Genomic DNA, 56,816 nt, shown 5'->3' on the forward strand with positions numbered 1-56,816 from the left:
GAAACAAAATTATATTCTAGTTGATGAGTACTTCTTTTTTTGTTGCACTTGGATTGTAAATTCAGCTCGTTTTTAACAGCAGGAAAATAAAATATACGCCACCCACAAAATTGATAATAATGCTTAATGTGGTATTAAAAGCAAAAACTTGGGTGACAAGGGTTTGTCCGATAATTAGGGTGATTATCGATAAACACATTGCCGCAGGAATGAGCCATTTGTGTTTATAGGTTGGCATAAATTCAAAGGTTAAATTCATAATCAGCAAGCCTAAGAACGTCATGGGGCCCACAAGTGCGGTGGAAACGGACATCAAAATTGCCACAATAATTAATAAATGTTTAGTGACTTTGGCATAATCCACGCCCAAATTAATCGCCTGTTCACGCCCTAACGCGAGAACATCAAAGTATCGCCAATAGCGTACACTGAGAATAATCGTCAGCAATAAAATCCCCAAGGCGAACCATAAAATCCCTAAATTCATTCGGTTAAAGCTGGCAAAGCCAATGTCTTGCGCAATTTGGAATTCGTTGGGATCGATTAGCACTTCCATAAAGGTTGTCAGGCTTTGGAACAAGGTGCCAAACACAATGCCCACTAAAAGCAAGAAAAAGAGATTTTGTTGCTCTTGTTTAAACATCACTTGATACAAACCCAGGGCAAATAATACCATCACGCCTGTACTGCCAAAGAACATGACAACGGGATCAATGGAATTGAGCGTTGTTGATCCAAAGAGAAAAAGGATGATGATTTGAATAAACAAATACAGGCTATCTAAGCCTAAAATGCTTGGCGTTAAAATTCGATTGTTCGCGATAGTTTGGAAAATCATCGTGGCAAGCGCAATGGCTGAACCGGTCACCATCATTGCGGTTAAGCTTAAAGCGCGATGATGTAAGGCGTATTGCCAGCGATTAGGCAAGTTATAAGCGAGATAAAATGCCATTGCCATAAGGCTAATAATCACTAACAGTGCTAATTTTTGTTTGTGGTTAAAGGCTATTTTATGCATAACGGTACCTTCTCAATAACAAAGCTAAGAAGATTGCGCTACCAAAAACGCCAACAACAACATTAATGGCAATTTCGTAAGGATAAATCACCAAACGTCCTAAAATATCACAACACAATACAAATATTGCGCCTAAAAGTGCGGTGTGTGATAAGACCTTTTTTAAGTTGTCGCCTAAGTAAAGGGTTACTAAATTAGGAATAATCAGTCCTAAAAAGGGAATGACGCCCACGGAAATAATGATAATACTAGAGACCACGGACACAATCACTAAGCCTAAATAGAGTACGTGTTTATAATTTAAGCCTAGATTCGTGGCAAAATCTTGCCCCATTCCCACAATGGAAAAACGTTGGGCAAATAAATAGGCAATGACTAACATCGGTAAACTCACATAGAGCAATTCATAACGTCCTGCCATAATGAGCGAAAAATCCCCTTGTAACCAACCTGAAAGGTTTTGCAACAGATCTTCTTTGTAAGCAATAAAAGCGGTAATTGAGCTGATGATATTGCCGAACATAATGCCAACCAAGGGGACGAAAATACTGTCTTTCACCTTGAGTTTTCCCAAAATTGTCATAAAGATCAGCGTACCGATGAAAGAAACGACAATAGCGATGCCGGTTTTTAACAGCATATTGGTGGAAGGGAAGAGTAAAATCGCGATTAAAATCCCCAATTTTGCGCTGTCCATCGTGCCTGCGGTCGTTGGCGAAACAAATCGATTACGGCTTAATTGTTGCATCACCAACCCGCAAATGCTTAACGCCGATCCTGCAATTAAAATGCTGATTAACCGCGGTAAGCGGCTTATGGTCAGCATTTCCCATTGTTGACTGTCTAACGCCAGAAGTCCCTGAATATTGACCGCACTTACCCCGATAAATAAGGAAATCAGGGAAAGCAACAGCAATAAAAGAAGCAAATAACAGCGTTGAAATAGCATTAAAAACCTTGTAAATGATTTTGAGAATAATTCTTATATTCAGACTAACACAGAAATTTTATTGAAACAAATAAAAATTGAGGGGATTTTTTTTCAGAAAAATTTTTTAGAAAACGGTTGACAGAAAGGTATTTTTACAAATAATAACAATTCTCAATTGCACTGAGTTCAAAAAGAAGGAACCTAATGATGAAAAAAATCAAGAAAATGCCACTGGCGTTGTTACCATTGAGTGTTTTTGTGGCACTCAATACACAGGCGGCGGAACAATTGGATACCATTGATGTGGTTAGTGACAATATTGCACCACAAGCGGCAAATATTGATGCCAAAGGGGTAACCAAAGTTCGTCAAGCCACCAAAATGTCTGATGTTATTCGCGGTATTCCGGGGGTAAACGTGAATGGCGCACGTTCAAATGTGGAACGTTATAACATTCGTGGTGTGAGTGAAGAATATTTGACTGTTACCGTTGATGGTGCGCGCCAAAATGGTTATGCTTTCCATCATAACGGCAACTATGGGATCGATCCTGAAATTCTTAAACGTGTCGATATTGACGTTGGCTCAAACTCGGTGGTGGCCGGTGCTGGTTCATTGGGTGGTTCTATCAAATTTGAAACGGTCGATGCTTCGGATATGCTAGAAGAAGGACAAAATTTTGGCGGTAAAGTCAAATATGCTTATGGCTCAAATGGCGACTCAAACCAAGGAATGGGGATGTTATATGGGCGTGCCAATGATTTAGAATTATTAGGTTATTTCAACTATCGTCATCAGGAAAATGGCAAAGATGGCAATGGCTTAGAAAATGAAAACAAAGGTCATCTGCAAAATTATCTTTTCAAAGCCAAATACAATATTGGCAAAGATCATTGGGTTAAAGCTTCCGCGGAACGTTATCGCAATATTGCTTATAACTGTTTCCGTGCCAATATGGCAATGTGTTTAGGCGATGTGCCGGCACCAGGGGAGCGCGGTTACAATCAAGCCAGTCATGGCAAAGCCTATGCAGGGTTGACCCGTAAAACTTATACCTTAAGCTATGGTTATAATCCTGAAGAAAATCAATGGGTTGATATCAAAGCTAATGTGTACAATACAGAAACTGTTTCAGAATCGATGAATTCTGAACAAACCAAAGTGCGCACTGTAGGCGGAACTTTATCCAATACATCACGCTTTGAATTAGGCAAAACAAACCACGAAATTTTATTCGGTGGTGAATATTACAATACCAAATCACAAGCGCTTAATGCGCCGGCAAATGCTTATGTGGCGAATTTAACCAGTACTTCTGTTTATTTGGAAGATCGAATTGCCCTTGGTAATTTAATGATTACACCCGGGCTTCGCTATGACCATTACAATGCGGATTTAGCCGCTAACTTTGATAAAACCTATCGCCGCGTTTCTAAAGCCTTAGGGTTAAAATATTCAGTGACGGATAATTTAATGCTCTTTGCCAACTACACTGAATTATTCAAAGGCCCTGATGCAGGCGAAATTTATTTACGTGGTACGCGAGCTTATTCTGCTAACTTAGACGCAACGCGTGGCGATAATAAAGAAATCGGATTTAGCTATGCACAAGACGGTGTATTTGCGGATGTTGATGGGTTATCACTCACGGCTAAATATTTCCACACCAATTATGACAACATCAGTCGTTCGGTAAGTGCAGGTCGTGGTCGCGGTAGTGTTTACCAAAATATTGGTGAAGTGGTGTTAAAAGGGGGTGAAGCCTCGGCTAAATACCGTTATGACAATTTTGCCGCTTCAGTAACTTATGCTCGCGCACGTAGTGAACAAAAAGCCACAGGTTATTATGCCTTCCCTGATACAGGCGATCGTTATACTTTCGCCTTAAACTACTACATTCCTGATACCCAATTGGATTTAGGCTGGAAAACCATGTATGTACGAGAAGTTAATTTACCTGCGGTAGAACAAACTATTCGTGAAAGTTATGCAGTTAGTGATGTTTATGTATCTTGGTCACCTAAACAAATCAAAGGCTTAGAGTTAACTGCCGGTGTGGATAACATTTTCAACAAAGCTTATATGGATCACAGTACGCAATATTATGGTTCTGTTGATTTAGATCCAGGTCGTAACTACAAATTAAGCGTTGCTTATAAATTCTAGTTTAATGAGAGTGGGCAATGGGGAGATTGTTGACCTATTGCCCACTTTTTCATTATTTTCCACCGCACTTTTGCTCTATATCGTAAAACCCTTATTTTGTTTGTTTACCTCATTTCTTGAGTTTGATACAATTCAAAACCTAATTGAAAGTAATTCTCAATTATATTCGGAAGCGATTTTTACTTATATAAAAGGTGTCCTATGCCAGCATTATTTCAATTTCTCAAAGACTATAGCGATTACATTATCATCGGCTTATTAGGTATTATGAGCTTTATTATGGTGTGTTTTGTGATTGAACGTTTCATTTTTCTCAGCCGTATTAAAGTGCAAACCTATAGCAATATTCACGAATTAGACATCGATCTCAATCGCCATCTCACCATTATTTCAACCATTGGTGCCAATGCGCCTTATGTCGGCTTATTAGGCACGGTCGTTGGGATTTTATTAACCTTCTTCGATTTAGGCAATTCCGCAGGTGACATTGACGCTGCGGCAATTATGTTGCATTTATCCCTTGCGTTAAAAGCCACTGCGGTGGGGATTTTAGTGGCAATTCCATCTATGGTGTTTTACAGCGCGCTAGGGCGAAAAGTTGAAGTGCAACGCTTAAAATGGAAAGCATTAAATAGCAGCAAAAATATTGGCGCATAGAGGTAGGGTATGAAAAAGTTTGATGAAATTAACATCATTCCTTTTATCGACATTATGCTGGTTTTGCTCGCGATCGTGTTGATTACGGCATCTTTTATTTCGCAAGGTAAAATTCAGGTGAATGTCCCAAAAGCATCACAAACGGTCGCCTTTAAATCTGATGACTTAGCTAAATTGTTGACGGTCACCCATGACGGGAAATATTTCTTCAACGATAAACCCATTGAAAAGGCGGCGTTAGAGCAAGAAATTGCCACTTGGAATAAAGATCAGAAAGTGACCTTAAAAGTCGATGCGGAAGCCTCTTTTCAGGATTTTGTGTCGATTACAGATTTAATGGCAAAAAATGAGATTAAAAATGTTGCCATTGTGGCAATGAAAGAGAAAGGCAAATAGCATGAAAAGTCATTTGCGTTTGGGTTTTTTGGGATCGCTTTTCTTTCATGTTGGCTTAATTGCCTTGTTGTGGTTTGCTTTCAAAGAAGACAAATCAGCGAATGGCATTACCGCAGATGAAATTTCCACGAATATTTCTATGGAAATGTTAATGGCAACGCGGGTTGAAGCTGAGCCAACCCCTGAGCCAGCGAAAGCCGTGGAACCTGAGAAAAAAGAGACGGTGGCGGATCCGACAAAACCGGTAGAAAAATTGAAAGAAAAGGAAAAAGAAAAGCTTAAGCCAAAAGAGAAACCGAAAGAACCGCCGAAAGAAAAGGCAAAACCGAAAGTACCGGAAAATAAAATAATGGCTAAAACCGAGCCTAATCCCAATGCGGTCGTTGCGGCTAAAGCTCAAGCGGGAAATGCCAATGTTAATTCACAAGCAACGGCATTATCCAAATCCGCGAACACCAATGCCAATATGGCAGGTAGCGGCACGAATACGTCCGAAATTGCGGCTTATAAAGCGAAATTACACCGCGAAATTGAGCGTCATAAAAAATATTCTCAGCGGGCAAGGATGATGAGGCTGCAAGGTGTGGTGACGATTGCGTTTAATCTGGGGGCGGATGGTTCATTGAACAATGCGCGTGTATTGAAATCATCGGGAAAAGAAGAATTGGATAATTCAGCACTTAATGCGGTGAATTCCGCGCAATCTGTTGGCGCAAGACCGGCAGGAATGAGCGATACCTTGAGTGTGCCTATCAGTTTTGTGATTCGTTAGTTTTATCTTGAGAAAAAGCGCGGTCAAAATTCAGTGAGTTTTGACCGCGCTTTTGTCTATTACACCTTTTGTGTTGGTGAATTAAATATTAATCCCTAACTGACGTTGGATGCGGCGTAGCAGTAAGAATAGCCAAGGCCATAATGCCCCACTGATGATTGCACCCAAAATCTCTTGTCCGTTGAAGGTGGCGGTATGAATACAGAGTTCAACGATAAAAATGACAATGCGCAATATAAATACCATGACGATCATTAAGAGACTTTGCGTCCACAGAGACAAATTGGCAAAAATTTGGTTATAACGCGCGAGTGTGTAAGCGAAAAGGGATAACACTAAAGCATGTACACCCAAAATCGAACCGATGGCGACATCCCATAACATCCCTAGTATAAATGCAGTGCCGACATTAATTTGTGTCGGTAAGGCAAGAATCCAAGTGGCTAATATAAGTGCTAACCAAGCGGGTTTTAAGGCTTGCAATCCTGCCGGCCAAGGTGCAATTTCAAGCACGAGGGCAATAATAAACGTGGTGCATAATCCTAAAAATTGGATAAAAAATCGTCCGTTCATTAGTCTTCTTCTCTATGTTCTTTGAGTTCAGGATCAACCTGATTATCGTTGTTATTCATTTCAGGTAAATTGTCCGGCGATGGGGTGTCATCCGTGCCGGGCGGATTTTGATTTTCTTCATTCATGATTAACGCCTTTTTGGTATCAATCCCTTTTTCCTGATTGGCTAAACGTTGTTGCACAGTGGAACGCACTTCTTCAGGGGAACTCGCTTTGGCGCGGTGCATATCTTCATTTGCCCAAATTAAGAGTACATAACGTAAACGTTCCAAGGATGCCAGCGGTTTTGCGGTGATAGTGGCAAAATAATTTGCGCCGTCTCGAGAGACATTTTCAACAACGGCAACAGGGTAGCCTTCGGGAAAGCGACCGCCTAGCCCTGAAGTGACCAGTAAATCGCCTTTTTCAATATCCACTGAACGAGGCACGTTGTCTAAGGAAAGTTCATCAGGACGACCCGTACCGCTCGCAATCATACGCACATCATTGCGCAATACTTGCACAGGAATGGCGTGGGTGACATCGGTAAGCAATAATACACGGCTGGTTTGCTCGCCAACGGAAATGATTTGCCCGATAACCCCTTTTTCATCAATCACAGGTTGTCCTACATAGGCACCATCATTCACACCTTGATTAATCACGACTTGCTGGCGATAACGATCGGTTTCTGCGGTGAGAATTTCAGCGATTTTTTTATATTCATCGGTGCGTAATGGCGAATTGAGTAGCAAACGCAAACGTTGATTTTCGACTTTTAATTGATCAAGCAATAAGAGATCGGCGTTCTTTTCACGTAACTGATCTTTTAATACCTTATTTTCAATCTGTAATTTATTGGTATCTACAAGATTTTCCGAGACATTATCTAACACAGAACGCGGTGAATTGGCGAGATAATAGAGACTGCCAATTGCAGTTTCCATGACACTACGTACACGGATCATGGCATTGGTTTGTCCATCAGAGAGAATTAGCGCAATGGATGCGATAATCGCAAGAAATAAACGTAAACCTAACGGGGGAACTTTACTAAAAATCGGTTTCATTGAGTGAAAAATATCGAAATAAATAAACGAAAAGTGCGGTCAGATTTTACCGCACTTTGATTATGTTTGCTTAAAATTAGTCGTCACTAAAAATATCTGAACCGTACTTGTCAATCATCTCAAGGGTTTCACCACCACCACGAGCAACACAAGTTAATGGATCTTCAGCAATCACGACAGGCACACCGGATTCTTTGGCAAGTAAAATATCGATATTGCGTAATAATGCACCGCCACCGGTTAATACCATACCGTGTTCATAAATATCTGCTGCATGTTCAGGTTTACATTCTTCCAGTGCGGTACGCATTGCGGTGATAATACCTTCCAACGGCTGTTGAATAGCTTCTAAAATATCACGAGACGTGAGTTTAAATGCACGTGGCACACCTTCCGCTAAATTAGAACCATACACTTCCATTTCACGCACTTCACCTTCATCTTGGATGTAAGCGGTACCAATTTCTTGCTTAATATGTTCTGCGGTGGCTTCACCAATTAAGGAACCAAAGGTACGGCGAACATAGGCGATAATCGCTTCGTCAAATTTGTCACCACCGATACGAACCGATGAAGAATAAGCTACCCCATTGAGTGCGATAACCGCGATTTCTGTTGTACCGCCACCAATATCAATAACCATGGAACCTGTTGGAGTTGAAACAGGCAATTTCGCACCAATGGCTGCGGCCATCGGTTCAACAATTAAATGCACTTCGCGTGCGCCTGCGCCAAATGCCGACTCTTTAATAGCACGGCGTTCAACTTGTGTTGCACCGGCCGGTACGCAGATAACCACACGTGGGCTAGGACGCAAAAAGTTTCCGCTATGTACTTGCTTGATGAAGTGTTGCAACATTTTTTCAGTGACAGAGAAATCTGCAATCACGCCATCTTTCATTGGGCGAATGGCTGTGATGTTGTTGGATGTACGACCCAGCATCAATTTTGCGTCTTTACCGACTGCCGCAATACTTTTATTGCCATTACGACCTTGACGAATTGCCACCACAGAGGGTTCATCAAGCACAATACCTTGACCTTTCACGTAAATCAGCGTATTCGCTGTACCTAAGTCGATAGAAAGATCGTTAGAAAATAATCCACGAATTTTTTTAAATAACATAAGTGTTCCGTTCTCAAAATTTGCCCAAATTAGACAGTCAAAAAATCGTGCATAATGTATCAAAAAATGTGCTTGCTTTACAGTGATTTTTGAATGTTCAATCTAAAAATTGAAAAAAATAACCGCACTTTAGCTTAAGTGCGGTCAAAAATGAGCCTATTTTATGCCGACTGTTTAGGTTGTTCAAACACAGTCACGCGTGGCGCGTTACCCTGGAATTTTTCCACTTGCACAATACAAGTATTCGGTGAATTCCCTTGCGCCAGTTTTGAAGTGCCTTCATCGCGGGTTAATACATTCGGGCAACCGTTTTTACACAATGGCTTTTCCGATTCACCAAGATCTAACGGATCGTACCAAGCCCCTTCGTGTAAAGCGATAGTGCCTTTGATAATGCCATCTGTAACCACGGCACCCGCTAAAACCTGACCGCGTGGGCTTTCAATACGCACAATATCCCCATTCTCAATACCGCGAGCGTTAGCATCTTCGGGATGAATTAACACAGGTTCACGATCATTGACAGCGTATTTTTGGCGTAATGAAGTGTGTGCTAGTTGGCTGTGAAGGCGATAATATGGATGTGGTGTAACCAAAGCAAGTGGATATTCTGCCGTCACGTTACCCGCAAATTCTTCAGGTTCCATCCAACTTGGATAGCCTTTACAGTCATCATAATTCATTTTGGCTACAACATCTGAATAAATCTCGATTTTACCCGATGGTGTACCTAGTGGATTAAGCAATGGGTCATTGCGGAATTGCTCATAACGCACCCATTTTTTTGCCGGTTCTGTCGCTTCAAAAGTCAGAGGTTTATTTTCTGCCCAGAATTGTTCAAATTTAGGCATCACGATGCGATTGTTACGTGCTGCAGTAAATGCAACTTGATAAAACTCTTTAAGCCACAGCATTTCTGTTTTACCTTCGGTGAATTGGTCTTCTACACCGGCACGTTTGGCAAGTTCTGCAAAAATATCATAATCGTTACGGGCTTCAAATTGTGGCGGCACGACTTGTTTCATCGGATAGATATTCATCATTGAATAATCGCCTGACATGGTTAAGTCGTTACGCTCGTAGCTCGTTGTGGCAGGAAGTACAATATCTGCCATACGAGCTGTTGCAGTCCAGTTTACTTCATTAACGATAATGGTATCAGGTTTTTGCCATGCTTTTACCATTTGGTTTGTGTCTTGGTGATGGCTATATGGGTTTCCTCCCGCCCAATAAATGACTTTAATGTCAGGATAAGTGATTTCTGTACCATTGTATTGAATCGTTTTTCCAGGATTGAGTAAGGCGTCTGTTAAACGCGCGACAGGGAATGAGAATTTTGATGTCTCATCAAGCCATGTTTTTTCACCGGCAGCAACAGATGGGTTTGCTGTAATTGAACCTAACACACCACCTTTCACAGTTGGAACACCACCATTTGAATAATGATAACTTAAACCAAAACCACCACCAGGTAAGCCAATTTGTCCTAACATTGAAGCTAACGTAACGAGCATCCAATGAGTTTGTTCACCATGGCGTTGGCGTTGCATACCCCAACCGCCCATGAGCATTGTGCGTTTATTAGAAAAATCGTTTGCTAATGTTTGAATGATCTCAACCGGTACACCACAAATTTTACTTGCCCATTCCGCCGTTTTAGGTTGACCATCGGTTTTACCGAGCAAATAGTCTTCAAATTTTGCATAACCTGACGTATATTTTTTCAAGAATGCTTTGTCGTGTTTGTCTTGACGAACCAACTCATGGGCAATACCAAGCATTAACGGTACATCAGTTGCCGTATTGATAGGTACCCATTCAGCCCCTAAGAATTCGCATGTTTCACTACGAACGGGGTCAATACAAATAATGCGTTTACCTGTGTCTTTGAATTTTTTGAAATACTCAATGCCTTTTTGGTCTGTAGATGTCCAAGCTATACGCATAGTTGTAATTGGGTTTGCGCCCCATAATACAATGGTATCGGTACTTTCAAGAATCACTTCCCAGCTTGTTTGTTGTTCGTACACTTCAATTGTACCCAACACATGTGGCATGATAACTTGTGCAGCACCTGTTGAATAGTCGCCTTTTGTACCAACAAAACCACCTGTCACATTTAAATATCTATGCAATAGAGTACGTGCTGCGTGCAAAGCACCCGAGCTATACCAACCATAAGAGCCAGCGAAAATACCGCTAGCACCATGTTTTTCACGGACGCGTTTCATTTCATTGGCAACCAGATCCAGTGCTTGCTCCCAAGATACACGAACCCATTCATCACGTCCGCGTAAAGTACGGTCAGAATTTCCTGCTAAATAACCTTTGCGTACCATAGGGTATTTAATACGCGTTTCGCTGTAAAGTTGGTCTGCCACCACACTTTGTAATTCATTAACAACAGAAGGTTCAATAGCGGGTCCTGATTTCACAACCTTACCATTCTCAACAACAACACCAAGAGGTCCCCAGTGTGCTGCAGTGACAATAGTCTTAGAGTCCACCGCACTTTCAGCCTTTGCAAAGGCTGCTGTTAGTGAGCCACCAGTTAATGTTACACCCGCTACGCCTAGTGATGAATTCTTTAGAAATTCACGGCGTTTTGCATTAATTTTTTCACTCATAGCTCGCTCCTTATTTCATATCTTTTGCATTGCGTTGAAGATAAATTGTCAACGCACGAACTTGTTCATCTGTCATTGATGTGCGATCTTTCATTGAATTAACAACACCAATCCATTGATTTGCGGTGTAATGATCCGCACTAATTGGTGCGTGACAGCCACTACAGTGGGTTTGATTTAGATTTTGTCCGAACACATTTAATGCGTTTAAATCTGCGCTAATATCCGCTTTAGCTAGGTTGATATCAAAGGCGACTTGTTTCCAGTCAGAATCTGTCACTTCATCATGCACCGTTTTAACCGTCGTTACATTGGCTTTCGCATCTTCATCTAATACTGCAACAGTAATACGTTTGCCAAGATCCATATAGACTAAGCTTTCTGCACCAACTTGTTGCCAGCCTTGAATCGTGGCATTAATTTTATCGCTGTTTTCTTTCCAATTATTGAGTTCAGCAAATGGCATTAATCGTGCTTCGCCACCTTTAATAACTTGCGCAGTACTGATTGCCAATGTATAGAGTGTTTTATCTGTGGTTGCAAATTGACCGCTGTGTTTTGCTAACTCGTTTGCACCGGCTGCGTTGTCCGTAGTTTCAGGTAAAAAATGGACAAGCCCTTTATGACAGTCAATACAGGTTTGTCCGTTTGCTTTCGCATTTGTATGGGATTGCTGAGCTAACTCTGTTTGTTCAGAGAGTTCCATGGCATCAAGGCTATGACAAGAACGACAGGTCATTGAATCATTTTCTTTCATTTCATCCCAAACACGCTGTGCCATTTCGGCGCGATGCGCTTCATAAGCAGCTTTGTCGGGTAATTTATTTGTCATGGTGTACCATAGGTCTTTCAGTGCGGTCACTTTTGCTTTCAAATAGTGCGTACCATCTTGTGGAACATGGCAATCCGCACATTCTGCACGAATACCTTTTGCGTTAGAAAAATGGCTGGAACCTTCCCATTCGGCACGTGGATGTTCCATGGAATGGCAACTAACACAGAATTCAGGACTGTTAGTTGCTTTAAGAATTTGTTGTCCGCCCCATAGCGCGACTGCACCTAAAACAACAAGTACTAAGCTACCAACGATAGGCAGTTTACGTTTTGACATAATTTTCTCCCACAACACCAATGGTGTATAAAAACATAATAGAAAAGTGTTAACTCATTATAGTTAAACTCTGCGTATAACAACATGAAAATTGTAAGAATAAAACAAGTAAGTTCATATATTTTGATTTCGATCATATTTTTTTATTAGCACAAATTACTTTGCGGAACCTTGTTAAGAGAGTATAATCAGCACGTTTTTTTGAACTTATTTTAATTACAAAGGATTTATAGCGAATGGCTAAAGAAGATTGCATTGAAATGCAAGGCACAATTTTGGAAACCTTGCCAAATACTATGTTCCGTGTTGAGCTGGAAAATGGTCACGTATTGACCGCACATATTTCAGGTAAAATGCGTAAAAACTATATTCGTATTTTAACCGGCGATAAAGTGACAGTTGAAATGACCCCTTATGATTTAAGCAAAGGTCGTATCGTGTTCCGCGCGCGTTAATGGTATTTTGACTAAATGCAGAAAATCCCGAAGTAAATTCAATGTTTCGGGATTTTTCTTTTATGGGAAGGATAACAGCTTTTCACGTAATTCATCGGCATCATGACAAGCCTTAATATGGGCAAAAAGTGCGGTGGCATTATCGTATTCTTTTTTGAGATAATGTAGCCATTGCTTGATCCGTGCCACATGATAAAAACCGCTATCATGGCTATTTTCCATTTGTGCGTATTGGCGTAGCATGACCATCACTGCGTCCCAGGGCATTTTGTCCGCATTGTCTTTAATGACATAGCTTAAATTCGGAATATTTAACGCACCGCGCCCTATCATTAAATCATCACAGCCGGTCATTTCACGGCATTTTTGCCCATCTTGCCAATGCCAAATTTCACCATTTGCAATCACAGGAATGTGTAAGGTTGAGCGTACTTTGCCAATTTGTTCCCAATTAATTCGATCAGCACGATAACCGTCCATTTTGGTACGACCATGAATAGTGATTTCAGTGGCACCGCCTTGTTGCACTGCGTCCGCAATTTCAAAGGCTTGAGAAATATCATCCCAACCTAACCGCACTTTTACGCTGACAGGTTGCTCTTTAGGAACGGCTTGACGTAAAGCACAAGTTGCGTGGTAAATTAATTCAGGATCTTTTAATAAGCTGGCACCACCGTTACTGCCATTCACGGTTTTGGAGGGACAACCGCAATTCAGATCAATACCATGGGAGCCTAATTCAATGGCGCGAACAGCATTTTCCGCGAGCCATTGGGGATATTGCCCCAATAATTGAACGCGCACAGGCGTACCTGATGAAGTTAAGCCACCTTGTTGTAATTCAGGGGCTAAACGGTAGAACACTTTTGTGGGAAGCAATTGATCCACGACACGAACAAATTCTGAAATACAGAGATCGTAGTGGTTGATTTCGGTGAGAAGTTGGCGCACTAAGGGATCCAGTACGCCTTGCATCGGAGCGAGAATAACGCGCATTACCAACCTTTCGCTTTACAAATTAAATCATAAGCCGCTTGAATTTGTTGCGCTTTCTCTTTTGCCATTTCCATCATTTCAGGCGGCAGGCCTTTTGAAACCAATTTATCAGGGTGATTTTCATTCATTAAGCGGCGATAAGCGCGTTTAACCGTTTGTTTGTCATCACTGGCAGAAACCCCCAGCACTTTGTAAGCATCTTCCACCGTTGGTCCCGAAGCCTGACGGTAACCGCCATAGTTATTTTGTTGTTGATAACCATGGTGTTGGTAATTGCCTTGCTGATATTGTTGATACTGCTGATAGGCTTGTTGGTAAAAGTTGCCACTTGAAAACTGGCGGCGAGCCACTTCCATTGCGATCATTTGTTCAAATTGGAAAGCCGAAATACCCAATTCTTCCGCCACAACACGTAAGATTTCTAATTCCGCATTGTGTAAATGATCGTCTGAAAAAGCGGCTTGGAATTGAACGCTTAGGAACATACGCAATAAATCTGCCCGCTGCCCACAGCCTAAACGAAATTCGCGAATCACCTGGCGAATAGGGAAATCCGCTTCTTTACCGCGCGTAAAGGCTTCTTGCGCTAATTTACGGTTCGCAGTGTCAAGATGAAGTTGTTCCATTAAATTGTTGGCAAGGGCAATATCATCTTCGGTAATACGCCCTTTGGCTTTGCTTAAATGCCCTAGCACCGCAAAGGTGGTTTGCATAAAGAGCGATTGACGTGTGAGTTTTCTGTGGAAAAAAGACGAGTTAACACTGCCTAACTCATAGAGTTTTTTATCAACCCAATGCCCGGCAATGGCGCCGATAATCGCACCAAATAAACCGCCCCAGCGGAAACCGAGAAAGAAACCAAAAAGCTTACCAATAAAATTCATGCTGTCCCCCAGCCATATGTCGGAAAATGGAAATAGTTTAGCGCATTAGATTGGGATGAAAAAGGGAAGTTCAAGAAAAGTGCGGTGAAAAATTTGGGATTTTTAACCGCATTTCAGATTAATTAGGCGTTATCGCCAAGTAATACGCTTTCCAGCGCAATTTCAATCATATCATTAAAGGTTAATTGGCGTTCTTCCGCGGTGGTTTGTTCACCGGTGCGGATATGGTCTGAAACGGTGCAGATTGTCAACGCTTGTGCGCCAAATTCAGCGGCAACGCCGTAAATTCCGGCCGCTTCCATTTCCACACCAAGAATTCCATATTTTTCCATCACATCAAACATTTCTACATCCGGCGTATAGAATAAATCGGCGGAGAATAAATTACCTACGCGAACGGCAACGCCTTTATTTTTAGCCGCTTGAACAGCCGCTTGTGTAAGCTCAAAATCCGCGATCGCCGCGAAATCGTTATCTTTAAAACGTGTACGGTTAACTTTGCTGTCGGTACAAGCACCTAAGCCAATGATTACATCGCGTACGTGAACATCTTGACGAACCGCACCACAAGAACCTACGCGGATAATTTTTTTCACGCCATATTCTGTAATCAATTCTTTGGCATAGATTGAGCAAGATGGAATACCCATACCGTGTCCCATGACTGAAATACGGCGACCTTTGTAAGTTCCCGTATAACCAAACATGTTGCGAACGTTGGTGACTTGTTCCGCATTTTCTAAAAAGGTTTCAGCAATATATTTTGCACGAAGGGGATCGCCCGGCATAAGAACCGCATCGGCAAATGCACCTGCCGGTGCGTTAATATGTGGAGTCATAATATGTTCCTTTTAGTGAGAGAAGCGGTGGAAGAACCGCTTCAGATTGAGATTAAATAATGGATTTTCCGTATTCCATCGGCGAAAGACCAAAATGGCCGGCAATGGTTTGACCAATATCGGCAAAGGTTTCGCGCGCGCCTAGAAATTGGGTTGGTACTTGTTTACCGTACATTAAAACAGGGATATTTTCGCGGGTATGATCTGAACCCGCCCAAGTTGGATCACAACCGTGGTCAGCGGTAAAGAAAAGCAAATCCCCATCTTGCATTAGCGCAAATAATTCAGGCAAACGGCTATCGAAATACTCTAAACCTTTGGCATAACCTGCCACATCGCGGCGATGTCCAAAGTCGGCATCAAAGTTTACAAAGTTGGTGAAAACAATGCTATTTTCGCCCGCACTTTTTACTTCTTCAAGGGTTTTATCGAATAATTCTTCTAAGCCTGTGGCTTTGACTTTTTTGCTGATGCCGGTATGGGCATAAATATCGGCAATTTTGCCCACGGAAATCACCGTACCATTTTTTTCTTCAATCAGTTTTTGTAATATGGTTTGTGCTGGTGGCTCAACCGAATAATCGCGGCGGTTGCCGGTTCGCTTGAATTCACCGGCTTTGGTTCCCACAAAAGGACGCGCGATAACTCGACCAATGTTGTAATCTTCCAATTCAGCACGCACCAATTCGCAAAGTGCGTAAAGTTTGTCTAAACCAAAGGTTTCTTCGTGGGCGGCAATTTGGAATACGGAGTCGGCTGAGGTATAGAAAATCGGTAAACCTGTTCTCATATGTTCTTCGCCGAGTTCATCCAAAATGACGGTGCCAGAGGAATGGCAGTTGCCAAGATAACCTTTGATGCCTGATTTTTCTACGATGCGATCTAAAAGATCTTGTGGAAAGCTATTTTGTTTCTCAGGAAATAATCCCCAATCAAATAAAACCGGTACGCCAGCGATTTCCCAGTGTCCTGATGTAGTGTCTTTGCCCGATGAAATTTCTTTGGCAAAGGCATAGCCACCGATTAAGTGCGGTTGATTTTGGAAGGATTTTGGTAGTTCGCCACAAGATTGTTGTGCCGCTAAACCGAGGCCAAGGCTTTCAAGATGAGGGAGTTTAAGTGGAGATTGATGTTCAGCAATATGCCCAAGGGTGTTTGCCCCTTCGTCACCAAATTTTGCTGCGTCTTTGGCACCACCGATACCGAAAGAGTCGAGCATCATAATAAATACACGTTTCATGGTTATTCCTTACGTTGCAATACGCAAACGTTTAACATGTTCAAATACGACAAAACCACGGACGAACCGTGGTTTTGAATGTCGCGAGTATAGCACAAATTTAGGCCAAAGCGATACCGCTTAATCCAATAAATAAGCCTGCAATGGTTGCGCTCATTAGGTTCGCAAGCGAACCGGCAATCACGGCTTTAATGCCTAAGCGCGCAATATCGCCACGGCGGTTCGGTGCCATACCGCCTAAACCACCGATTAATACCGCAATTGAGCTGAAGTTTGCGAAACCACATAGGGCGAAAGTGATAATGGCTTTAGTTTTATCTGTTAATTGCACCGCACTTTCAGGGCCTAAATATTTTGAGAATTCAAAGTAGCCGACAAATTCATTGATGGCAAGTTTTGTTCCGATCATTTGACCGGCAATATGCGCTTCTTCCCAAGGCACACCAATTACCCAAGCCAGTGGTTTGAAAATCCAACCGAAAATCATACCAAGCGAAAGTTCAGGCATATCAAACCAACCGCCGATACCGCCTAAAATACCGTTTAGTAAGGCAATTAATGCCACGAATGCAATCATCATCGCGCCCACATTTAAGGCAAGTTGTAAACCTGATGACGCACCGGCTGCTGCCGCATCAAGCATATTAGAGGGTTGTTCAAATTCGACTTTAGTAAAATCATCATTAAATTGTTCTGTTTGTGGAACCAAAATTTTAGCGAAAAGTAAACCAGCCGGCGCGGCCATAAATGAAGCGGCGATTAAATAGGTTAACGGTACACCCATTCCGGCATAACCAGCTAAAACTGAGCCGGCGATAGAGGCTAAACCGCCCGCCATTACCGCAAATAGTTCAGATTCCGTCATTTTGCTGATATAAGGCTTAACGACCAACGGTGCTTCTGTTTGACCAACGAAAATATTTGCTGCCGCAGACATGGATTCCGCTTTTGAAGTACCGAGTAATTTTTGTAAACCACCGCCGATAATACGGATAACCCATTGCATTACGCCGATGTAGTAAAGAAGAGAAATAAGAGCAGAAAAGAAAACAATAGCAGGTAAAACACGAACAGCGAAAATAAAACCATCACCCCCCATGACTTCAAAAATTTTGTCGCCGGCTAACCCGCCGAACACAAATTTTGTCCCTTCTGCGCCATAATTTAAAATGCTTTGCACCCCTTCAGCGAGCCATTTCAACGCATCGCGTCCCATTGGCACATATAAAATAAGCGCGCCAAAAATAAGTTGGATGGCAAAGGCACCAATGACCGTGCGGTAGTTAATGGCTTTGCGGTTAGTGGATAATAAAAAGGCGATTGCTAATAAAACCACAATCCCCAAGATACTGATTAATGTTTCCATAAGATGTCCTCTAGGTTTTGACGGCGCGAATTTTACCTTTTTTTAGCTGATTTGGCTATAAGTTATAGCAAGACGATCGTTTTGTTTTGAAAAATATTTGGGTATTATTATCTCGAAGTAATACAAAAGGATAGTTATGTCAAAATACGCCGTTTTACCTAAAACCCCTTGGACTGCTACATCGCTTTGGTCTTTTGAACCCCGTTCGTTGATGGTGCTTCTTTTGACCTTTATCGGCGTTGGATTAGGGGAAGGGTTGCTTTTATTATCGGATTTAGGCTCTGCCCCTTGGACGATTTTATCTCAAGGTTTAGCCCTTCAAATGGGGGTAAGTGTCGGCTGGACGTCCTTTATTATCAGTTTAGTGGTGATGTTATTTTGGCTTCCTTTACGCTTGCGCCCGGGTATTGGAACCCTGCTCAACGTTGCTGTTATCGCCTTTTTTCTTGGGCTTACCGTTAAAATGATTCCCGTTCCCACCGCACTTTTTACTCGTTGGCTGTATGCCTTGGTGGGGATTCTTTTTTTGGGTATTGGAACCGCGTTTTATCTTACTTGTCATCAAGGCGCAGGGCCGCGTGACGGTTTAATGGTGGGGCTTTGCCAACGATTTCATTGGAAAATCGGTATTGTACGTACCAGCATTGAAGTGTTGGTTTGCTTGCTAGGCTTCTTACTTGGCGGTACTTTGGGGTTAGGCACGCTGGTTTTTGCCCTTTCTATCGGTTGGGTTGTTCAACTTACCTTGATTTTTATCCGCACTTTCGCTTGATATTTGTCTGCTTGTACTACTATAATAGTACAAAACTTCAAGCGGAGATTTCTCTATGAACAAAAAACATCCATCTTTATTGGGCGGTATTATGATTATCGCAGGTGGCACCATTGGTGCCGGGATGCTGGCTAACCCGATTTCAACCTCAGGCGTCTGGTTTATTGGCTCTATTCTTATCCTAATCTATACTTGGTTTTGTATGATGTCTTCAGGGCTAATGCTATTGGAAGCCAATTTGCATTATCCGACAGGTGCGAGTTTTGACACCATCGTAAAAGATTTATTAGGTAAAGGTTGGAACGCCTTAAATGGCTTGTCCTTGGCATTTGTGCTTTACATCTTAACCTATGCCTACATTACGTCAGGTGGCGGAATTACGGAAGGTTTTATCAATCAATTACTGAGTTCCCCTGAAAGTGTGGTAGAAATCGGGCGTACTTCAGGTTCCTTGATCTTCGCCATTCTTTTAGCCGCCTTTGTTTGGTTTTCCACCAAAGCCGTGGATCGTTTTAGTACTGTATTAATCGCTGGAATGGTGATTTCTTTCGTATTATCCATTAGCGGGCTGGTTTCATCCGTTAAATCGGAGATTTTGTTTGATTCCCTAGCGCAAGAAAATACCGAATATTTACCTTATGCTTTAGCCGCCTTACCCGTTTGCTTGGTTTCCTTTGGCTTTCATCAAAACGTACCGAGCTTGGTAAAATATTACCATCGTGATGCGTCCAAAGTAGTGAAATCGGTCTTTATTGGTACAGCCATTGCCCTTGGCATTTATATGTTGTGGCAATTGGCGATTCAAGGAAATTTACCGCGTGCGGCATTCGGTCCTGTGATTGAAAAAGGGGGCGATATTGCAGCATTACTTAATACCTTAAGTGCTACGCTAGAAACGGATTATATCGCGGTTGCCCTAAAATTCTTCGCTTATATGGCCATCGCCAGCTCATTTTTAGGCGTAACGCTGGGGTTATTTGATTACATCGCAGATTTATTTAACTTTGATGACAGCAAATTAGGACGCACCAAAACGGCGCTTGTGGTCTTTTTGCCACCGCTCATTTTAAGCCTAGAATATCCTTATGGCTTTGTGCTCGCCATTGGCTATGCAGGACTTGCGGCAACCATTTGGGCGGCAATCGTCCCCGCTTTGCTTGCCAAAGCCTGTCGTCAAAAATTTCCGGAACGTCAATACACCGCTTTCGGTGGCAATGGGATGGTGTATTTTGTGATTTTATTTGGTGTATTAAACATCCTTGCTCAATTAGCGGCACAATTCGGTTGGTTACCTGAATTTAAAGGTTAAGATGAAAAAATCAGTTTACGATTCGGAAAACTTTTTTGAACTTTATCAAAAGTTACGCGCGAACCCGATTAGCCTGAATAACATTGTGGAAAAGCCCACAATGTTATCCTTATTGCCTGATTTAAAAGGAAAAAAACTGTTGGACTTAGGCTGTGGAACGGGCGAACACTTGGCTTTATATCTTGAGCATGGGGCAGATTTTGTGGTGGGGATGGATTTGTCGGAAGCGATGTTAACGCAAGCCGCGCAAAATCTTTCCCAAAAACGACCGCGCTTTTCGTTGTATCAGTCGTCAATGGAACAGCTAAATGCATTGCCCGAAAATGATTTTGATATCATCACGAGTTCCTTTGCGTTTCATTACGTACAAGATTTTCCCAAGTTGCTCGCGGATATTAAAGCAAAATTAAAACCCAATGGAACCTTAGTTTTTTCGCAAGAACATCCTATTGTGACCGCTTACAAGGGCGGTGAACGTTGGGAGAAAAACACGCAAAAAGAACAAGTTGCTTATCGGTTGAATTTTTATCGTGACGAAGGAGAGCGAGATAGAACGTGGTTTAAACAACCCTTTAAAACCTATCACCGCACGACCGCTACGATTATCAATCAGTTAATTGAAGCCGGTTTTCAGATTGAAAAAATGGCAGAACCCATGTTAGCGGAACAACCTGAATGGCATGCTGAATTTAAAGATTTGCAACATCGCCCGGTGTTATTGTTTATCCGTGCAATCTTATATAAAAATTGATATAGCGCAAAAATTTTAATAATTTTAAAAAATATATAAAAAACTGCTTGCAAGAGAGAATAAATTTCCGTATTTTAAAAGCACGCAATCGTTTATATAAATAAATGACATTAAGGAAATACCATGATTTTTAACCGCACTTTTAACCATCATCACCATTTCCCTGAATAATCTTTCGGGCGCGTGGTGCTGTTCGGAAGATAACTTCCGAGAAAGTGCAGGTAATCAAACATCAATCTCTCGGAAGACCACTTTCGAGAGATTTTTTTATATTGAGAATTCAAAAAATTAGAAGGAAAACATTATGACAGATACAAACCGTTTACGCATCGCACTCCAAAAAAAAGGCCGCCTAAGCAAAGACTGTGCCGAGCTACTCAAACAATGTGGGGTAAAAATCAACTGGAATGAGCAACGTTTAATCGCCTATTCTGAAAACTTACCCATCGAAATTTTACGTGTGCGTGATGACGACATTCCGGGTTTGATTTTTGACGGTGTGGTCGATCTCGGCATCATTGGCGAAAACGTGTTGGAGGAAGAAGAACTCGGGCGTTTAGCCACCGGCGAAAGCGTGGAATACAAAAAACTTCGCACCCTTGATTTCGGCGGCTGCCGCTTATCCCTTGCCATTGATCGCGACCGTACTTACAACGGCGTACAAGACTTCAACAACGCCCGTATTGCAACAAGCTACCCGAATTTACTCAAACGCTATATGGCGGAACAAGGCGTGCCATTTAAAAGCACCTTATTAAACGGATCGGTAGAAGTTGCGCCTTCCGCAGGGCTTGCCGATGCTATCTGCGATTTGGTTTCATCAGGCGCAACCCTTGAGGCAAACGGCTTAAAAGAAGTGGAAGTGATCTACAAATCGAAAGCCTGCTTAATTCAACGCCAAGAACCGCTTTCCGCCGAGAAACAAGCCTTAGTGGACAAATTACTTACCCGTATTCAAGGCGTGCAACAAGCTACCGAAAGTAAATACATTATGCTACACGCACCAAAAGAAAAACTCGAAGAAATCACCGCACTTTTACCGGGCGTTGAAAACCCAACCATTTTGCCACTCGCCCACGACAACTCAAAAGTCGCAATGCACGTGGTCAGCCAAGAAAATTTATTCTGGGAAACAATGGAAAAACTCAAAGACATCGGCGCAAGTTCGATTTTGGTGCTGCCGATTGAGAAGATGATGGAGTAGTCTGTTACTTTTCTTTGCGTTGCCAAAGAAAAGTAACCAAAAGAAAGGCAACCCTACTTCGCCTCTGATCTTCGCTTTATTTGAATTTGCTTAACGGAAAAATTTAAAACTCGCTTGCTACGCAAGCTCAAACACTAAATTTTTCCTACAAATTCAAAATCGCTCAGGAGGCTCAGAAGGGAAAACAGAGCCGCAAAGCGGCTCAATTATACGTAACCTAGTACGGCTTTGCCGTGCTAGGCAGAAAAGGAACGATACTATGCAAACCCTCATTTGGAACAACTTAACTGAAACCGAAAAACAAGCAGCTCTTTCTCGTCCTGCGCAATTAGTGGGCGAGAGTGTTACGCAAGCGGTTGAAAAAATTAAACAAAATGTCAAAACCAACGGCGATAAAGCCCTGTTTGAATTAGCGGAGCAGTTTGACCGCATTAAACTCGATAGCCTTGTGATTTCTGCCGAACAGATCGCACAGGCAGCAAGCCGTATTCCTGACGAACTCAAGCAAGCCATTCAAAATGCCAAACGCAACATTGAGCGTTTTCACAACGCTCAACTTCCGCAAGGTGTGGATATTGAAACTCAAGCAGGTGTGCGTTGCCAAGTGCTGACACGCCCTATTCAGCGTGTGGGTTTGTATATCCCAGGCGGTTCAGCGCCACTATTTTCAACAGTGTTGATGCTTGCTATTCCTGCCAAAATTGCCGGCTGTAAGAAAATCGTTCTTTGCTCACCGCCGCCGATTGCCGATGAAATCCTTTACACCGCCAACCTATGCGGCGTGGAAACCATTTATGCCGTAGGTGGTGCGCAAGCGGTGTTTGCTATGGCAAACGGTACAGAAACAGTGGCGAAAGTGGATAAAATCTTCGGGCCGGGCAACGCTTTTGTCACCGAGGCAAAACGTCAAGTGGTGCAAGAAGGCACAGCAATTGATATGCCGGCAGGGCCTTCGGAAGTATTAGTCATTGCCGATGAAAATGCCGATCCTGATTTTGTTGCCAGCGACTTACTTTCTCAAGCAGAACACGGTGCCGACAGCCAAGTAATTTTGGTCACACCAAGCGAAACATTGGCAAAACAGACCGCACTTTCTATCGAAAATCAACTGGCACAATTACCACGTGCAGAAACCGCACGCAAAGCCCTTTCACACAGCCGCACCTTTATTGCCGACAGCATCGAACAAGCGGTGGAAATTAGCAACGAATATGCGCCTGAACATTTGGTGGTGCAAGTGGAAAATGCCCGAGACTTGCTCGACAGCCTAGACAATGCCGGCTCGATTTTCTTAGGCGCATATAGCCCCGAAAGTATGGGCGACTACGCCAGCGGCACCAACCACGTGCTGCCGACCTACGGTTACACTCGTACAACATCCAGTTTGGGTCTGGCTGATTTCAGCAAACGAATGACTGTGCAAGAACTCACGCCACAGGGTTTTAAAGATCTCGCAAAAACCGTAGAACTGATGGCAGCAGCGGAGCAGTTGGATGCGCATAAGCAGGCGGTGTCGATTAGATTGGCGAAGATAAAATAATCCGTAGGGGCGAAATATTTTTCGCCCTGAATTCCCCACGATGTTTTGGGGCAAAAAATATTTTGCCCCTACAAATAAAAATGCAAATACAGGAAAGAAATATGACAATCTCACAACTCTCCAGAAAAAACATCCAAGCTCTTACCCCATACCAATCTGCACGCCGTTTGGGTGGTTCGGGCGATGTGTGGCTGAATGCCAATGAATACCCGACTTCGCCGGCTATTGACGTGCAATTATCGGCGTTTAACCGCTATCCCGAGGCGCAACCTGAAGGCGTGGTTAAGGGCTATGCGGCTTATGCAGGTGTGAAACCTGAGCAAGTCATTACCACCCGTGGCGGCGATGAAAGTATTGAATTGATTATCCGCGCTTTTTGTGAACCGACCGATAGCGTGTTGTACTGTCCGCCGACTTATGGAATGTACAGCGTGTCGGCGGAGACCTGTGGCATTGCGCTCAAAACCGTCCCTTTAACTGCGGATTTCCAACTTAATTTACCTGAAATTGAACGCAATTTGGACGGGGTGAAAGTGGTGTTTGTGTGTAGCCCTAACAACCCAACAGGTACGTTGGTCAAGCGGTCGGATTTGCTCAAACTTTTGCAAATCACCGCAGGCAAAGCGATTGTGGTGGTGGACGAGGCTTATATCGAATTCTGCCCGCAAGCAACAATGGTCAATGAGCTGCCAAATTATCCGCACTTAGCCATTATCCGCACGCTCTCCAAAGCCTTTGCTCTTGCCGGCTTGCGTTGCGGCTTTACCCTTGCTAATGAAGAATTGATCGGCGTGCTACAAAAAGTCATCGCCCCTTACCCACAACCTACCCCTGTAACCGACATCGCTACCCAAGCCTTAACTGCTCAAGGCTTGAGCGAAATGCAACAACGTGTTGCCGATGTGCTAGAAAACCGCACCTGGTTAATTGAGCAACTCAAAAAAACCCCAAACGTGGTTGAGATTTTTGACACTGAGGCTAACTATGTACTGGTAAAATTCCAAGACGGACAAAAGGTGTTCAAAGCCTTGTGGGAAAAAGGGATTATCTTACGTGACCAACACAAAGCGTTGGGGTTACAGAATTGTATTCGGATTTCTATTGGCACGAGAGAAGAGTTGGAAAGAACGGTGGAGGCGATTGGGGGCGTAAGAGTAATATAGGCAACTCCCCCGTACTACGTACGGGGTTAATCTAGTTGCATTGCTCTGCAATGCAGGATTGGAGATACATCTTGAGTTATACCAAAGCAATATACCATATTATTTTTCGTACAAAATTCGGTGATCCAACAATTTGTGAAGAAAATGAAAAGCAGCTATATAACTACATTTGGGGCATAATCAAAGAGTTAAAATGTGATTTATACCAAATAAATGGAATGCCTGATCATCTTCATTTATTAGTTGATTTACATCCGATGATTTCAATCGGTGAATTTGTGCAAAAAATTAAGATCAGTTCACATAACTGGATTGATCAAAATAAGACGTTATTTCCTGATTTTTATGCTTGGTCGATAGGCTACTGTGCCTTGACATATAGTGAGTTAGAAAAAGAAAAAATCAAGAATTACATCAAAAAACAAAAAGAACACCATAAATCACAAAATTTTATGGATGAAACTAAATTTCTACTGACATCGGCAGGAATTGAAATTAACGAAAAATATTTCGAAAGAGACATATAATTTATGTAACAAAAGAGTGCAGAGCACTCTCACTAGATTAACCCCGTATGTAATACGGGGAAAAACAACAGCAAAAAAGGAAAAAATTATGCAACCAACCCTTTTCATCGACCGTGACGGCACCTTAATTGACGAACCAAAAACCGATTTTCAAATCGACAGTTTAGAAAAACTCAAATTTGAGCCGAATGTGATCCCTGCCTTGCTCAAGCTCAAACACAAATACCGCTTTGTAATGGTCAGCAATCAGGACGGCTTAGGCACGAGTTCATTTCCACAAGAGACTTTCGACAAACCGCACAATGCAATGATGGAACTATTCCGCTCGCAAGGTATTGAGTTTGATGACGTGTTAATTTGTCCACACAAACCGGAAGACAACTGCGATTGCCGCAAACCGAAAACCAAGCTGTTACAAAAATATATTGACCGTGAACTGTTCGACCCTGCCACCAGTTTTGTCATCGGCGACCGTGCTACAGACGTTCAGTTGGCGGAAAATCTTGGTATTCGTGCCTTACAATATCATCCTGAAAAATTAAATTGGGATTTGATTGCGGAAAAATTACTTGGCGAGCCAGTGACTAACATCGGCGACCGCCAACCACGCTATGTAGAAGTGGTGCGTAAAACCAAAGAGACTGACATCAAAGTGCAAGTGTGGCTAGACGAAACGGGTGTGAACGACATTAAAACGGGCGTGGGCTTTTTTGACCATATGCTCGACCAAATCGCCACCCACGGCGGTTTCCGTATGAACATCTCGTGCAAAGGCGACCTCTGGATTGACGAACACCACACCGTTGAAGACACCGCCCTTGCCCTTGGCACTGCCTTAAAACAAGCCATCGGCGACAAACGCGGTATCGCCCGTTTCGGTTTTGTGTTGCCAATGGACGAATGTCAAGCTCAATGCGCAATGGATTTATCCGGCAGACCGTTTATTAAATTCAAAGCAGATTTCAAGCGTGAAAAAGTGGGCGATTTCAGCACCGAATTGACAGAGCATTTCTTCCAATCTATCGCCTTCACGATGCTTGCCACTTTGCATATCAAAGCCAAAGGCGACAATGATCATCACAAAATCGAAAGCCTGTTTAAAGTATTCGGCAGAACCTTACGCCAAGCTATTCGCATTGAAGGGAATGAGTTGCCGAGTAGTAAAGGCGTATTGTAATGTTGTAAGGGAGAATTATATTCGCCCTAAAGTGCGGTTGGAATTTGCAAAGTTTTTGGGAAGTTTTAACCATTTTTATTCTATATTCTTAAGGAAAATAATATGAAAAAATTAGCTTTATCTTTCATTGCTTTAATTATGACAGGTTGTGCTTCAACTGAATTATCAACTCAAGATGCAACTTATGATTCAGCAACACAATCACGGATTCGTTTGTATGGCCAAAATGGAAGACCTACGATTATGACAGTAGAAATTAATGGAAAAACAGAAGAGGTAAATGTTGGTGGTGGCGTTGGACAAGCCTTTGCATCATTGGCTGGAGTCAAAGGAAATGAAAGTATCGGCATGCCAGAAACTGAATTTAGTAAAAATCCAGGTCAATTCTCAACGATTGGTTCAAAGGCATTTTTTAAAGAATTTATTGTACCCGCAAATAGCAAAATTATGGTACGTAATACAATCCAAACTCCACCACATATTAAGTCTATTTCTACTGATGGTACTCAAACATATGTGATTTATAACTGCTCAGGTAATGAAATTACATTGAGTACTAAAGCAGGTAAGGATTATGAAGTTTTACCAAGCGCATCAACAGCAGAATGTGGTGTAACAATATCCGAAATTAACTAAAAGGTTGAGTAATGCCAAATATCACTATCATCGACACAGGCTGTGCAAACCTGTCTTCTGTAAAATTTGCATTCGATCGCTTGGGGATTCAAGCGGAAATTAGCCGTGATTTAGCGAAAATCAAATCGGCGGATAAATTGCTGTTACCGGGCGTGGGCACGGCGATGGCAGCGATGAAAAATCTGCAGGATCGTCAGCTGATTGACACTATTCAAAACGCTACTCAACCGATGCTTGGCATCTGTTTGGGGATGCAGTTGATGACGGAGTTTTCCACCGAAGGTAATGTGGAAACTTTGCACCTGATGAGTGGCAAAACGGAGTTAATTCCGAATACAGGCTTGCCGTTGCCGCATATGGGTTGGAACCGTGTGCGTTATGCGGCGGATCATCCGTTGTTTGCCGGCATTGAACAAGACAGCCACTTCTATTTTGTGCATAGTTATGCGGTGCTACCGAATGAAAACACCATTGCGACCAGCAACTATGGCGTGGATTTTTCAGCGGCGATTGCGAGCAAAAACTTTTATGGTGTGCAGTTCCACCCTGAGCGTTCGGGTAAAAACGGGGCGCAGTTGTTGAAAAATTTTGTGGAGAATATCTAATGGCGGAAGTGTTAGCCTTAAAAGTCGGTTTGGTAGAAAACATCACTTTTGCAGACGGTACAACCTTAGAAAGTGCTATTCGCAAGCAACCAGTGGACAAAATCACCGTTCACGAATTAGGGGCAGAAGGCAATGATGTAGGCTTGAAAGCTCACCACGGCGGTGTGGATAAAGCGTTGTTTTTTATGGCGGAAAAAACCTTTGAAAAATTGACCGCACTTATCGGTAAAGATTTCGATTGGAAAAATACAGCGATTTACGGCGAGAATTTTATCGTTTCCGAATTGGATGAAACCAACGTTTGTGTGGGCGACCGTTATCAAATCGGCGATGTGATTTTAGAAGTCTCGCAACCACGCAAACCTTGTGAGCGGTTGTCGCTTAATTCTGAGTGTGCGGAGACGCAAAAAATCGTGCGAGAGCAAGGTTTAACAGGTTGGTATGTGCGTGTGGTTCAAACCGGCGTTTGCAAAAAAGGCGACAAAATCCACCGCTTGCAACGCCCGTATCCAGATTTAAACATTATGCATCTAAACCAACTTGCCGCACAAAAAACAACAGAGGTAATGCGTGCGGAGTTAGAAAAAGCCTTAGCTTGTGAAGTGCTGGCAGAGGCGTTTAAGCGGACGTTGAGAACACAATTATCAAGAATTTAACTACCCTTCCCCTCGCCCGCTTGCGGGAGAGGGGAAGGATTGATACAAGGAACAAACACAATGAAAAAATCCATTATTATTCCCGCCCTTGATTTGATTGATGGGCAGGTGGTGCGGTTGCACCAAGGCGATTATGCCAAACAGACGACTTATAGCGATAATCCGATTGAGCAATTTGCCGGCTACCTTGCACAAGGGGCGGAGCAGTTGCATTTGGTGGATTTGACGGGGGCGAAAGATCCTGCCAAAAGACAGACCGCACTTATCGGTGAGATTATTGCGGCGACCAAATGTAAAATCCAAGTGGGCGGCGGTATTCGCACGGAGCAAGATGTGGCGGATTTATTGGCGGTGGGAGCGAACCGTGTGGTGATTGGCTCCACAGCGGTCAAAGAACGTGAGATAGTCAAGGGCTGGTTTAACAAATACGGCGCAGAAAAATTCGTGTTAGCGTTGGACGTGAACATTGATGCAAGCGGTCGAAAAATCATTGCGATTAGCGGTTGGCAAGAGGCAAGCGGCGTGTCGCTGGAAGAATTGATTGACGATTTCCAATCGGTCGGTTTGCAGCACGTTTTATGTACGGACATTTCTCGTGACGGCACGTTGGCGGGGTCAAACGTGGATTTGTATAAAGAAATTTGTGCCAAATATCCTGATGTGAATTTCCAATCATCGGGCGGTATCGGTTCTCTTGCGGATATTCAAGCGTTAAAAGGCACAGGCGTGGCTGGCGTAATCGTGGGGCGTGCGCTGTTGGAAGGTAAATTTAATGTAGCGGAGGCAATCGAATGTTGGCAAAACGGATAATCCCTTGTTTAGACGTGCGTGACGGACAAGTAGTCAAAGGCGTGCAGTTCCGCAATCACGAAATTATCGGCGATATCGTGCCCCTTGCTAAACGCTATGCGGAAGAAGGTGCAGACGAATTGGTGTTCTATGATATTACCGCCTCATCAGACGGTAGAACGGTAGATAAAAGCTGGGTGGAGCGTGTGGCGGAAGTGATCGATATTCCATTTTGCGTGGCGGGTGGCATTAAAACCATTGACGATGCAGAGCAGATTTTTGCCTTCGGCGCCGATAAAATTTCCATAAATTCGCCCGCACTTGCGGATCCTGATCTGATTTCCCGCCTTGCAGATCGCTTTGGCGTGCAAGCGATTGTGGTGGGCATTGATAGCTGGTTCGAAAAAGAAACAGGCAAGTATTGGGTCAATCAATACACTGGTGATGAAAAACGCACCCGACAAACCGACTGGCAGCTGCTCGATTGGGTGCAAGAAGTGCAAAAACGAGGCGCCGGCGAAATCGTGCTAAATATGATGAACCAAGACGGCGTACGCGACGGCTATGATTTAGTCCAACTGAAAAAAGTGCGTGAAGTCTGCCACGTGCCGCTAATCGCCTCAGGCGGTGCAGGGGAAATGATACATTTCCGTGATGCGTTTGTGGAAGCCAATGTGGATGGCGCGTTAGCGGCGAGCGTGTTTCATAAGCAGATTATCAATATTGGGGAGTTGAAAGAGTATCTTGCTAAAGAAAATGTTGAAATAAGAAGAGGTTAATAAAGTGAATAATTCTATTGTTATTATTTCATCAATTATTATTTTTATTTTAGTATTAATTTTTAGTCCTAAAACTCACCGTACTAAGAGAATAACAAAATATAGACGAGGAGAGCCTGTTTTTTATTATCAAGAAGATAATAAAAGTTCTTTTCAAAATGAGCGCATAAAACAAATTTTAAATACCAATTTTAAATCTAGGCAATTAATGAATAAAGCTGAATATAAAGTTTTCTGTGCATTAGAGAAACTTTTGTTAGAAAAGCATAGAGAACAAAATTATCGGCTATTTGTTCAGGTAGGATTAGGAGGTCTGATTGATCCACCTAAAAAGTTAGATGATTGTACCAAAGAGGAAAAGGATGCTTTTTGGGCAATCAACCATTTGCGCGCTGACTTTTTAATTATTGATAGATTTGGTAAGCCGGTTCTTGTTATTGAATATCAAGGCTCTGGTCATAGAGTGGAAAATTCTAGCGATCGAGATACTAGAAAACGTTATGCCTGTCAAAAAGTAGGTGTAGATTTAATTGAAGTATTTGAACACTCAAAAGAATTTGAATGTGAGAAAATTTCATTATTGCTTAATGCTCACTACGCTAAGATAGCAAATAAATAAAATTGGCGATTTAATTATTTATAACCTAGTACGGCTTGCCGTGCCAGGAAAAAACAAGGATTAAAGAATGATAAACAAAATAGACTGGCAAAAAGTAGACGGTTTACTCCCTGTGATCGTCCAAAACGCTCAAACCTGTGAAGTGTTAATGCTGGGTTATATGAACCAAGCGGCACTAGACAAAACATTAGCCGAGAAAAAAGTGACGTTTTTCTCACGTACCAAACAACGTTTATGGACGAAAGGGGAAACCTCGGGGCATTTCTTAAACGTGGTGGATATGAGCTTGGATTGTGATAACGACACCTTGCTGATTTTAGCCGATCCGATTGGCGAAACCTGTCATACGGGGGCAGAAAGTTGTTTTCATCAGTTTGAAACCCAATCGGAAGGCGATTGGACGTGGTTTAGCAAATTAGAACGTACTCTTGCCGAACGCAAAAACGCCGATCCTGAAAGCTCTTACACAGCAAAACTTTATGCCAAAGGCACGAAGAAAATTGCACAAAAAGTGGGCGAGGAAGGGGTTGAAACGGCACTGGCGGCGATGGCAAAAGATCGCGAAGAATTAGTTAGCGAAGCGGCAGATTTGGTTTATCACTTAACCGTGTTGCTCCACAACGAAAATCTAGCGTGGCAGGATGTGATTGAAAAACTCAAAGAACGTCATCAAGGAATTGGCTTACATCCTGAAGGGTCGAATAAATAAGATTAAGTGCGGTGAAAAAAATCATAATTTTTACAACCGCACTTTTTTTATGCAATTTTGTGATCTCGCGCATTGAATGAAATACCGAATTTCATTACAATCAAACGATTTTTTTGAATGAAAGGGCAACAAGTATGAAATTGGTCGAAGTAAAACATCCGTTGGTGAAACATAAATTAGGTTTAATGCGTGCAGCAGATATTAGCACGAAGCATTTCCGTGAGTTGGCGACTGAAGTGGGTAGCCTTCTAACTTATGAAGCCACGGCAGATTTAGAAGTGGAAAATGTGATTATTGATGGCTGGTGTGGTGATGTTGAAATCCAGCAAATCAAGGGTAAAAAAGTCACCGTTGTGCCGATTTTACGTGCAGGTTTAGGCATGATGGATGGTGTGTTGGAACATATTCCAAGCGCGCGTATCAGCGTGGTGGGGATGTATCGTAATGAAGAAACCCTAGAGCCGGTACCGTATTTCCAAAAATTAGCCAGCGATTTAGATGAGCGTTTAGCTATTGTTGTTGACCCAATGTTGGCAACAGGCGGTTCAATGATTGCGACTATTGATTTGTTAAAACAACACGGCTGTAAACAAATCAAAGTGTTAGTGTTAGTGGCGGCACCTGAAGGGATTAAAGCGTTGGAAGCCGCGCATCCTGATATTGAAGTTTATACCGCGTCAATTGATAGTCATTTAAATGAACACGGCTACATCATTCCTGGTTTAGGGGATGCCGGCGATAAGATTTTTGGAACAAAATAATTCTTTTTTAGACCGCACTTTAGGGTGCGGTTATTTTTGGAGCAAATATGACAACTCAAATTGAACAACAAAGCAAAGCAAAACAAGCGTTTGTGGGACTGCAAATGCTTTTCGTGGCATTCGGTGCATTGGTGCTCGTGCCGTTAATTACAGGCTTAGACGCGAATACGGCGTTATTAACGGCGGGTGTGGGAACCTTGCTTTTCCAACTGTGTACAGGTAAACAAGTGCCGATTTTCTTGGCATCTTCTTTCGCCTTTATCGCACCGATTCAATACGGCGTACAGGCGTGGGGGATTGCGGCTACGATGGGGGGCTTGGCTTGTACAGGTTTGGTGTATTTAGCCTTAAGTGCTTTGGTAAAATTGCGCGGTGCCGCGATTTTAGAACGCATTTTCCCACCCGTGGTTGTTGGTCCGGTAATCATTATTATCGGTATGGGATTAGCACCTGTCGCGGTAGATATGGCGGTTGGTAAGGGCAGTGCTTATGCCTATAATGACGCGATTTTAGTGTCATTAGTGACCTTGTTAACAACCCTTATCGTTGCGGTTTTCTCGAAAGGTATGATGAAGCTCATTCCAATTATGTTTGGTATCGCTGTGGGCTATATCCTTTGCTTATGCTTAGGGCTAATTAACTTCCAGCCAGTGTTGGATGCCGCTTGGTTTAGCATGCCGAATTTAACGGTACCTGAGTTTAAATTAGAAGCGATTTTATATTTGCTTCCAATTGCCATTGCCCCAGCGGTAGAACACGTGGGCGGTATTATGGCGATTAGCTCAGTGACGGGTAAAGATTTCCTAAAAAAACCGGGATTACACCGCACTTTATTAGGTGACGGCGTGGCAACTGCAGCCGCATCATTGGTTGGTGGTCCACCCAATACCACTTACGCAGAAGTAACCGGTGCGGTGATGTTAACGCGTAACTTTAACCCGAACATTATGACTTGGGCGGCTGTGTGGGCGATTGTGATTTCATTTTGTGGCAAAGTAGGCGCATTCTTATCTACGATCCCAACCATTGTAATGGGCGGTATTATGATGTTGGTATTCGGTTCTATCGCGGTGGTGGGAATGAGTACATTAATTCGCGGTAAAGTGGATGTGACGGAAGCGCGCAATTTATGTATTATTTCTGTGGTGATGACATTTGGTATTGGTGGAATGTTTGTGGATGTAGGCGGAATGTCGATTAAAGGTATTAGCTTATGTGCGATTGTGGCGATTATCCTGAATTTGGTCTTGCCGAAAGCAGAGAATAAGATCGACTAAATGCGGTTAAAATCTAATACATTTTATTGGGGCGAATGATAGAAATTCGCCCTTTTTTGTTTAAAGCAAAGGAGTATGGTTTATCCCTACGAAATTAATGCGTTGCGGCTCCCAACGTGCCGTCATCTTCCATTTCTTTTTTCACACCATGAACTTCACGGATTTTTTCGCCATCTTTGAAAAACACAAAACCGCCGTGTTCCATTTTCGTCCAAGTTTCATTTTGGGTGAGTGGAAAGGTGGTAATTAGCGAGACTTTATCCGCTTCAGTGGTGTAATGGGTAAAATCAATCACCCCGTCATCATCCACGCGCTGTACTTTACCAAAGGGCGCTTGGCGTGTGATGTAGTGAAGGTTGGTGGAACAATGGGCAATCATCCATTCGCCATTAGACAGAATAAAATTAAATGTGCCGTATTGGGAAAGCTGTTTGGTCAGTTCTTGCACCACGGCAAAAATTTCATCTTCCGTAGGTTTTTGGCAATAACGTTTTTTGAGTTGATCGGCAATATAGCAAAATGCCGCTTCCGAGTCCGTATCACCAATAGGGCGGCAATAACAGCCTGATAAATCCGGCAAGGCTTTTAAATTACCGTTATGGGCAAATACCCAATTTTCACCCCAAATTTCACGGATAAACGGGTGGGTGTTCACAATGCTGACATCCCCTTGCGTGGCTTTGCGAATATGAGCGATCACATTGAGGGATTTGATATTATATTGCTTGACGCAATCCGCTACAGCCGATACGGCAGCGGGTTTTTCATCGCGAAAAATGCGTACACCTTTCCCTTCAAAAAAAGCAATACCAAAACCGTCCGAATGAGTATCTGTTAAACCCGCACGGCGACGAAATCCTTCAAATGAAAATACAATATCTGTTGGCACATTACAGTTCATGCCGAGTAATTGACACATAAATTGCCCCGAAAATAACATGTCCCCTATACGCGCCGTATAGGGTTACTTAATCTGAGCCGCGCTGCGGCTCTTTCATTCAGCCCCTGCGGGGCTGGGCTTAAATAACCTAGCACGGCTCGTGCTAGGTTAAACAGTTTAGCCTTAAACCTTACGCCAAGTCGTCCCACCTGCGCCATCTTCCAACACCACGCCCATGGCTTTTAACGCATCGCGTGCCGCATCGGCAGCTGCCCAATCTTTGGCGGCGCGCGCGTCATTACGTTGTTTGATTAAAGCTTCGATTTTAGACACTTCATCATCAGCCGCATTGCCTTGTAGGAAGGCTTCAGGATCTTGTTCTAATAAGCCTAATACGCCGGCTAATTGTTTTAAACGGCTTGCAAGCACGTTGGCTTTGCGTTGATCTTCTGTTTTCAATTTGTTGATTTCACGAGCAAGCTCAAATAACACAGCTAATGCCCCCGGTGTATTGAAATCATCGTCCATAGCGGTTTTGAAATCTGCCACATACTGATCATCTGCACCAAGTTCCACGAATTCACAACCACGAAGTGCGGTGTAAAGGCGTTCTAAAGCTTTGCGCGCTAAGCCAATATTTTCTTCGCTGTAATCTAACAGGCTGCGATATTGTGCGGTTAAGAAGAAATAGCGCACGCTTTCCGCATCATACTTGGTCAAAATATCGCGAATGGTGAAGAAATTATTGAGAGATTTGGACATTTTTTCTTCGTTAATGGTCAGCATCCCTGTGTGCAACCAGTAATTGACATATTCACCATCATGGGCGCAGCAAGATTGTGCGATTTCGTTTTCGTGGTGTGGGAACATTAAATCTGAGCCACCACCATGAATATCAAAATGGTGACCTAATTCTTTGCTGTTCATTGCGGAACATTCAATATGCCAACCCGGGCGACCTTTGCCCCAAGGGCTGTCCCAACTTGGTTCGTTAGGTTTGGACATTTTCCACAACACGAAATCCATCGGGTTTTTCTTCACGGATTTAATTTCAACGCGCGCGCCCGCTTGTAATTGTTCTAAATTTTGGCGTGAAAGTGCGCCGTATTTTTGGAAAGATTCCACATCAAACATCACATCGCCATCTTCCGCCACATAAGCGTGCTTGTGGGCGATAAGGCTTTCCACCATAGCAATAATTTCTGCAATATGTTGGGTAGCACGCGGTTCCACATCGGGACGCTGAATATTTAACGCATCAAAATCTTTGTGCATTTCTGCGATCATACGGTTGACTAATTCATCACAAGTTTCGTTATTTTCCAACGCACGTTTAATGATTTTGTCATCTACATCGGTGATATTGCGTACATAACGCAGGTTGTAACCAAGATAGCGCAAGTAGCGCGTGATCACATCAAAGGACACAAACGTGCGACCATGACCGAAATGACATAAATCATAAACGGTCACACCACACACATACATGCCCACTTGGTTTGGATTAATGGGTTTAAATTCTTCTTTTTCGCGAGTTAAGGTGTTGAAAATTTTTAGCATAATTATTCCGTTAAAATTCTGTGAAATCTAACCGCACTTTATAGCACTAATTCGGTTTTTATGGAATAATGCAAGGCGAAATTTACTCCCAAAATGAAAGGAAAAATAATGATTACATTACACACAAATTTGGGCGATATTAAAATCGCATTGAACCACGAAAAAGCACCGGTAACGGCAAAAAACTTTGAAGATTACTGCAAATCAGGCTTTTATAATAACACAATTTTCCACCGCGTGATTGACGGATTTATGATTCAAGGTGGCGGTATGGAAGCCGGTTTGCGCGAAAAAGCGACCAATGCACCGATTCAAAATGAAGCTAATAATGGTTTAAGCAACAAACGCGGTACCATTGCTATGGCGCGTACTTCTGATCCGCATTCAGCAACCGCGCAATTCTTCATCAACGTAGCAGACAATAATTTCTTAGATCACCGTTCAAAAGAAATGTTTGGCAAAACAGTGGTGCAAGAATGGGGCTATGCGGTGTTTGGCGAAGTGGTTGAAGGCATGGACATCGTGGATAAAATCAAAGGGGTGAAAACCGGCAATAAAGGCTTCCACCAAGATGTGCCTGTGGAAGATATTGTGATTACCTCCGTCACCGTAGAATAACATTTCAGGCGAGCATTGGCTCGCCTTTTTTATGAGAGCTTTATGGACAACGCCAATATTTATTCCGTTTCTCAATTAAACCACGCGGCAAAAATGTTGCTGGAAGGGCAGCTGGGGCAAGTGTGGTTAACCGGGGAAATTTCTAATTTTAGCCAACCTGTTTCGGGGCATTGGTATTTGACGTTAAAAGATGAAAATGCGCAGGTGCGGGCGGCAATGTTTCGTATGAAAAACGTGCGTGTGAGTTTTCGTCCGCAAAATGGTATGCAAGTATTGGTGCGAGCTGCGGTCAGTTTGTATGAGCCGCGCGGAGATTATCAAATTATTATTGATGCCATGCATCCTGCCGGTGAAGGCTTGTTGCAGCAACGGTTTGAACAACTCAAAATGAAGTTGGCGGTGGAAGGGGTGTTTGCACAAAATCTCAAGAAAAATTTACCGCACTTTTGCAAAACGGTGGGTATTGTGACTTCCCCAACGGGGGCAGCGTTGCAAGATATTTTGCATATTTTAAAACGCCGCGATCCTAGCCTGAAAGTCATTATTTACCCAACGGCAGTGCAGGGTAATGAAGCGACTGCTGAAATTGCGCAGATGATTGACTTGGCAAATGCCCGTGATGAAGTGGATGTGTTAATTGTGGGGCGCGGTGGCGGTTCCTTAGAAGATTTATGGTGTTTTAATGAAGAACGGGTCGCGCGCGCGATTTTTAATTCCCATATTCCGATTATTAGCGCAGTAGGGCACGAAACCGATGTGACCATTGCGGATTTTGTAGCGGATGTGCGTGCGCCAACGCCTTCGGCAGCGGCAGAATTGGTAAGCCGTAATCAAGATGAGTTGTGGCAACAATTAAGCCATAAGTGCCAACATTTAGAAATGGCGTTAGATCGTTATTTGAGTGGTAAATATCAAACGTTACAACAACTTAACCTTCGGTTGCAGCGTCAACACCCGCAAATGCAATTGCAGGCACAAAGCCAGAAAACCGCACAATTAGAACAGCGTTTACAAAATGCGATGCAACGCTTAATGGATAAAAATCGTTATAAAATGACCGCACTTTCTACCCGCTTGGCAAATAATCCCTTGCCCCATCAAGTGCAAAAGCAAGGACAATATGTGTCACAACTCCAAGTGCGGTTAGATTTTGCCTTAAAAAATAGTTTGAATAAAAGACAACATCAGTTGGCGAATCTATGCGGTAAATTAGATGGATTAAGTCCACTAAAAGTGTTGTCGCGCGGTTATTCCATTGCGGAAAATGCGCAAGGCAAGGCGTTAACCAGTGTGGCACAAGTTCAGTTAAATGAAAAATTGACCACGCGTTTTGCGGATGGAATAGTGATTAGTCAAGTTATTGAGATTAACTAGTATGTTATTAGATGTGCTTTTTTACATTGGTTTAGTAGTAGAGGCCATGACTGGTGCGCTGTCTGCCGGTCGTGAGAAAATGGATATCTTTGGCGTCATTGTGATTGCATTTATGCCTGCGCTTGGCGGTGGGGTTATGCGCGATATTGTGCTTGGACACTATCCATTAAGTTTTGTCACGAATCCCCATTGGGTGGTTATCGTGGCAATTACTGCGGTGCTGACCGTTTTAATTGCGCCTTTGATTACACATTTTAACCGCTCATTTCGAACAAGCTTTCTTGTCCTTGACGGCTTTGGATTGATTTTGTTTTCAATTCTAGGGACTCAAATAGCCTTAGAGATGGGGCATGGGCTTATTATTTCGAGTATCGCAGCGATTCTAACCGGTGCCTTTGGTGGCGTGTTGCGTGATATTTTGTGTAATCGTATCCCATTGATTTTCCAAAAAGAACTTTATGCGGTTATCGCTTTTTTGACAGCCTGTCTTTATATCGGTTTGCTTAACGTGGGTGTGTCACTCAATGTATCGATTTTTGTGACGTTAATTATTGGTTTTATTATCCGCTTGCTGGCGATTTATTTTAGTTGGGGCTTTCCTGTGTTTGATTATCAAGAACAAGAAATTCCAGCGAAAGAAATGTTGCCAAGATTGACTTATCGGCGGAAATATAAAGAAAAGTAAACTATATGAGTAGTGCAAACCTAGCACGAGCCGTGCTAGGTTCGTTAATCCCAGTCCCACTGGGGCTGAAATAAGCGGTATTAATTCGATTTCTTATGCTTTTCCAATGACTTATGCTGGATTTTGACATTCTTGCCTTTCGCTTGGAAATATTCGCCTAGTTGTTGCGCGATATAAACAGAGCGATGTTTTCCCCCTGTGCAGCCGATGGCAATGGTTAAATAACTGCGGTTATTTTGTTCCAACATGGGTAGCCAAGTTTCAATGTAATTTCTTGTTTTATAGATAAAATTACTTACTTCTTCATGTTTGGATAGGAAATCGATCACAGGTTGTTCTAATCCGGTCATTGGGCGTAATGCAGGGTTCCAGTGCGGATTTGGTAAGAAGCGCACATCAAAAACATAGTCCGCATCAAGGGGTAAACCGTATTTGAAGCCAAAGGATTCCACAATGATTTTGAGCTCTTTATCCGATTGACCACGCAAAAATTCCCGTAAACGTTCCGCTAATTCATGGGTTGAAAGCACGCCGGTATCAATAATTAAATTGGCATGTTGAACCAATGGCTCAAGTTGATCCCGCTCTGCATCAATAGCGGCTTCAAGGGATAAATCCTTGACCGAAAGGGGATGCAAACGGCGTGAGTCGCTGTAACGGCGAATAAGCGTGCTTCGATCGGTGTCTAAGAAAATAATTTTGATTTGATGATTGGCGCTCACTTGATTTAAAACGCCGTTTAGGGTTTCTGTTGAATGGGGTAGGTTACGAATATCTAAGCTAATTGCTGCGGCGTTATGTGTTTTGGATAAAATATCCGCAAGCTGTGGCAATAAATCAATGGGAAGATTATCTACACAGTAATAACCAATATCTTCTAAGGCGCGTAATGCGACAGATTTTCCTGCGCCTGAACGGCCACTAATGATGATGAGTTCCATAACTTAATCCTGCTCTATAGGAAGTTCAATCTGTTCACCGTACTGTTGGTCGGCAAACTCAAAAATTTGCCAAATTTCATCCGCACTTTGTGCCGCGCGTAATTGTTTACATAAGGCTTTTTCCGTTAGGCGTTGTGACAATTCTTCCAGTACAGCGATATATTGACTACAACAATCTTCGGGAATGAGTACCGCTAAAACCAAATCCACATCACGTTTATCTACCGCATCATAGTCAAGGGGTTCACTTAATTGCAAAAAAATAGCGATAGGATGATTTCCTTTTGGTAATTTGGCTCTTGGCATTGCCACCCCATTACCAAGCCCGGTACACCCCAGTTTTTCACGATGAAATAATGCGGAAAAACATTGTGTATTTGAGAATTCGCCCTCGGTCAGTTGTTTTTCCACCATTCGTCCAATGGCTTCAAACATGGTTTTTTTGCTTGAGTAAACCATGCCTTGACGGATATTATCGGGCGTTAAGAGCGTTGTGAATTTCATAGCTTACAGTTTAAATTCTTCACCAAGATAAACCTGCTTCACGTGTTCGTCATTCATCACTTCATCAGGTGTGCCTGTAGCGATCATTTTCCCCGCGCTCACAATATAAGCGCGTTCACACACATCTAAGGTTTCGCGCACATTGTGGTCGGTAATTAGCACGCCCAACCCGCGATCACGCAGATCTTTGATGATTTTTTTAATATCAATTACAGAAATAGGGTCAACACCGGCAAAAGGTTCATCTAACAAAATGAATTTGGGATTTGCCGCTAAAGCACGGGCAATCTCTACGCGGCGGCGTTCCCCACCCGATAATGCTTGCCCCATACTGTCGCGAATATGCCCAATATTAAATTCTTCAATCAATTCTTCCGCACGATCATGACGTTGTTCAGGGGTAAGATCCTTACGGATTTCCAACACCGCCATCAAGTTATCATAAACACTTAAATGACGAAAAATTGAAGCTTCTTGCGGCAAATAACCCACGCCTTTTTGTGCGCGGTTATGCATTGGAAGCAAACTAATATCTTCATCGTCAATACGAATTGTGCCTTGGTCGTGGCGAACAAGTCCCACGACCATATAAAAAGAGGTGGTTTTACCCGCTCCATTTGGGCCAAGTAAGCCGACAATTTCATTTGAACGAACGGTAAAGCTGACATCCGACACCACTTGACGTGTTTTATAGCTTTTCGCTAAATGTTCTGCATAAAGCACTGACATATTAGATGTTCCTATTTTTTCTTCTTGTCATTAAGTTGGTTTGGAATTAACACGGTTTTTACGCGGGAATTTGCCGCACTGGATGCATTAAGTTGTTGTTTTTTCACATCATAAGTAATGACATCGCCATTAATTTTGCTATCTAATTGTTTTAATTCCGCATTGCCCGTTAACGTGAGAAACTCTTTTCCAAGATCGTAGTGAACTTTGTTCGCTTTGCCGTCAACAGGTTTGCCATCGTCTAAAAGCTGATGGAATGTCACAGGGCTACCAAACGCTTCCACGGTTTCTTTTTGATTTGAGCCTTCCGGCGGGCGTGTAATGACCACTTTATTGGCTTTAATCAAAATCGATCCTTGCGTAATAACCACATTGTCTAAAAATGTCACCACATTATGTTCCATATCCAAAGATTGGTTATCGGAAACAATGTTGATAGGTTGATTCGTATCTTCTTTTAATGCCGCCGCAGAAAGCGAAACCAGCATTAATGTGGTGGCGAGTAAGAGATTATTTTTGAATTTCATAATGAGTTTTTACCTGTTCTTTTAAGGTGGCAATTTGTTGTTTTAAGTTGCCGGTTAATTTTAAACCTGTGCTAGTGAGATTTTGTCCATTAACCGTCACCATTTTATCGGATGTAATATCTTGTGTGGTTAAGTTAACCATGGCACTTTCTGTTTCAATACGTTGTAGTTTTGAGGTTTCAAGTAAACTCTGCGCAATAACATTGCCTTCTAAATTCAACATATTGTCTTTGGTTAAGGTGGCTTTGTTTGCCGTGAGTTTCCAACTTTCTACTTGATTTTTATCCGCACTTTGCGTGCTATCCTGAGACTTATCTTTGCTGAGCGACACATCTAAAACATAAACCACGGGTTGGGTAAAATCCGTATGGCCATCAACGGTAAAATGCTCAACCTTATCAGACAACGCAATATACTGTTTTTCGCCTGTTGGGGAAAACACGACCGTTTCCATTTTTTGCCCAATATATTCAGGATGTTCAGGCGTTTTAATTAAATGTGTTAATTTATCATCATCTTGATTTAGCGAATAAAACCAAGCCAGCAATCCTAGCGTGATAACAGCTAAAACCAGATTCCAACGAATATTCATCATGACTTTGTGTCTATAAACTAAAATAAGTGCGGATCATAGCATATTTTAGGGAAATGGTGTGTATCGTCCGGAAATAAATTCAGTGACGTTGATTTTTGTGATTTGGGTCACTTTATATTGAGTAACTCTATGACATAATAATAGAAATTCAATCATTATTGGTATGTAAAAATGAAAATTGTCATTGCCCCGGATTCATTCAAAGAAAGTTTAACGGCATTAGAAGTGGCTAATGCGATTGAAGCCGGTTTTAAACAAATTTACCCCGATGCTGAATATGTGAAAATCCCTATGGCTGATGGTGGCGAAGGTTCGGTTCAATCCTTGGTTGATGCCACAGGCGGCGCTTTTGTCGAAGTAGCTGTCACTGCGCCATTAGGTAATCCAACGACTGGGTTTTTAGGGATTTCAGGGGACAAGCAAACCGCCTTTATTGAAATGGCGGCAGCGTCAGGCTTGCATTTAGTGCCAATGGCACAGCGCAATCCGCTTAACACCACCAGTTATGGTACAGGTGAGCTGATTAAAAAAGCCTTAGATCTTGGTGTGAAGAAAATTCTATTAGGCATTGGCGGAAGTGCGACCAATGACGGTGGTGTGGGTATGTTACAAGCGTTAGGGATTTCCTTTAAAGATAGCAACGGACAAGAAATTGGCCGGGGCGGTGGCGCGTTATCTCAAATTGTATCCATTTCAACGGAAAACCTTGATTCTCGTTTAGCACAAGTCACTTTTGAAGTGGCTTGTGATGTGAATAATCCGCTTTGTGGCCCAACCGGTGCAACTGCGATCTTCGGTCCACAAAAAGGTGCCACACCTGCCATGGTGGCAGAACTAGATAATGGACTTGCCCATTTTGCCCGTCAAGTTGAACAACAACTCGGTATTGCGATTGCGGATAAACCTGGTGCAGGTGCGGCCGGTGGTATGGGCGGTGGTTTATTATTGCTTCCTAATGCTCAACTTAAAGCCGGTGTACAAATTATTATTGAAGCCACAAAATTAGTAGAACATGTGAAAGATGCTGATTTAGTGATCACCGGCGAAGGTCGAATGGATGCGCAAAGTATCGCAGGCAAAACCCCTGTCGGCGTAGCACGTACGGCAAAACAGTTCGGTAAACCGGTCATCGCCATTGTGGGCTGCTTACGAGAAGATTATCAAGTAGTTTATCAACATGGCATTGACGCCGTCTTCCCGATTATTCGCAATCTAGGCACGCTTGAAGAAACCTTGGCAAAAGGGCAAGAAAATCTCATTTCAAGTGCGGTTAATATTGCAAGATTGTTGTATTTGAATGTTAAAGGTTAATCTCACTTCAGATTATTGACGCTCATTTTCAAAAAAACAACCTAGCACGAGCCGTGCTAGGTTTATTAAACTCAGCCCTGCTGGGGCTGTAATAGGTGGTGTAATAGAAGAGCCGCAGAGCGGCTCAGATTATGTAACCCTATACGGCGCGTATAGGGCTTGTCAGCAATGAAAGCGCGGTGAAATTTCACCGCACTTTTGTCTATTGCCCTATTCCTAATCTCGCACAACAGGATAAAACGGCTTGCCCCAATCAATTTTAGAATGGTTTTCCATCATAATTTGCAATATAGCAGGAATAAGAAACGCCAAAATATTACAACCGTCACGTAACTGCTCTCGATTGACTTTACTCCCAAAAGTTGCCCCACCGTGCAAAATCTGATTTCGTAACGTATATAAACGGCTAAACAATACGTCTAAAATACGTTCTGTTTTTTGTTGTTCCAACGCAGACAAAAATCGCTCACGTTCTTTGACTTCCGCCACAATATATTCTTTTTCTGAAATCTTACCATTATGAAAATCCCAAAAAGATTGAAAAATATATTTATTGTCTAATAACAAACGAATAGAATCAGAAAATTTTTTCCATACCAAATTATAAATCACCCGTTCTTTATCAAAAGTACAGATTCGCACCAAAAATTCATTAAAAATCGCACGATCTTTACCAATATGATTTTCAAATTCTTTCGCATAAGCTGCATTAAAAGCAATCCACAAACTAATAAACTTCATATCTGATTCTTGCGGCATTTCTAATGCTTCTGCTTTTTCTAACCAGCTTAAGGCACGATGAATCCGCAAACGGAAATTATCAGGAAAATTTTGAATATCACGTTGTTCACGGAAGTAGGTTTGGAGTTGTTGAGTATTTGATAGGTTGTTCATAGTTTGCGATCTGTATTAGTTATAGTTAGTTATTATTTTTTATCCAAAAACTTCTGAATGTGTATTTAGTCTTGCAAGCTGAAGTACATCACCTTCAACTTTATAAATTAATACCAAATCATTTTTTATATGGCAATCTCTAAAACCTTGCCATTCCCCACTTAATGCGTGATCGAGATATTTTGCCGGTAACGCCATTCCATTAAGCAAATGGTACATCACTTCAATATATTCAATACTCGTCAGAAATTCAGGCGAAGAAGCGAGTTTTTTCAGATCACGCTTATATGCTTTACTCGACTGAACAATCATTACCTACTCCGTTGCCATTTTCTGCATTAACGCCATCATTTCTTCTACAGAATTGACTTTGTGGTGTTCAGCCTCACCTGCCGTTAGCTCTCGAATTGCCTCTGCGGTTTCCGCATTGGGTTGATAATCAAATTGTACAGGAATAGACTTGGTACGAACCACTTGTTGTAACATCATCTTAATCGCTTGAGCTGGTGTTAAGCCATAGCTTTTGAACACCGAAAAAGCTTCTTGTTTAAGTTGTTCATCAAGTCGAAAAGTATATGAAGTCATTTTAGCCCCTTATGTAATACATTTGTCTTACATTTTAGATGGGGTAACATGAACTTGCAAGCAGTTATTTTACCATTTTTTATTAGGTATTATTTTCTGAAGCTAATTGCTCTTCTAACTCTGTCTGGATTTCTTGTAATTTCTGTCCAATATTTTCAAGTCTTTTCTCATATTCTTCAAACATTCTATCCATTTCATCAAAATCAAACTGTTGAAGTGCTTTAAAAGTTTCCCATTTTTGTTCTTCGGTCATCCGCTCAATTAAAGCGTCCGCGAGTTTTTCTTCAAAGTTCATTATACATTCTCCGATTCCAATATTAAAAATACATGGTTGTATGCTATAAAAACTAGTATCTATGTTGTTTTAATACAGTTCGATTATAATACTTTAAATATTTTTGCTCCAACCAAGAAAGTTCTGAAAGTGGTTTAATTACTGTACTGGTTTGACAATTTGGACAGGTTTTAACTGTAAAAACTACATCAGATGTAATAAGTAATTTATTTTTCCAATGACAATTGGGGCAAATTTCTACATGTGGATTGAAAGGATTAAATGCTAACATAATTATATTCCTTATTCATAAAATGAGAGTTTGTACTCTCATTTTATATTTAGAAATTTACCACCATATAAATGGTGGTTATTTAATTTTATTAAGAAAAAGCAAGCTTATCCAAAATTACTCTAAATAGGCCTGTTCTGCTCGAATTGAATTATTGTTCTAAAATGCGATATTCTCCTTCAATAACTAATCCTTCTTTTTGCCATTCATTGAAAGCCTGTCTACGAGCAACAGTTTGTGCATTATTTTCTTGAATATCTTTAAATCGTTCTTGCAATTCCACATATCGTGGAAAAAGTTGCCCGACAAAATCATCCTTATTTAAGGAGTTTAGTAAGCCTTGCCGTTGTTCTTCTAATATATTAACAATTTCCGTAATCATTTCTTTAAACTCACGTTCAGCTTGTGCTTTTTTATGGGAGTCTAATAATTCTAATGCAATGCCAGCAAAAGCAAGAAAAGCATTAGCTTTAGCTGCCAAATTGACCGCCCCCCAAGGTTTAAATTTTAGGTATTTCGCTAAATCTACACCAATCATTTTACCCACCGAAACAATCCCATCTCGTGCTACTAAAACATGGGTATTGGTTAATTTTTGCTTGCTTAAAAAACCTAAACCTTTGGACATAAGTGTTGATCCAACCGAAGCCTCAAATCTACTTATTTCATTATTAAAATCCAAACTAATTCTCTGTAATGAGCTACTTACTACTTGGCATTGACGGTCAAATTCTTGCTCAAGTCGTGAGTTTAGAATAATGCCGTCTTTCCCTAATTCGCTTTCATAAAAATCAGTAAATGTTGTTAAATCTGTTCCTTTTACTTGACGAATTAAGCTTGTGAAATAATCTAGCACAAATTCCTTTAATCCTATTTTCACATTTTTAATCTTCGCTTCCATAGGTTCTAATTCAGCACTTAAATGCTGAGTGATATCTGCTAAATGTTCTAATTCAACATCAAGTACTTCTTGTGTTCGCTTTACTATGGGCAAAGCGATCTCGAATATCGCGTTGAATGGTGCGAACGCTTACGTTAAATTCTTCTGCTAATTGATGGGTATCAAGGCGTTTTCCTTGATTTAATAAAACTAAGATTTCACTTAATCGGTAGGCGAGTATGCTGCTTTTTGTCATATCAAAATATCCTGTCTTTATTATGTGAATAAATTTTATAAATAGACTGTGACAGGTTGTGTCATTCCGTAGAAAATTTTTTTATTTTGTTTATTCAACGCCAAAAAGCCTCAAAAAAATCATTTTGGATATACTATTTATTTTAATAAGACTTTTCAAGTCTACACTAGATTTTATTTGCTATTTATCAATGAGAGCCAATGTCTATCATTTCTTTTTTAAAGAAAAGGGGGATTGGGTGTTGGACAAAAGTGAGCAATTAGTGCAGACCATTGGGCGTGCGATTTCAAAATATCGGCAAGCGGTTGGCTTAACGCAGGCGCAATTGGCGGAAATTTTGGGGATTAGTAATGATGCCGTTTCGCGTATGGAGCGCGGGAAAAGTGTGCCAACGGTATTGCGGTTGTTGGAACTTTCGGAGATTTTTGGCTGCGAAGTGGCGGATTTATTAACGGAGAGCAGTAATCGTTCTGTTGATCAGGCGCGTAAATTGGAATTGCTGTTTGCTCATTTGGAAGATAGCGATCGTACTGAGCTTGTGGATTTAATGGAACGGTTAATTAAGTGGAAAAATTAGTGATGGGGAGACTTAAAGTGCGGTGAAATTTCACCGCACTTTTTACTCTATTAGGCTTTATCGATAGGCGCAAAATTGCGTTCTGTGTGACCTGTGTAGATTTGGCGTGGGCGCACAATTTTGAAGTTGCCTTGTTTGTACATTTCTTTCCAGTGGGCAATCCAGCCGACTGTTCTGGCAAGGGCGAACATTACGGTAAACATTGACGTTGGAATACCGATAGCTTTCAGTACGATACCCGAATAGAAATCCACATTAGGATAAAGTTTGTGTTCGATGAAATAAGGATCGCTTAAGGCGATTCGCTCTAATTCAATGGCGACATCAAATAATGGGTTGTTGATTTTCAATTCGGTTAACACTTCATGACAAATTTGACGCATTACTTTGGCGCGCGGGTCGTAGTTTTTATACACGCGGTGACCAAAGCCCATTAAGCGGAATGGATCATTTTTATCTTTGGCGCGCGCTACGAATTCCGGGATACGATCTACGGTGCCAATTTCTTCCAGCATATTAATACAGGCTTCGTTTGCGCCGCCGTGCGCCGGCCCCCAAAGCGATGCGATACCAGCGGCAATACAAGCAAATGGGTTTGCCCCTGAAGATGCCGCAGTTCGTACGGTGGAAGTTGACGCATTTTGTTCGTGGTCGGCGTGTAAGATAAAGATTTTATCTAGGGCGCGTTCCAAAACAGGGTTGACCACATAAGGTTCGCAAGGTGTGGCAAACATCATATAGAGAAAGTTACCTGCGTAGGACAAATGGTTTTGTGGGAACATAAAAGGTTGCCCAATGGAATATTTGTAACACATTGCCGCCAACGTTGGGATTTTTGCCAATAAACGAATTGCCGTTAATTCGCGGTGAGCTTCGTTTTTCACATCGATAGAATCGTGATAGAACGCCGCTAACGCACCACTTACCCCGCACATTACCGCCATTGGGTGGGAATCTCGGCGGAAACCTTGGAAGAATTTGGTGAGTTGTTCATGCACAAGGGTATGATGTTTGACCAAGTGGCAAAAATCTTGATATTGCTCTTTGGTTGGGCGTTCGCCAAATAAGAGCAAGTAGCTGATTTCAAGGTAATCACCATTTTCCGCTAATTGATCAATAGGATAGCCGCGGTAGAGTAGTTGACCATTATCGCCATCTACGAAGGTAATTTCTGATTCACAAACTGCGGTTGACACTAAGCCTGGGTCATAGGCAAAGAGTTTATTTTGCGTTAATGGGCGAATGTCCACGGCTTCATAACCTAATGACCCTTTGTAAACATTGAGATCATAAGCATTTCCATTGATTGTAAGTGTTGCTTTTGCGTTTGCCATATCTTTCTCCTGTTGTGAGATATTTTTAGAATTTTTTTGATATGTGCGAATGAACTTAGCATTATTTAAATTATTTATGCAATAGATTTTTTTGCTAAATCGTTTTAATTTAAAATATGCTTGTTGTTTTTAGATGAAATTTAATAGCAATAAACTTTTTTTGTGTGAAATTGTTCTTTTTTAGTTGAATTCCTGATATGGTCTAATTAATCTATTCGATACATCTCTTCAAAATAACGAAAAACACCCCACAACAGGAGGTTATATGCAATCACAGGTTAAAATCCCTCAAGGTGAAAAAATTCAAATTGCCGCTAACGGTTCGCTTCAAGTGCCCGATAATCCCATCATTCCTTTTATTGAAGGCGATGGAATTGGCGTAGATGTGACGCCCGCCATGCAAGCGGTGATTGATGCGGCAGTAGAAAAAGCGTATCAAGGCAAACGCAAAATTTCGTGGATGGAAATTTATGCAGGCGGCAAAGCCAATGAAGTTTATGGTGAAAATACGTGGTTGCCTGATGAAACCATGGCATTTATCCGCGACTATCACGTTGCCATTAAAGGGCCTTTAATGACCCCGGTTGGCGGTGGTATTCGTTCTTTGAACGTGGCGATGCGTCAAGGGTTGGATTTGTATAATTGCTTGCGCCCGATTCGTTATTATGACGGCACGCCAAGCCCGGTGAAACACCCTGAGTTAGTGAATATGGTGATTTTCCGCGAAAATTCAGAAGATATTTATGCGGGCGTGGAATGGGTGGCGGGCTCACCTGAAGCCAATAAAGTGATTCAATTTTTGCAACAAGAAATGGGCGTGAAAAAAATCCGTTTTACGGAAGATTGTGGTATTGGCATTAAACCGGTTTCTAAACAAGGGACACAACGTTTGGTTCGGGCTGCTTTGCAATATGTGATTGATAATGACCGCACTTCGCTCACTTTGGTGCATAAAGGCAATATTATGAAATTCACGGAAGGGGCATTTAAAGAATGGGGTTATCAAGTGGCGCAAGAATTTGGCGCGACCTTAATTGAACAAGGCCCTTGGATGCGTTTGACCAATCCGAATACAGGGCGCGAAATTGTGATTAAAGATTGCATTGCCGATGCGTTTTTACAGGAAGTGTTATTGCATCCTGCGGATTACGATGTGATTGCCACGTTAAATCTTAACGGCGATTACATTTCCGATGCGTTAGCAGCGCAAGTGGGCGGTATTGGCATTTCCCCGGGGGCGAATATTGGCGATGACGCAGCGATCTTTGAAGCCACGCACGGTACGGCGCCAAAAATTGCAGGGCAAAATAAAGGCAACCCGGGTTCCTTGATTTTAAGCGGCGAAATGATGTTGCGTCATTTGGGTTGGATTGAAGCGGCAGATTTGGTGGTGAAAGCCGTGTCCAAAACCATTGCGGATAAAACCGTGACTTTTGATTTTGCGGAAATGTTAGAAGGTGCAACCTTGCGCTCAACTTCTGAGTTTGCACAAGATATTATCGCTAATATGTAAGGAGTAGCTATGTCAAACTTTCTATTAGATTATCAAAAACAGGTTGATGAACGTGCCAAATTGGGCGTTGTGCCGCAACCGTTAAATGCGGAACAAACGGCGCAACTGATTGAATTATTGAAAAATCCAGCGCAAGGAAAAGAAGCCTATTTACTGGAATTATTTGAAACGCGTATTCCTGCGGGGGTGGATGAAGCGGCTTATGTGAAAGCGTCATTTTTATCTGCGGTCGCTAAAGGGGATGTGGTTTGTCCGTTAATTTCTGCGGAAAGTGCGGTGAAAATGTTGGGTAAAATGCAAGGTGGTTACAATATTGAGCCACTTTTAACCGCACTTGATGACGCAAAATTGGCGCCAATTGCTGCAGAAGAATTATCTCGCACCTTGCTGATGTTTGATAATTTCCACGATGTGCAATCTCGCGCTGAACAAGGCAATGTGTATGCGCAGCAAGTATTGCAATCTTGGGCGAATGCGGAATGGTTTACGTCTCGTCCGAAATTAGCGGAAAAATTAACGGTGACCGTGTTTAAAGTGTCAGGGGAAACCAATACGGACGATCTTTCCCCTGCGCAAGATGCGTGGTCGCGTCCTGATATTCCGTTGCACGCCAAAGCCATGTTAAAAATGCCACGCGAGGGGATCGTGCCTGATGAGCCAACCCAAGTGGGGCCTATTCAACAAATTGAAACCCTAAAACAAAAAGGCTTTCCGTTGGCTTATGTGGGCGATGTGGTGGGGACAGGATCCTCACGAAAATCCGCGACCAACTCGGTGCTTTGGTTTATGGGTGAAGATATTCCTTATATTCCAAACAAACGCGCAGGCGGTATTGTGTTGGGCGGAAAAATTGCTCCGATTTTCTTTAATACCTTAGAAGACGCAGGGGCGTTGCCGATTGAAGTGGATGTGAGTCGCTTAAATATGGGCGATGTTATTGATATTTACCCTTATGCGGGCAAAATTTGTGTTCATGATACCGACAATGTTATTGCGGAATTTAGCTTAAAAACAGACGTATTATTAGATGAAGTCCGTGCGGGCGGACGTATTCCGTTGATTATCGGCCGTGGTTTAACCCATAAAGCGCGCGTGGCGTTGGGATTGCCTGAAAGCGATATTTTTGTGAAACCACAAAGTGCGGTGGAAAATCACAAAGGATTTACCTTGGCACAAAAAATGGTGGGACGCGCTTGTGGTGTGGATGGCATTCGACCGGGGCAATATTGCGAACCGCGTATGACTTCAGTGGGCTCGCAAGATACCACAGGACCGATGACGCGCGATGAATTAAAAGATTTAGCTTGTTTAGGTTTCTCGGCGGATCTTGTGATGCAATCGTTCTGTCATACCGCTGCTTATCCAAAACCTGTGGATGTGGTCACGCACCACACTTTACCTGATTTTATTATGAACCGTGGCGGCGTATCTTTGCGCCCAGGGGACGGGGTCATCCACTCGTGGCTCAATCGTATGTTATTGCCGGATACTGTTGGAACAGGCGGCGATTCCCATACCCGTTTCCCAATCGGTATTTCATTCCCCGCGGGTTCAGGCTTAGTGGCTTTTGCGGCAGCAACCGGCGTTATGCCGTTGGATATGCCTGAATCTGTGTTAGTGCGTTTTACAGGTAAAATGCAAGAAGGCATTACCTTACGCGATTTAGTTCACGCTATTCCGTATTTTGCTATCCAACAAGGTTTGCTCACCGTTGAAAAACAAGGCAAGAAAAATATTTTCTCAGGGCGAATTTTGGAAATCGAAGGGTTGGAAGATTTGAAAGTGGAACAGGCTTTTGAGCTTTCGGATGCTTCGGCGGAACGTTCAGCAGCGGCTTGTACCATTAAGCTTAACAAAGCACCGATCATTGAATATCTCAATTCCAATATCACTTTGTTGAAATGGATGATTGCCGAAGGTTATGGTGACGCACGCACATTAGAACGCCGCGTGAAAGCCATGGAAAATTGGCTTGCAAATCCAACGTTGTTAGAAGCGGACAAAGACGCGGAATATGCGGCGGTGATTGAGATTAATTTGGATGAAATCAAAGAGCCGATTGTGTGCGCGCCAAATGATCCTGATGATGCCCGTTTGTTATCGGAAGTCCAAGGCGATAAGATCGATGAAGTGTTTATCGGATCTTGTATGACTAATATCGGACATTTCCGCGCAGCAGGGAAATTACTCAATCAATTCAAGGGGATGATTCCAACCCGCTTATGGGTGGCGCCGCCAACCAAAATGGATGCAGCCTTGTTAACGGAAGAAGGTTATTACAGCATTTATGGCAAAAGTGGCGCGCGCGTTGAAATGCCGGGCTGTTCACTTTGTATGGGCAACCAAGCACGTGTGGCAGACAAAGCCACTGTAGTTTCAACTTCGACACGAAACTTCCCGAACCGTTTGGGGCAAGGTGCCAATGTGTATCTCGCGTCAGCAGAATTGGCTGCCGTTGCGGCATTGCTGGGCAAGTTGCCAACGCCTGCGGAATATCTCACTTATGTAGCCGATTTACAGAAAGAAAAAGACGATGTTTATCGTTATATGAATTTCAATGAAATCAGCGCTTATTTGAAAAAAGCGGATAATGTGATTTTTCAACAAGCGGTTTGATGTAGTGGAACATAACCTAGCATGAGCCGTGCTAGGTTCAAGCCCAGCCCCGCTGTGGCTGAAAGAAAGAGCCGCAGAACGGCTCACAGACCGCTGACAAACCTCTAGACATCTCGCTAGAGGTTTGATCTAATAGGTATATCGAAAAAAGGAAATGCCTATGCTTAAAAATACCGCTCCCCCCAATATGCACTCGAGATGATAAGTCTTGAACAGCTTATGCCTAAAGACCACCTTGTTCGTAAGGTTGCCAAAGCCATTGATTTTGAATTTATTCGTGATGAAGTCGCCCATCTTTATTGCCATGATAACGGTCGCCCGGCCGTTGACCCTGTGCGTTTGTTTAAATACGATGCGGACAAGGATTGTTACATTTGCCCAATGGAACAACTACTCATTTACAGCACCACCACAAGAGAAGGCTATCACACCTACAAATCTAACCCTGCCTATTGCCGGACTTGCCCACTTCGCTTGCAGTGTACCCAAAATCAAAAAGCCGAAGGGCTGATAACCCGACACATCTACCAAGCCGCAATGGACAACACCAATGCGGTTAGGCTATCGGAACAAGGGGAAAAAACTCTACAAACGCCGAGCTGAAACCGTCGAGCGCAGCTTTACGGATGCCAAACAACACCACGGACACCGTTACGCCCGTTACAGAGAGTTCTCAAAAGTGCAAATACAATGCTTCCTTGCGGCAATGCGCAAAATATCAAGAAAATAGCCCTTGCGCTCTGGACTTTTTTACGCTTTTTATGGCTTATTCTTCACCAATATACGGTAATGACAAAGAAATCTCCAAAACTGATCGCTTGAGTGGCTATTTGGAAAGAAATGCAATAGAAAGAGATAAAACAGCAAAAAATAAACCTACCTTTGGCAGGAAGTCTGAAAAGGTGGGGGTGTCGGTGGTCTGAATCCCAGCACGAAAGCTGGGATTTTTCATTCTTAATAAGAGAGAAATTAAGCGTTACCGCCAGTGATTTTCGCTACTTCAGCTGCGAAATCTTCTTCTACTTTCTCGATACCTTCACCTACTTCTAAACGAATGAAGTTAGATACTGAAGTGTTCACTGATTTTAAGTAGTCGCCTACGGTTTGTGAAGGATCCATTACGAATGCTTGACCTGTTAATGAAACTTCGCCGGTGAATTTCTTCATACGACCTTCAACCATTTTCTCAGCGATTTCTTTTGGTTTACCAGAGTTGATTGCGATGTCGATTTGGATTTGACGCTCATGCTCAACAACTTCAGCAGAAACGTCTTCTGGGTTTACGAACTCAGGTTTAGACGCTGCAACGTGCATTGCTACTTTTTTGAGTTCTTCTGCAGAACCTTGACCAGCGACTAATACACCAATTTTCGCGCCGTGTAAGTATTGTGCAATCACTTCGCCTTCTAAATATTGAACGCGGCGGATTGTCATGTTTTCACCGATTTTTGCCACTAATGCAGCGCGTTTTTCTTCAAATGCCGCTGCTAATGCATCAATTGTTGTGCCTTTGTTTGCTAATGCAAAATCAGCCACTTCATTTGCTAAACCTAAGAAACCAGCATCTTTTGCTACGAAGTCAGTTTCACAGTTCATTTCAACTAATACACCAAAACCTGCACCGATGCGCGCAAGGATAACACCTTCAGCAGCTACACGACCTGCTTTTTTAGCCGCTTTTGCTTGACCTGATTTACGCATGTTGTCGATAGCCAACTCGATATCACCGTTTGCTTCAACTAATGCTTTTTTACATTCCATCATACCTGCGCCGGTACGTTCACGAAGTTCTTTTACTAATGCCGCTGTGATTTCAGCCATTTTCTTGTCCTCTAAGATTTTGATATGAAATACGGTAAATTTTAACCGCACTTTTTGAAAGTTTTATCAGGGCGTATACTTACACACCCCTACGAGAATTAGGTAGTAAAACAGGGAACTTTCGCCCCCTGTTTTAGGGTCTTGTTCATCTTTCAATAAAAGACCCTAATTGGGCTTAGCCTATTTCCAGATTACTCTGCCGCTTCTTCAGCAAATTTTTCTTCTGCTACAACTTCAGCTTTACGGCCTTCTTTTACCGCTGCTGATGCTGCGTCCAAGTATAATTGGATTGCACGAGTTGCGTCATCGTTACCTGGGATAAGGAAATCAACGCCATCTGGGCTTGCGTTTGTATCAACAACTGCGAATACAGGAATACCAAGGTTGTTTGCTTCTTTGATTGCGATGTGTTCGTAGTCTGCACCGATTACGAAAATTGCATCTGGAAGACCAGCCATCTCTTTGATACCACCAAGGCTTAATTCTAATTTAGCCATTTCGCGTGAACGATCTAACGCTTCTTTTTTGGTTAATTTATCAAATGTACCGTCTTGAGATTGAGTTTCTAAATCTTTTAAACGTTTGATTGATTGACGCACTGTTTTCCAGTTAGTCAACATACCACCTAACCAACGGTGGTTTACATAGAATTGTTGGCAATCTAATGCTGCTGCTTTAACTGCTTCAGACGCTGCACGTTTTGTACCAACGAATAATACTTTACCGTTGTTGTGAGCGATACGAGTTAATTCAGCTAATGCTTCGTTGAATAACGGAAGTGTTTTTTCTAAGTTCACGATATGAACGCCGTTACGTGCACCGAAAATGAATGGTTTCATTTTTGGGTTCCAGTAACGAGTTTGGTGACCGAAATGTACGCCTGCGTTAATCATGTCGCGCATTGAAACTTGTGCCATAATATTTTTCCTTTTAATTGGGGTTGAGCCTCCACATACCAAGTAAATCGACCGTTTGGCACCCCGATTTAACCCTTGCGGTATGTGTGTGTTGTTAAATTTAAGATTAAGCTACTTTTGCTATGACTGGCATAGCCAAAAATAACCGCGCTTTTATACCATAAAGTGCGGTTAAAAACTAGCAAATTTTGAGGTTTTCATAAAAAAGCACCAAAATATGTTGGTGCTTTTATCTCTAAAGTTCGATTGATATTATTCCGCTTCTTGTTTTAAGAACGCATCATTCACTTCAATTTTTGCTTTGCTACGCAAAGACTTAACTAAATTAGCTTGCACTTCTCGTGACTGTAACCCTAAGGTTTGTGCGTTTAATTGCGCTAAGACTTTCTCGTCCGGTGTACCATCAGTCACTTTATCTAAGGCCACAATAACGATATCGCCGTTATTCGCTTTTGTCGCCTTGTAGATCACCTGACCATTTTCAGGTTTTGCCATTGAGAAAATCGCTTGTGTCAATTCAGGATCTTTTTTCTCTGCATAAACCCATTTTTCGGCATGGCCAAAAGATACTGCCGCAGGCGTTTGACCCGCTTGTAAATCAGCAACCCATTTATTTGCTTGTTCAAGCATCACTTTTTCTGCTTTTTGGCGCGTTAAGAAAGCACTAATTTCCGCTTTAGCTTCATCTAAGGTTTTTGTACCTTCGAGTTTATGATCAACAACACGAACGATAATAGAATGTTGTTCACCGACATTCATTGGTTCAGAGTTGACATTTCCCTGCGATACATCCCCATCAAAAATAGCATTAGCCACAACAGGGAAATCTAAGTCCGTTGGTAAATCGCGGCGAGTAAAATAGCCTGTTTCTTTTACCTCAACCCCGGCTAGTTTAGCAGCCGAAGCTAATGATGATTGATCTTCAAACGCTTTTTCTGCCACTTGTTTTTCAAGAGAATAGAAAGCGTTCGCCAGTAACTCCTGACGAATTGCACTCACAATTTGACCGCGAACTTGCTCTAATGGCAAGATTGTCGATAGTTTACGATCATCAACTTTAACGATATGGAAATTTCCATCAACGTTAACCGGCGCACTATAATTTCCTACATCAACAGCCATCGCAGCATCTTCAAGGTTTTTAGGTAAATCGCCATTATTTAACCAACCTAAATCACCACCTGATGCCGCAGAACCTTTATCCATTGATTTGGTTTTAGCTAACTCTGCAAAATTCGCGCCACCTTGTAATGCCGTATAAATATCATTGGCTTCTTGCTCGGTCGCTACCTGAATGTGTGATAGACGTTGTTGTGCTTTTGTCGCAAACTCTGATTTATGATCTTGATAATATTGTTGAATTTCAACATCCGTTACCGCCACTGATTTTTCTGCAATGGCTTTGGTCAAATCAATATATTGCACTTTTACCATTTCAGGCATCGCGAAATTCGCTTTATTCGCATTATAATAATCTGCCACTTCTTGCTCTGTCACCGATTGTTTGGCGATTTCATCCGCTAACGGAAGTTTCGCAACACGAACGGTACGCTCTTGGAAAAAATCTCTTGCAAATTGTGCCTGTTGTGCCGGTGTTAAAAAATCCGTTCCAATCAGACCTTGTTGCAATTGCTCTAAACGCATGGATTCACG

General features: G+C 42.3%; 59 protein-coding genes, 1 pseudogene and 1 other annotated feature (1 of these 61 running past the window's edge). Of the genes and pseudogenes, 30 read left to right on the forward strand and 30 right to left on the reverse strand.

The window, feature by feature from the left end:
* Positions 1-61: 61 nt before the first annotated feature.
* Positions 62-1,018, reverse strand: a complete 957-nt coding sequence (locus E7T07_RS01405) for an iron chelate uptake ABC transporter family permease subunit (RefSeq protein ID WP_135709154.1) — start codon at positions 1,016-1,018, stop codon at positions 62-64.
* On the reverse strand, positions 1,011-1,967 hold the full coding sequence (locus E7T07_RS01410; protein WP_135709155.1) for an ABC transporter permease: 957 nt from the start codon (positions 1,965-1,967) through the stop codon (positions 1,011-1,013). The genes E7T07_RS01405 and E7T07_RS01410 overlap by 8 nt, the downstream gene beginning before the upstream one ends.
* Positions 1,968-2,153: 186 nt before the next feature.
* On the opposite strand from E7T07_RS01410, the gene E7T07_RS01415 reads away from it, so the two are divergent.
* The 4 genes from E7T07_RS01415 to E7T07_RS01430 all read left to right on the forward strand — a co-directional run bounded on the left by E7T07_RS01415 (position 2,154) and on the right by E7T07_RS01430 (position 5,940).
* Positions 2,154-4,115 (forward strand): TonB-dependent receptor domain-containing protein, encoded by a 1,962-nt coding sequence (locus tag E7T07_RS01415; protein ID WP_246046066.1) that lies wholly within the window; start codon positions 2,154-2,156, stop codon positions 4,113-4,115.
* A gap of 201 nt (positions 4,116-4,316) precedes the next feature.
* Positions 4,317-4,772, forward strand: coding sequence for a TonB-system energizer ExbB (gene exbB / locus E7T07_RS01420; protein ID WP_135709156.1), 456 nt, complete (start codon positions 4,317-4,319; stop codon positions 4,770-4,772).
* Positions 4,773-4,781: 9 nt separating this feature from the next.
* The gene (gene exbD, locus E7T07_RS01425; RefSeq protein ID WP_135709157.1) at positions 4,782-5,168 is read left to right on the forward strand and encodes a TonB system transport protein ExbD; all 387 of its coding nucleotides are present in this window, start codon (positions 4,782-4,784) and stop codon (positions 5,166-5,168) included.
* A 1-nt stretch (position 5,169) separates the two neighbouring features.
* Positions 5,170-5,940 carry an energy transducer TonB gene (locus E7T07_RS01430; protein WP_135709158.1) on the forward strand — a complete coding sequence of 257 codons (771 nt, stop codon included), beginning with the start codon at positions 5,170-5,172 and terminating at the stop codon, positions 5,938-5,940.
* Positions 5,941-6,021: 81 nt separating this feature from the next.
* On the opposite strand, the gene mreD is transcribed toward E7T07_RS01430, so the two are convergent.
* The 5 genes from mreD to E7T07_RS01455 form a co-directional block, all read right to left on the reverse strand.
* Positions 6,022-6,513, reverse strand: coding sequence for a rod shape-determining protein MreD (gene mreD, locus E7T07_RS01435; protein ID WP_135709159.1), 492 nt, complete (start codon positions 6,511-6,513; stop codon positions 6,022-6,024).
* A complete protein-coding gene (mreC, locus tag E7T07_RS01440; RefSeq protein WP_135709160.1) occupies positions 6,513-7,562 on the reverse strand; it encodes a rod shape-determining protein MreC in 1,050 nt (349 codons plus the stop codon). Before mreC ends, mreD begins: the two co-directional genes overlap by 1 nt.
* Positions 7,563-7,638: 76 nt before the next feature.
* On the reverse strand, positions 7,639-8,688 hold the full coding sequence (locus tag E7T07_RS01445; protein WP_135709161.1) for a rod shape-determining protein: 1,050 nt from the start codon (positions 8,686-8,688) through the stop codon (positions 7,639-7,641).
* Between the two features lie 161 nt (positions 8,689-8,849).
* Positions 8,850-11,315: a trimethylamine-N-oxide reductase TorA gene (gene torA / locus E7T07_RS01450; protein WP_135709162.1), complete on the reverse strand. Its 2,466-nt coding sequence runs from the start codon at positions 11,313-11,315 to the stop codon at positions 8,850-8,852.
* 10 nt (positions 11,316-11,325) lie between these two features.
* Positions 11,326-12,426 (reverse strand): NapC/NirT family cytochrome c, encoded by a 1,101-nt coding sequence (locus E7T07_RS01455; RefSeq protein WP_135709163.1) that lies wholly within the window; start codon positions 12,424-12,426, stop codon positions 11,326-11,328.
* 236 nt (positions 12,427-12,662) lie between these two features.
* Here E7T07_RS01455 and infA point away from each other — a divergent pair, with 236 nt between their 5' ends.
* Positions 12,663-12,881 carry a translation initiation factor IF-1 gene (gene infA / locus E7T07_RS01460; protein WP_135709164.1) on the forward strand — a complete coding sequence of 73 codons (219 nt, stop codon included), beginning with the start codon at positions 12,663-12,665 and terminating at the stop codon, positions 12,879-12,881.
* Between the two features lie 60 nt (positions 12,882-12,941).
* Here the strand turns inward: infA and dusC are convergent, their stop codons facing one another.
* From dusC to E7T07_RS01485, 5 genes are all read right to left on the reverse strand, one after another.
* Positions 12,942-13,877: a tRNA dihydrouridine(16) synthase DusC gene (dusC, locus tag E7T07_RS01465; RefSeq protein WP_135709165.1), complete on the reverse strand. Its 936-nt coding sequence runs from the start codon at positions 13,875-13,877 to the stop codon at positions 12,942-12,944.
* Entirely contained in the window at positions 13,877-14,761 is an 885-nt protein-coding gene (djlA, locus tag E7T07_RS01470) for a co-chaperone DjlA (RefSeq protein WP_135709166.1), read from the reverse strand. Before djlA ends, dusC begins: the two co-directional genes overlap by 1 nt.
* Positions 14,762-14,883: 122 nt before the next feature.
* Positions 14,884-15,600: a purine-nucleoside phosphorylase gene (gene deoD / locus E7T07_RS01475; protein ID WP_135709167.1), complete on the reverse strand. Its 717-nt coding sequence runs from the start codon at positions 15,598-15,600 to the stop codon at positions 14,884-14,886.
* A 52-nt stretch (positions 15,601-15,652) separates the two neighbouring features.
* Positions 15,653-16,840, reverse strand: a complete 1,188-nt coding sequence (locus E7T07_RS01480) for a phosphopentomutase (RefSeq protein ID WP_135709168.1) — start codon at positions 16,838-16,840, stop codon at positions 15,653-15,655.
* Between the two features lie 100 nt (positions 16,841-16,940).
* Complete coding sequence (locus E7T07_RS01485) at positions 16,941-18,206, reverse strand: NupC/NupG family nucleoside CNT transporter (RefSeq protein ID WP_135709169.1); 1,266 nt, start codon at positions 18,204-18,206, stop codon at positions 16,941-16,943.
* Positions 18,207-18,342: 136 nt separating this feature from the next.
* Between E7T07_RS01485 and yczE the strand changes: the two genes are divergently transcribed.
* From yczE to E7T07_RS01570, 17 genes are all read left to right on the forward strand, one after another.
* Positions 18,343-18,978, forward strand: coding sequence for a membrane protein YczE (gene yczE, locus E7T07_RS01490; RefSeq protein ID WP_135709170.1), 636 nt, complete (start codon positions 18,343-18,345; stop codon positions 18,976-18,978).
* Between the two features lie 55 nt (positions 18,979-19,033).
* The gene (gene mtr, locus E7T07_RS01495; protein WP_135709171.1) at positions 19,034-20,287 is read left to right on the forward strand and encodes a tryptophan permease; all 1,254 of its coding nucleotides are present in this window, start codon (positions 19,034-19,036) and stop codon (positions 20,285-20,287) included.
* Position 20,288: 1 nt separating this feature from the next.
* On the forward strand, positions 20,289-21,038 hold the full coding sequence (locus tag E7T07_RS01500) for a class I SAM-dependent methyltransferase (protein ID WP_135709172.1): 750 nt from the start codon (positions 20,289-20,291) through the stop codon (positions 21,036-21,038).
* A 146-nt stretch (positions 21,039-21,184) separates the two neighbouring features.
* Positions 21,185-21,308 (forward strand) — a sequence feature (His leader region).
* Positions 21,309-21,342: 34 nt separating this feature from the next.
* A complete protein-coding gene (hisG, locus tag E7T07_RS01505) occupies positions 21,343-22,242 on the forward strand; it encodes an ATP phosphoribosyltransferase (RefSeq protein WP_135709173.1) in 900 nt (299 codons plus the stop codon).
* Between the two features lie 259 nt (positions 22,243-22,501).
* Positions 22,502-23,782, forward strand: a complete 1,281-nt coding sequence (hisD, locus tag E7T07_RS01510) for a histidinol dehydrogenase (RefSeq protein ID WP_135709174.1) — start codon at positions 22,502-22,504, stop codon at positions 23,780-23,782.
* Positions 23,783-23,883: 101 nt separating this feature from the next.
* A complete protein-coding gene (gene hisC / locus E7T07_RS01515; RefSeq protein ID WP_135709175.1) occupies positions 23,884-24,945 on the forward strand; it encodes a histidinol-phosphate transaminase in 1,062 nt (353 codons plus the stop codon).
* A gap of 71 nt (positions 24,946-25,016) precedes the next feature.
* Positions 25,017-25,472: an IS200/IS605 family transposase gene (gene tnpA / locus E7T07_RS01520; RefSeq protein ID WP_135709176.1), complete on the forward strand. Its 456-nt coding sequence runs from the start codon at positions 25,017-25,019 to the stop codon at positions 25,470-25,472.
* Positions 25,473-25,560: 88 nt separating this feature from the next.
* Positions 25,561-26,649 (forward strand): bifunctional histidinol-phosphatase/imidazoleglycerol-phosphate dehydratase HisB, encoded by a 1,089-nt coding sequence (gene hisB / locus E7T07_RS01525; RefSeq protein WP_135709177.1) that lies wholly within the window; start codon positions 25,561-25,563, stop codon positions 26,647-26,649.
* 102 nt (positions 26,650-26,751) lie between these two features.
* The gene (locus tag E7T07_RS01530; protein WP_135709178.1) at positions 26,752-27,285 is read left to right on the forward strand and encodes a hypothetical protein; all 534 of its coding nucleotides are present in this window, start codon (positions 26,752-26,754) and stop codon (positions 27,283-27,285) included.
* An 11-nt stretch (positions 27,286-27,296) separates the two neighbouring features.
* Entirely contained in the window at positions 27,297-27,890 is a 594-nt protein-coding gene (gene hisH / locus E7T07_RS01535; protein WP_135709179.1) for an imidazole glycerol phosphate synthase subunit HisH, read from the forward strand.
* Positions 27,890-28,546 (forward strand): MOSC domain-containing protein, encoded by a 657-nt coding sequence (locus E7T07_RS01540; RefSeq protein ID WP_135709180.1) that lies wholly within the window; start codon positions 27,890-27,892, stop codon positions 28,544-28,546. The genes hisH and E7T07_RS01540 overlap by 1 nt, the downstream gene beginning before the upstream one ends.
* Positions 28,547-28,606: 60 nt before the next feature.
* A complete protein-coding gene (gene hisA, locus E7T07_RS01545) occupies positions 28,607-29,356 on the forward strand; it encodes a 1-(5-phosphoribosyl)-5-[(5-phosphoribosylamino)methylideneamino]imidazole-4-carboxamide isomerase (protein ID WP_135709181.1) in 750 nt (249 codons plus the stop codon).
* A complete protein-coding gene (gene hisF, locus E7T07_RS01550; RefSeq protein ID WP_135709182.1) occupies positions 29,338-30,114 on the forward strand; it encodes an imidazole glycerol phosphate synthase subunit HisF in 777 nt (258 codons plus the stop codon). The genes hisA and hisF overlap by 19 nt, the downstream gene beginning before the upstream one ends.
* 4 nt (positions 30,115-30,118) lie before the next feature.
* A complete protein-coding gene (locus tag E7T07_RS01555) occupies positions 30,119-30,733 on the forward strand; it encodes a DUF2726 domain-containing protein (RefSeq protein ID WP_135709183.1) in 615 nt (204 codons plus the stop codon).
* 67 nt (positions 30,734-30,800) lie between these two features.
* The gene (gene hisIE / locus E7T07_RS01560) at positions 30,801-31,442 is read left to right on the forward strand and encodes a bifunctional phosphoribosyl-AMP cyclohydrolase/phosphoribosyl-ATP diphosphatase HisIE (RefSeq protein ID WP_135709184.1); all 642 of its coding nucleotides are present in this window, start codon (positions 30,801-30,803) and stop codon (positions 31,440-31,442) included.
* A 134-nt stretch (positions 31,443-31,576) separates the two neighbouring features.
* Positions 31,577-32,203: a uracil phosphoribosyltransferase gene (gene upp / locus E7T07_RS01565; RefSeq protein WP_135709185.1), complete on the forward strand. Its 627-nt coding sequence runs from the start codon at positions 31,577-31,579 to the stop codon at positions 32,201-32,203.
* 47 nt (positions 32,204-32,250) lie between these two features.
* Entirely contained in the window at positions 32,251-33,480 is a 1,230-nt protein-coding gene (locus E7T07_RS01570; protein WP_135709186.1) for a nucleobase:cation symporter-2 family protein, read from the forward strand.
* 94 nt (positions 33,481-33,574) lie between these two features.
* Here the strand turns inward: E7T07_RS01570 and E7T07_RS01575 are convergent, their stop codons facing one another.
* Positions 33,575-34,399, reverse strand: a complete 825-nt coding sequence (locus E7T07_RS01575; RefSeq protein ID WP_135709187.1) for a class II glutamine amidotransferase — start codon at positions 34,397-34,399, stop codon at positions 33,575-33,577.
* Positions 34,400-34,543: 144 nt separating this feature from the next.
* On the reverse strand, positions 34,544-35,920 hold the full coding sequence (gene cysS, locus E7T07_RS01580) for a cysteine--tRNA ligase (RefSeq protein WP_135709188.1): 1,377 nt from the start codon (positions 35,918-35,920) through the stop codon (positions 34,544-34,546).
* Between the two features lie 108 nt (positions 35,921-36,028).
* Here cysS and E7T07_RS01585 point away from each other — a divergent pair, with 108 nt between their 5' ends.
* From E7T07_RS01585 to E7T07_RS01595, 3 genes are read left to right on the forward strand one after another with little or no spacing between them, the layout of a single operon-like run.
* Positions 36,029-36,538: a peptidylprolyl isomerase gene (locus E7T07_RS01585; protein WP_135709189.1), complete on the forward strand. Its 510-nt coding sequence runs from the start codon at positions 36,029-36,031 to the stop codon at positions 36,536-36,538.
* Between the two features lie 42 nt (positions 36,539-36,580).
* Positions 36,581-37,912: an exodeoxyribonuclease VII large subunit gene (xseA, locus tag E7T07_RS01590; protein WP_135709190.1), complete on the forward strand. Its 1,332-nt coding sequence runs from the start codon at positions 36,581-36,583 to the stop codon at positions 37,910-37,912.
* A 1-nt stretch (position 37,913) separates the two neighbouring features.
* Positions 37,914-38,597: a trimeric intracellular cation channel family protein gene (locus tag E7T07_RS01595; protein ID WP_135709191.1), complete on the forward strand. Its 684-nt coding sequence runs from the start codon at positions 37,914-37,916 to the stop codon at positions 38,595-38,597.
* An 80-nt stretch (positions 38,598-38,677) separates the two neighbouring features.
* On the opposite strand, the gene rapZ is transcribed toward E7T07_RS01595, so the two are convergent.
* The 5 genes from rapZ to lptC are packed head-to-tail and all read right to left on the reverse strand — an operon-like array spanning position 38,678 to position 41,890.
* Complete coding sequence (gene rapZ / locus E7T07_RS01600) at positions 38,678-39,538, reverse strand: RNase adapter RapZ (protein ID WP_135709192.1); 861 nt, start codon at positions 39,536-39,538, stop codon at positions 38,678-38,680.
* A gap of 3 nt (positions 39,539-39,541) precedes the next feature.
* Positions 39,542-40,042, reverse strand: a complete 501-nt coding sequence (gene ptsN / locus E7T07_RS01605; RefSeq protein ID WP_135709193.1) for a PTS IIA-like nitrogen regulatory protein PtsN — start codon at positions 40,040-40,042, stop codon at positions 39,542-39,544.
* A gap of 3 nt (positions 40,043-40,045) precedes the next feature.
* Positions 40,046-40,771, reverse strand: a complete 726-nt coding sequence (lptB, locus tag E7T07_RS01610) for an LPS export ABC transporter ATP-binding protein (protein ID WP_135709194.1) — start codon at positions 40,769-40,771, stop codon at positions 40,046-40,048.
* An 11-nt stretch (positions 40,772-40,782) separates the two neighbouring features.
* Positions 40,783-41,298: a lipopolysaccharide transport periplasmic protein LptA gene (lptA, locus tag E7T07_RS01615; RefSeq protein WP_135709195.1), complete on the reverse strand. Its 516-nt coding sequence runs from the start codon at positions 41,296-41,298 to the stop codon at positions 40,783-40,785.
* Complete coding sequence (gene lptC / locus E7T07_RS01620; RefSeq protein ID WP_135709393.1) at positions 41,282-41,890, reverse strand: LPS export ABC transporter periplasmic protein LptC; 609 nt, start codon at positions 41,888-41,890, stop codon at positions 41,282-41,284. Before lptC ends, lptA begins: the two co-directional genes overlap by 17 nt.
* Positions 41,891-42,064: 174 nt before the next feature.
* Here lptC and E7T07_RS01625 point away from each other — a divergent pair, with 174 nt between their 5' ends.
* The gene (locus E7T07_RS01625; protein ID WP_135709196.1) at positions 42,065-43,204 is read left to right on the forward strand and encodes a glycerate kinase; all 1,140 of its coding nucleotides are present in this window, start codon (positions 42,065-42,067) and stop codon (positions 43,202-43,204) included.
* Positions 43,205-43,420: 216 nt separating this feature from the next.
* Here E7T07_RS01625 and E7T07_RS01630 read toward each other — a convergent pair whose 3' ends face one another.
* The 7 genes from E7T07_RS01630 to E7T07_RS01660 all read right to left on the reverse strand — a co-directional run bounded on the left by E7T07_RS01630 (position 43,421) and on the right by E7T07_RS01660 (position 46,385).
* Complete coding sequence (locus tag E7T07_RS01630) at positions 43,421-44,098, reverse strand: HEPN domain-containing protein (RefSeq protein ID WP_135709197.1); 678 nt, start codon at positions 44,096-44,098, stop codon at positions 43,421-43,423.
* 39 nt (positions 44,099-44,137) lie between these two features.
* A complete protein-coding gene (locus E7T07_RS01635) occupies positions 44,138-44,410 on the reverse strand; it encodes a type II toxin-antitoxin system YafQ family toxin (RefSeq protein WP_135709198.1) in 273 nt (90 codons plus the stop codon).
* Between the two features lie 3 nt (positions 44,411-44,413).
* A complete protein-coding gene (locus tag E7T07_RS01640; protein ID WP_135709199.1) occupies positions 44,414-44,683 on the reverse strand; it encodes a type II toxin-antitoxin system RelB/DinJ family antitoxin in 270 nt (89 codons plus the stop codon).
* A gap of 82 nt (positions 44,684-44,765) precedes the next feature.
* Positions 44,766-44,978 (reverse strand): hypothetical protein, encoded by a 213-nt coding sequence (locus E7T07_RS01645; RefSeq protein WP_135709200.1) that lies wholly within the window; start codon positions 44,976-44,978, stop codon positions 44,766-44,768.
* 52 nt (positions 44,979-45,030) lie between these two features.
* Complete coding sequence (locus E7T07_RS01650) at positions 45,031-45,249, reverse strand: hypothetical protein (protein ID WP_135709201.1); 219 nt, start codon at positions 45,247-45,249, stop codon at positions 45,031-45,033.
* Between the two features lie 151 nt (positions 45,250-45,400).
* Positions 45,401-46,243, reverse strand: coding sequence for a LeoA/HP0731 family dynamin-like GTPase (locus E7T07_RS01655; protein WP_135709202.1), 843 nt, complete (start codon positions 46,241-46,243; stop codon positions 45,401-45,403).
* Positions 46,209-46,385 carry an HTH domain-containing protein gene (locus tag E7T07_RS01660; protein WP_246046074.1) on the reverse strand — a complete coding sequence of 59 codons (177 nt, stop codon included), beginning with the start codon at positions 46,383-46,385 and terminating at the stop codon, positions 46,209-46,211. Before E7T07_RS01660 ends, E7T07_RS01655 begins: the two co-directional genes overlap by 35 nt.
* 238 nt (positions 46,386-46,623) lie before the next feature.
* Between E7T07_RS01660 and E7T07_RS01665 the strand changes: the two genes are divergently transcribed.
* Positions 46,624-46,962, forward strand: coding sequence for a helix-turn-helix domain-containing protein (locus E7T07_RS01665; protein ID WP_135709203.1), 339 nt, complete (start codon positions 46,624-46,626; stop codon positions 46,960-46,962).
* Positions 46,963-47,012: 50 nt separating this feature from the next.
* Here the strand turns inward: E7T07_RS01665 and E7T07_RS01670 are convergent, their stop codons facing one another.
* Complete coding sequence (locus E7T07_RS01670) at positions 47,013-48,296, reverse strand: citrate synthase (RefSeq protein ID WP_135709204.1); 1,284 nt, start codon at positions 48,294-48,296, stop codon at positions 47,013-47,015.
* 265 nt (positions 48,297-48,561) lie between these two features.
* Between E7T07_RS01670 and icd the strand changes: the two genes are divergently transcribed.
* From icd to E7T07_RS01685, 3 genes and pseudogenes are all read left to right on the forward strand, one after another.
* Positions 48,562-49,809: an NADP-dependent isocitrate dehydrogenase gene (gene icd, locus E7T07_RS01675; protein WP_135709205.1), complete on the forward strand. Its 1,248-nt coding sequence runs from the start codon at positions 48,562-48,564 to the stop codon at positions 49,807-49,809.
* 9 nt (positions 49,810-49,818) lie between these two features.
* The gene (gene acnB / locus E7T07_RS01680) at positions 49,819-52,425 is read left to right on the forward strand and encodes a bifunctional aconitate hydratase 2/2-methylisocitrate dehydratase (RefSeq protein ID WP_135709206.1); all 2,607 of its coding nucleotides are present in this window, start codon (positions 49,819-49,821) and stop codon (positions 52,423-52,425) included.
* 160 nt (positions 52,426-52,585) lie between these two features.
* Positions 52,586-53,247: pseudogene (locus E7T07_RS01685) on the forward strand (transposase).
* Between the two features lie 147 nt (positions 53,248-53,394).
* On the opposite strand, the gene tsf reads toward E7T07_RS01685, so the two are convergent.
* The 3 genes from tsf to ppiD form a co-directional block, all read right to left on the reverse strand.
* Positions 53,395-54,246, reverse strand: a complete 852-nt coding sequence (tsf, locus tag E7T07_RS01690) for a translation elongation factor Ts (RefSeq protein ID WP_135709207.1) — start codon at positions 54,244-54,246, stop codon at positions 53,395-53,397.
* A 191-nt stretch (positions 54,247-54,437) separates the two neighbouring features.
* Positions 54,438-55,163 (reverse strand): 30S ribosomal protein S2, encoded by a 726-nt coding sequence (gene rpsB / locus E7T07_RS01695; RefSeq protein ID WP_135709208.1) that lies wholly within the window; start codon positions 55,161-55,163, stop codon positions 54,438-54,440.
* A gap of 252 nt (positions 55,164-55,415) precedes the next feature.
* On the reverse strand, positions 55,416-56,816 hold the 3' portion of the coding sequence (ppiD, locus tag E7T07_RS01700; protein WP_135709209.1) for a peptidylprolyl isomerase. 477 nt of this gene lie beyond the right edge of the window; the window shows 1,401 of its 1,878 coding nt (coding positions 478-1,878); its start codon lies off the right edge, out of view; its stop codon occupies positions 55,416-55,418.

It is taken from the genome of Actinobacillus porcinus, from assembly GCF_901764995.1.
In the GTDB taxonomy this organism is placed as follows: Bacteria; Pseudomonadota; Gammaproteobacteria; order Enterobacterales; family Pasteurellaceae; genus Exercitatus; species Exercitatus porcinus.

What these genes read in the sequence shown, in the direction of transcription:
- E7T07_RS01405 (WP_135709154.1), bottom strand. Translation starts at nt 1,018, where the DNA reads ATGCATAAAATAGCCTTTAACCACAAACAAAAATTAGCACTGTTAGTG.
- E7T07_RS01410 (WP_135709155.1), bottom strand. Translation starts at nt 1,967, where the DNA reads ATGCTATTTCAACGCTGTTATTTGCTTCTTTTATTGCTGTTGCTTTCC.
- E7T07_RS01415 (WP_246046066.1), top strand. Translation starts at nt 2,154, where the DNA reads ATGATGAAAAAAATCAAGAAAATGCCACTGGCGTTGTTACCATTGAGT.
- exbB (WP_135709156.1), top strand. Translation starts at nt 4,317, where the DNA reads ATGCCAGCATTATTTCAATTTCTCAAAGACTATAGCGATTACATTATC.
- exbD (WP_135709157.1), top strand. Translation starts at nt 4,782, where the DNA reads ATGAAAAAGTTTGATGAAATTAACATCATTCCTTTTATCGACATTATG.
- E7T07_RS01430 (WP_135709158.1), top strand. Translation starts at nt 5,170, where the DNA reads ATGAAAAGTCATTTGCGTTTGGGTTTTTTGGGATCGCTTTTCTTTCAT.
- mreD (WP_135709159.1), bottom strand. Translation starts at nt 6,513, where the DNA reads ATGAACGGACGATTTTTTATCCAATTTTTAGGATTATGCACCACGTTT.
- mreC (WP_135709160.1), bottom strand. Translation starts at nt 7,562, where the DNA reads ATGAAACCGATTTTTAGTAAAGTTCCCCCGTTAGGTTTACGTTTATTT.
- E7T07_RS01445 (WP_135709161.1), bottom strand. Translation starts at nt 8,688, where the DNA reads ATGTTATTTAAAAAAATTCGTGGATTATTTTCTAACGATCTTTCTATC.
- torA (WP_135709162.1), bottom strand. Translation starts at nt 11,315, where the DNA reads ATGAGTGAAAAAATTAATGCAAAACGCCGTGAATTTCTAAAGAATTCA.
- E7T07_RS01455 (WP_135709163.1), bottom strand. Translation starts at nt 12,426, where the DNA reads ATGTCAAAACGTAAACTGCCTATCGTTGGTAGCTTAGTACTTGTTGTT.
- infA (WP_135709164.1), top strand. Translation starts at nt 12,663, where the DNA reads ATGGCTAAAGAAGATTGCATTGAAATGCAAGGCACAATTTTGGAAACC.
- dusC (WP_135709165.1), bottom strand. Translation starts at nt 13,877, where the DNA reads ATGCGCGTTATTCTCGCTCCGATGCAAGGCGTACTGGATCCCTTAGTG.
- djlA (WP_135709166.1), bottom strand. Translation starts at nt 14,761, where the DNA reads ATGAATTTTATTGGTAAGCTTTTTGGTTTCTTTCTCGGTTTCCGCTGG.
- deoD (WP_135709167.1), bottom strand. Translation starts at nt 15,600, where the DNA reads ATGACTCCACATATTAACGCACCGGCAGGTGCATTTGCCGATGCGGTT.
- E7T07_RS01480 (WP_135709168.1), bottom strand. Translation starts at nt 16,840, where the DNA reads ATGAAACGTGTATTTATTATGATGCTCGACTCTTTCGGTATCGGTGGT.
- E7T07_RS01485 (WP_135709169.1), bottom strand. Translation starts at nt 18,206, where the DNA reads ATGGAAACATTAATCAGTATCTTGGGGATTGTGGTTTTATTAGCAATC.
- yczE (WP_135709170.1), top strand. Translation starts at nt 18,343, where the DNA reads ATGTCAAAATACGCCGTTTTACCTAAAACCCCTTGGACTGCTACATCG.
- mtr (WP_135709171.1), top strand. Translation starts at nt 19,034, where the DNA reads ATGAACAAAAAACATCCATCTTTATTGGGCGGTATTATGATTATCGCA.
- E7T07_RS01500 (WP_135709172.1), top strand. Translation starts at nt 20,289, where the DNA reads ATGAAAAAATCAGTTTACGATTCGGAAAACTTTTTTGAACTTTATCAA.
- hisG (WP_135709173.1), top strand. Translation starts at nt 21,343, where the DNA reads ATGACAGATACAAACCGTTTACGCATCGCACTCCAAAAAAAAGGCCGC.
- hisD (WP_135709174.1), top strand. Translation starts at nt 22,502, where the DNA reads ATGCAAACCCTCATTTGGAACAACTTAACTGAAACCGAAAAACAAGCA.
- hisC (WP_135709175.1), top strand. Translation starts at nt 23,884, where the DNA reads ATGACAATCTCACAACTCTCCAGAAAAAACATCCAAGCTCTTACCCCA.
- hisB (WP_135709177.1), top strand. Translation starts at nt 25,561, where the DNA reads ATGCAACCAACCCTTTTCATCGACCGTGACGGCACCTTAATTGACGAA.
- E7T07_RS01530 (WP_135709178.1), top strand. Translation starts at nt 26,752, where the DNA reads ATGAAAAAATTAGCTTTATCTTTCATTGCTTTAATTATGACAGGTTGT.
- hisH (WP_135709179.1), top strand. Translation starts at nt 27,297, where the DNA reads ATGCCAAATATCACTATCATCGACACAGGCTGTGCAAACCTGTCTTCT.
- E7T07_RS01540 (WP_135709180.1), top strand. Translation starts at nt 27,890, where the DNA reads ATGGCGGAAGTGTTAGCCTTAAAAGTCGGTTTGGTAGAAAACATCACT.
- hisA (WP_135709181.1), top strand. Translation starts at nt 28,607, where the DNA reads ATGAAAAAATCCATTATTATTCCCGCCCTTGATTTGATTGATGGGCAG.
- hisF (WP_135709182.1), top strand. Translation starts at nt 29,338, where the DNA reads ATGTTGGCAAAACGGATAATCCCTTGTTTAGACGTGCGTGACGGACAA.
- hisIE (WP_135709184.1), top strand. Translation starts at nt 30,801, where the DNA reads ATGATAAACAAAATAGACTGGCAAAAAGTAGACGGTTTACTCCCTGTG.
- upp (WP_135709185.1), top strand. Translation starts at nt 31,577, where the DNA reads ATGAAATTGGTCGAAGTAAAACATCCGTTGGTGAAACATAAATTAGGT.
- E7T07_RS01570 (WP_135709186.1), top strand. Translation starts at nt 32,251, where the DNA reads ATGACAACTCAAATTGAACAACAAAGCAAAGCAAAACAAGCGTTTGTG.
- E7T07_RS01575 (WP_135709187.1), bottom strand. Translation starts at nt 34,399, where the DNA reads ATGTGTCAATTACTCGGCATGAACTGTAATGTGCCAACAGATATTGTA.
- cysS (WP_135709188.1), bottom strand. Translation starts at nt 35,920, where the DNA reads ATGCTAAAAATTTTCAACACCTTAACTCGCGAAAAAGAAGAATTTAAA.
- E7T07_RS01585 (WP_135709189.1), top strand. Translation starts at nt 36,029, where the DNA reads ATGATTACATTACACACAAATTTGGGCGATATTAAAATCGCATTGAAC.
- xseA (WP_135709190.1), top strand. Translation starts at nt 36,581, where the DNA reads ATGGACAACGCCAATATTTATTCCGTTTCTCAATTAAACCACGCGGCA.
- E7T07_RS01595 (WP_135709191.1), top strand. Translation starts at nt 37,914, where the DNA reads ATGTTATTAGATGTGCTTTTTTACATTGGTTTAGTAGTAGAGGCCATG.
- rapZ (WP_135709192.1), bottom strand. Translation starts at nt 39,538, where the DNA reads ATGGAACTCATCATCATTAGTGGCCGTTCAGGCGCAGGAAAATCTGTC.
- ptsN (WP_135709193.1), bottom strand. Translation starts at nt 40,042, where the DNA reads ATGAAATTCACAACGCTCTTAACGCCCGATAATATCCGTCAAGGCATG.
- lptB (WP_135709194.1), bottom strand. Translation starts at nt 40,771, where the DNA reads ATGTCAGTGCTTTATGCAGAACATTTAGCGAAAAGCTATAAAACACGT.
- lptA (WP_135709195.1), bottom strand. Translation starts at nt 41,298, where the DNA reads ATGAAATTCAAAAATAATCTCTTACTCGCCACCACATTAATGCTGGTT.
- lptC (WP_135709393.1), bottom strand. Translation starts at nt 41,890, where the DNA reads ATGAATATTCGTTGGAATCTGGTTTTAGCTGTTATCACGCTAGGATTG.
- E7T07_RS01625 (WP_135709196.1), top strand. Translation starts at nt 42,065, where the DNA reads ATGAAAATTGTCATTGCCCCGGATTCATTCAAAGAAAGTTTAACGGCA.
- E7T07_RS01630 (WP_135709197.1), bottom strand. Translation starts at nt 44,098, where the DNA reads ATGAACAACCTATCAAATACTCAACAACTCCAAACCTACTTCCGTGAA.
- E7T07_RS01635 (WP_135709198.1), bottom strand. Translation starts at nt 44,410, where the DNA reads ATGATTGTTCAGTCGAGTAAAGCATATAAGCGTGATCTGAAAAAACTC.
- E7T07_RS01640 (WP_135709199.1), bottom strand. Translation starts at nt 44,683, where the DNA reads ATGACTTCATATACTTTTCGACTTGATGAACAACTTAAACAAGAAGCT.
- E7T07_RS01645 (WP_135709200.1), bottom strand. Translation starts at nt 44,978, where the DNA reads ATGAACTTTGAAGAAAAACTCGCGGACGCTTTAATTGAGCGGATGACC.
- E7T07_RS01650 (WP_135709201.1), bottom strand. Translation starts at nt 45,249, where the DNA reads ATGTTAGCATTTAATCCTTTCAATCCACATGTAGAAATTTGCCCCAAT.
- E7T07_RS01660 (WP_246046074.1), bottom strand. Translation starts at nt 46,385, where the DNA reads ATGACAAAAAGCAGCATACTCGCCTACCGATTAAGTGAAATCTTAGTT.
- E7T07_RS01670 (WP_135709204.1), bottom strand. Translation starts at nt 48,296, where the DNA reads ATGGCAAACGCAAAAGCAACACTTACAATCAATGGAAATGCTTATGAT.
- icd (WP_135709205.1), top strand. Translation starts at nt 48,562, where the DNA reads ATGCAATCACAGGTTAAAATCCCTCAAGGTGAAAAAATTCAAATTGCC.
- acnB (WP_135709206.1), top strand. Translation starts at nt 49,819, where the DNA reads ATGTCAAACTTTCTATTAGATTATCAAAAACAGGTTGATGAACGTGCC.
- tsf (WP_135709207.1), bottom strand. Translation starts at nt 54,246, where the DNA reads ATGGCTGAAATCACAGCGGCATTAGTAAAAGAACTTCGTGAACGTACC.
- rpsB (WP_135709208.1), bottom strand. Translation starts at nt 55,163, where the DNA reads ATGGCACAAGTTTCAATGCGCGACATGATTAACGCAGGCGTACATTTC.